Raw genomic sequence first — 57671 nt, 5'->3', positions numbered from 1 at the left:
CCGGCGAGCAGCCGCAAGTCGTTCACCCGATCTTGCCGCCGCGCACGAAGGACACGCCCAAGCCCTACACGATGCTCACCGAGCAGAAGTGAGGCAAACCTCCCGAGACCGGGAAACGCGCGCGGGAGACCTCGCGCGTTTTCTCATGGTCGGACGCGGTATCAGGGCCGGTTCGGCCAGACCGGTTCGACAGGTTAGAAGGCTTCGAGACAGCCATGCCTCCCGCGTATCCGGTTTTCATCGCGGGCTCTCTCGTGGCGGCGTTTCCCGGTCCGCAAACCGAAATGAGAGAGGCGATACCGCCGCAAGTCAGCCGACCCGTTCGCAGATTACATGCGGCGGTCGCCCAACGAACCCCTACCGGGCCCAACATGCCTAGCCCGGACCGCCTCGCGCCCGGTCCGGGCGCGCACTGAGGCTCAGCGCGCGGCGCTTCATATTGAAAAGGGGCAGGCTCGCGCCCACCCCCTTCCGACGGAGACTGCAAACCCCGATCACTCGGGCTGACAGATCTCGCCGCGCATGATCCCGATGAGCGTGCGCACCACCAGACCCGCGATGAGCAACGCCAGCATCACGAGGAACGCCGTCCCGATGCGCATATGCGCGTCCGAATGGGCGTATTCCGCATGCAGGAAAGTCGCGATGGTGAGGGCGGCCAGCGGGAAGCTCAGCGCCCAGAAGCTCATCGCGAAGGGCAGCCGCAGGATACGCGGCACCTGCACCGCCACCAGCGCGGCGAAGACATAGGCCAGCGACAGAAGGATATGGGCAAAGGGATCGACGCCAAGCGCCTCGGTCGCGCCGGGAAGGATCGGCTCGGCGGTCAGGCGCAGCCAGGCGATGAAAGCCACCGCGGGCGGGGCGATCATGATCACCAGCGTCGGCTGAAGCTTGCCGGGCAGCGGGTCGTGGAAGACCAGACGGTTGAAGACCAGCGTCAGCAGGATCATCCAGAAGATCATCCCCGCCGAGAAGAAGAGCCAGCTGATCTCGGTGAAACCAAGCTGCGCGCCCGCGACTGGCACGATCACATTGCCGACCGCCGGGATGAACCAGGCAGGGTTGAGCTGGCCATGCTGGAAGCTGCGCGTGCCGATCCAGTTGGTCACCACCGCCAACGTCATCAGGCCTTGCAGCGTGGTCCCGATCAGCCACAGCGAAAGCGCAAGCGGCGTCGAAACCGTCATCGCGATGATCGACAGCAACAGCAGCGAAATCGCGATGGTCGGGAAGAAGGACAGGCGCACCGGGTGATGCCATTCGCCCGAGACCGCCTTGGGATGCTTGAGCGCCTTGAGAAGATAGAAGAGCGAAATGAGCACGAAGGCGGCTGCGGTGACGACGAACATCACCTGATAGGGCACCGGCCCGAGCCCGAGCGGTTTCGCCGCGGCGCGCAGCGCGAGGGTGAAACCTCCCAGCCCCATCGTGGTGGCATAGAAGGTGATCGGGAAATGCTCGAGCCGGTTGTGCTCGGCACTTGCTTCGACTTGCGTGCTCATTGCGCTCTCCGTTTCATTCGGCGGTTTGCCGGCCCTTGGTCAGGGACTGAACTGTGTAGACCAGAATAGCCGTTCCCACGGCCCCTGCACCTGCGACACCGAGCAGCACGATCCAATCCACCGGGCCGCCGATATCGGCAAAGCTCGAATGGGTGACCCTCTGCACGAAGATCACCGAAGCGATCGCGCCCAGCGGCATGAACATCTGCGCCAGCAGGAACTTGCGAGCGCTCAGATGGCGGTCGCGGATCAGAACGTAGAGGTAAGCCAGCGTCACGACCACGGCGACGGCGACCATCGTCCAGAACAGGCCGCGCCCGAAGATTTCCTCGAAGACGGCGATCAGGGTTTCAAAGGTGAGTTGTTTCATCTGTCGGTCTCCTTACGCCTTGCCGCGCAGCATCGCGTTATAGGTGGGCTTGAGCGCGATTTCCTTCATCAGCCACGAGATCCACAGCTCTTCGAGCGGCGCGATCACGCCCGGGAAGGAAGGCGTCAGGCGGTTTTCGTAATCGAACTCGACCAGCATCGCGCGGCCGACCTTGGTGATCAGCGGGCAGGAGGTGTAGCCGTTGTAGATCTCGGTGCCATCCTTGCCTTCAATCGCGGCGACGAGGTGATCCTCGACCACGGGGATCTGCCATTTGACCGAGGCCGCGGTCTTGCCCTTGGGTACGCCCGCGATATCGCCAAGCCCGAAGACATTGGCGTAGCGGCGGTGACGCAGGGTCTGCTGATCGACCTCGAGCCAGCCCTGGCCGACCCATTTGTCTTCCCAGGCAAGGCCGCTCTCGCGCACCACGTCGGGGGCGACCATCGGCGGAATGACGTTGGTGAAGTCGAATTCGATCTTCCGCTCGGACGCAGGCGTCACGGTGACGATGCCGTTCTTGTCGACCGAATGCTGCTCGGGGGTGCGGAAATAGGCGGTACGCGTGCCCGCGTCGATGCCCGTCAGGACATGGTCATACCGGGTCTCGAAACCACGATCACCGAACAGCAACTTGACCTTCTCGTTCACCACCGGAACCGAGAACAGGCCCTTGTTATTGGCTGCATAGATGATCTGGCTCGCTTCGCGGGTGCCCTTCTTGCGCAGGTAATCGTCGGTCAGGAAGGTGTATTTGAGCGGAGCGCCCGCGCATTTCATCTCGGTCGCCGGACGACCGAAGAGCGCAACGCCCCCCTTCTCGGTGAACTGGTCCATCGCGGCCCAAGTCTTCGCGGCGTAATCGGGACCGGCATAGACTGCACCAAGACCGTTCTGCCCCACCTGGTCGAGCGAGAAGCCCTCGATCGCGCCCCAGTCGAGCTTCAGGCCGGTCGCGACAACGAGATAATCATACTCGATCGCCTCGCCGCCCACGGTGGTCACGCGCTGCGCTTCCGGGTCGATCGCGGCGGCATAGTCTTCCACCCAGTTCACGCCCGTGGGGAGCCAGTCGCCAGTACCCGAAACCGAATAGTCGGCGTTCTTGAGACCGGCGGCGATCAACGTGAAACCCGGCTGATACCAGTGCTGCTTGCGCCCGTCGACGATGGTGATCTGCGCGCCGTCGAGGCGCTGCACCAGACGGTTCACCAGCCCCGTGCCCGCGGCCCCCGAGCCCACGATCACGACACGGGCCTTGGTCTGCACCGCTGCGGTCGCGGGTTTGGCTGCGCCCATTGCGCTCAGCGCGGCAGCTCCGCCGGCCAACCCCAGAAATCCCCGCCGCGACGGGCTGAAAACGTCTTTAATCATACCGATCTTCTCCCTCGGACATATTCCGGTATGTGCATGTATTCAAATTTCGGAGAGCCGTGAGCCTGACAAAAGGACGCATCGGGAATGCATCTTTTTTCGTCGGACCTGACTTAAATCAATTCCACATCCCCGATTGATCTATATCACCACGTCGTGAACTCGGAGGAGAGCCCATGCGTCTGACCACCCGTACCAACCTCGCGATGCGTGTCTTGATGTTCTGCGCCGTCAATCCCGGCAGGATCGTCCGAAAACACGAAATCGCCGAGGCCTGTAACGCCTCCGAGAACCACCTCGCCCAGGTGATCAACACCTTGGCGCAAAAGCGCTTCATCGAGACCCAGCGCGGCCGCGCGGGCGGCATGCAACTGGCCCGGCCGGACTCCGAGATCGGCGTGGGAGACGTGCTTCGCGCCTTTGAGGCGGGCCTGCCCTTCGCGGAATGTTTCGACCCCGAGTCGAATACCTGCCCGCTGCGCAATGCCTGCCTGTTCCGCGACGCGCTCGCCGATGCTCTCGAGGCTTTCTACGGAGCGCTCGACCGCAAGACGCTGGCCGATCTCGTCGAGGACAACACCGCGCTCGAGTCGATGCTGAGCCTGCCCGGCGCGATGAACATCTCGATCTGCGGAGCCAAGGAAGGCGCCGCCAAAGCGCTCTGATTTTAAACCGGTTCGTTTGAAATACCCCTGTTTTTGTAGGGCCTGCGCGTATTTCGTGGCGGCTTTGTCACAGTTTCGTGACAGCCAATCACGCGAGCGCGAACAGAATTCAGTTTTGCTTGATCCCCTCTTTTCGATGCGGGAGCCTGTGTCTACTTGTCGCACCAGAAGCGGGGTATCCCGTCATCGCGACTCACAATGAGGCATAAGGTCATGCAACAGCAATCGGGCAGCCAATCGGGCCAACAACAGCAAGGCGGCGCACCGCGTCCCAGCCAGCAGCAGGGACAAAGCGGCACGTCGAACCAGCAAGGCGGCACCGTCTTCAACGACTGGGCGTCGATCTGACCCCGATCCTTCGCGACGCGACCACGCCGATGTGAAATCGGCCCGCGGCAGACCCTGCCCCGGCGCGATGCGATCCCCGAAGCTTCACCTCGCGCCGCCCCTTGCGTGGCGCGGGTCCGCGGATCACAGTGATCGGCAGATCTTCGATTTGCCATCCCTGATTTTTACGAGGCGCGTCCGTCGCGCGATCCGCCCATGCCCCAACCCATCACCAGCATTCATGGCATCGGCGCTGTGACCGCCGAGGGCTTCGCACGCGCGGGGATCACCTCAGCCGAGCAATTGCGCGAGATCGGTGCCGAAGCGGCTTACGAAGCCTGGATCGCCGCCGGAAATCCGCCCCACTTCATCGGCTATTACGCCTTGCACATGGCGCTTCAGGGCCGGCCCTGGAACGATTGCCGGGGCGCGGAGAAGGCGGCATTCCGCGTCAAGTTCGACGCGCTCAAGGCACGGATCGACGCGGGCATACCGGAAATGGACAAGGGCCGCGCCCGGCTGGACGCGGCCCTTGATGAAATCGGTTTGATCCGGCGCGATTAGCCGACGATCTCGAGACCCGAGAAGAAGAAGGAGATCTCCTGCGCGGCGGTCTCGGGCGCGTCCGAGCCGTGCACCGAGTTCTCGCCGACCGAGAGAGCGAATTCCTTGCGGATCGTGCCATCGGCCGCATCGGCCGGGTTGGTCGCGCCCATCACTTCGCGGTTCTTCGCGATCGCGCCTTCACCCTCGAGCACCTGCACGACGACCGGCTCGGACGCCATGAATTCGCACAGCTCGCCGTAGAAGGGGCGTTCCTTGTGGACTTCGTAGAACTTGCCGGCCTGTTCCATGGACAGCTTGATGCGCTTTTGCGCGACGATGCGCAGACCCGCTTCCTCGAACTTGGCATTGATCTTGCCAGTGAGGTTGCGCTTGGTCGCGTCGGGTTTGATGATGCTCAGCGTGCGTTCGATGGCCATGTGAGACCCTTTCCTTATGCTCGCGGCCGGAAATCCGGTCCGAAATATCCCGCGCCTGCTATCACGGGGGGCGTGAGTTGAAAAGCCCTCTAAAAGGCGATCGCGGGCACATTAGCGCGGGAATGTGACCATCTGGTCAATGCGCGCTCAAATCGGGCGGCAGCACCTGTGAGACGCACCGAATGCCTCCGGCGGGGATATTTTAGCCAAGAGGAAGGGGGACGATTGACTGTCGCGCGGCCCTGCGCCAAGTCAGACCGCATGTTGCGCATCTCCGATATCTCCTTTTCCATCGAGGGCCGACCGCTTTTCGCGGGCGCCTCGGCCACCATTCCCGAGGGTCACAAGGTCGGGCTCGTCGGCCCCAATGGCGCGGGCAAGACCACCCTGTTCCGGCTGATCCGGGGCGAGCTGACGCTGGACGGCGGCGAGATCTCTTTGCCCTCGCGCGCCAAGGTGGGCGGTGTCGCGCAGGAGGTGCCGTCCTCTTCGACCTCGCTTCTCGATACGGTTCTGGCCGCCGATGAGGAACGCGCAGGTCTTCTGGCCGAGGCCGAGAGCGCGACCGATCCGCACCGCATCGCCGAGGTGCATGCGCGGCTCGCCGATATCGACGCTTGGTCGGGCGAGGCGCGGGCCTCCTCGATCCTGCGCGGGCTGGGGTTCGACACGGAGGCGCAGCAGCGCCCCTGTTCGGATTTCTCAGGCGGGTGGCGGATGCGCGTGGCGCTGGCGGGCGTTCTGTTCGCCCAGCCCGATCTGCTGCTGCTCGATGAGCCGACGAACTATCTCGATCTCGAAGGGGCGCTCTGGCTGGAGCAGTATCTGGCGCGCTATCCGCATACGGTGATCGTGATCAGCCACGACCGCGACCTGCTGAACCGGGCCGTGGGCGCGATCCTGCATCTCGAGGACAAGCAACTGACGCTCTATCAGGGCGGCTACGATACATTCGCGCGCACGCGCAGGCTGCGACGCGAGGCGCAGGCGGCGCAGGCCAAGAAGCAGGAGGCGCGCCGCGCCCATCTGCAGAGCTTCGTCGATCGCTTCCGCGCCAAGGCCACCAAGGCCAAGCAGGCGCAGGCGCGGGTCAAGATGCTCGAGAAGATGGAGCCGATCACCGCGCCCGAGGAGGCCGCGAAGCAGGTCTTCACCTTCCCCGCACCCGAACAGCTCTCGCCGCCGATCATCGCGATGGAAGGGGCCGCCGTGGGCTATGGCGGGCCCGCGATCCTGAAGCGGTTGAACCTGCGCATCGACCAGGATGACCGGATCGCGCTGCTGGGGCGTAATGGCGAGGGAAAATCCACGCTTTCCAAGCTATTGGCGGACAAACTTGATGTGATGGAGGGCAAGATCACGCGCTCGTCCAAGCTGCGGATCGGCTATTTCGCGCAGCATCAGGTGGACGAGCTGGATCTGGCCGAGACGCCCCTGACCCACTTGCGGCGCGAGCGGCCCGAAGAGCATCCCTCGAAGCTGCGCGCGCGGCTGGCGGGGTTTGGCCTCGGCGCGGATCAGGCGGAGACGAATGTGGGCAAGCTCTCGGGCGGGCAGAAGGCGCGGCTGTCGCTGCTGCTGGCCACGCTCGACGCGCCGCATCTGCTTATCCTCGACGAGCCCACGAACCACCTCGATATCGAGAGTCGCGAGGCGCTGGTGACGGCGCTGACCGAATATTCCGGCGCGGTGGTGCTGGTCAGCCATGACATGCACCTGCTGGGGCTGGTCGCGGATCGGCTGTGGCTGGTCAAGGGTGGCGCGGTCGCGCCCTATCAGGGCGATCTGGAGAGCTACCGGGCGGAGCTGCTGGCCCCCGCCCCGGAGGAGCGCGCGGCAAAAGCGGCGGCACCGAAGCCCGCCAAACCCTCACGCGATGCGATGAGCGCGCTCAAGCGCGAGGTGCGCGATTGCGAGGCGCGGGTGGAGAAGCTGACCGAAATGCTGGAAAAGCTCGACGCGAAGCTGGCGGACCCGGCGCTTTACGAGGCGGGCAAGGCGTCTGACCTCGCGGTCTGGCAGGCCAAGCATGCCGAGGCCACGCAGGCGATGGAGCGCGCGGAAGCGCTGTGGATGGCCGCTTTGGAAAAGCTGGAAGCGGCCGAACAGGGCTGAGCGCGCTCAGTCCTTTCGCTCACGCTTCGTCGAACATGCCCTCGAAGAGCGGCGAAGACAGATACCGCTCCCCGGAATCGGGCAGCACGACGACGATGGTTTTCCCTGCGTTTTCAGGCTCACGCGCCAGCCGCAGCGCCGCAGCCGTGGCCGCGCCGCAGGAGATGCCCGCAAGGATGCCCTCCTCGCGCGCGAGCCGCCGCGCGGTCTCGATGGCCTCGTCATTGCTGACGGTCTCGATCCGGTCGACCAGATCCATGTCGAGCACGTCAGGCACAAAGCCGGCCCCGATGCCCTGGATCTTGTGCGGGCCAGGTTTCAGCTCCTCGCCCGCGCGGGCCTGGCTGAGCACGGGGCTCGCCTCGGGCTCGACCGCGACGGAGATCAGCGGCAGGCCCTTCTCGTGCTTGAGATAACGCGAGACGCCGGTGATCGTGCCGCCCGTGCCGACGCCCGCCACGAAAATATCGACCACCCCATCGGCATCCTCGAAAATCTCGGGGCCGGTGGTCTTTTCGTGGATCGCCGGGTTCGCGGGGTTCTTGAACTGTTGCAGCAGAACGTAGCGGTCGGGATCGGAGGCGGTGATTTCCTCGGCCTTGGCGATCGCGCCCGCCATGCCCTTCGTGCCCTCGGTCAGCACCAGTTTCGCGCCGTAGGCCAGCAGCAGCTTGCGCCGCTCGACGCTCATCGTGTCGGGCATGGTCAGCGTAATCGGGATGCCGCGCGAGGCCGCGACGAAGGCCAGCGCAATGCCGGTATTGCCCGAGGTGGGCTCGACGATCTCCTTGCCGGGGCCGAGGATACCGCGTTCCTCTGCATCCCAGATCATGTTCGCACCGACCCGGCATTTCACCGACCAGGCCGGATTGCGGCCCTCGATCTTGGCAAGGATCGTCGCCCCCGCCCCTTCCGCGATCCGGTTGAGACGCACCAACGGCGTGTTCCCGATGCTGAGCGAATTGTCGTCAAAGATACGGGCCATGGGGTGTCCTTTCCGGGGGAGCGCGGGGGGCGCGCTCAGAGGTTGTAGATGCCTTCGAACTTCTCGGTCAGATAGGCCAGAAGCGGGCCCTCGTTGGGGTCAAACCCGCAGGCATGGCGGATCGTCTCGCGCGGGGGGCGCAAGCCGCCGAAGACGCGCAGGTTCTGATCGAGCCAGGCTTTCGCGGGGGTCGCATCGCCCTCGGCCAGACGCGCGTCGATCTCGGAGACGGCCGCGCGCATCGCCTGATTGAGACAGCCCGCATAGACATTGCCCAGAGCATAGGTCGGGAAATAGCCGAAAAGGCCCACCGACCAATGCACGTCCTGCAGGAAGCCCTGCGAGGGCTTGTTGACGGTCACGCCGAAATCGTCCTTGAAACGGGTATTCCACGCCTCTTCGAGATCGGCCACCTCCAGCTTGCCCGCGATCAGGTCGCGCTCCAGATCGAAGCGCAGCATGATGTGGAGGTTGTAGTTCAGCTCGTCCGATTCCGTGCGGATGAAGCCCATCTCGACACGGTTGACCAGCGCATGGAACGCCTGCGCATCCATCCCGAGATCGCCGAAGGCGTCGGTCATGCGGTGGTGCAGCCAGCCGGTGAAGGGGGCCGAGCGGCCGAGCTGGTTCTCGCAGATCCGGCTCTGGCTTTCATGCACGCCCATCGAGACGCCATGACCCAGAGGCGTGAAGCGATAGGCCCGGTCGATCGCCTGTTCGTAGGTGGCGTGGCCGACCTCGTGGATGGTCGAGTAGATATTGCCGAAGGGCTCGGATTCCGAGATCCGGGTGGTGATCCGCGCATCGTCGCCGCCGCCCGAAGAGAAAGGGTGCACCGACATATCCAGCCGTCCGCGCGTCCAGTCATAGCCGAAGGCCGAGGCGCAGATCCGCGCCAGACGCAGCTGGGCATTCTCGGGGAAGACCTTGTCGATCGGTTGCGGTTTGACCTCGGAGCCGAGCACTCGGTCGCGCAGCTCGACCAGCGGGCCGCGCATCTTATCGAAGATCGCGGCGATCTCCTTCGCGGTCGCACCCGGTTCGTAATCGTCGAGCAGCGCATCATAGAGATCGCCCTCGGAGAGGCATTCGGCCTCCTCGCGCTTGAGCCGCACCACTTCCTCGAGCGTCGGCAGGAAGGCGGAGGCGTCCTCATTCGCGCGGGCCTCGGCCCAGATCCCCTGACTGAGCGAGGTGATCCGCGCCAGTTCCGTGGCCAGTCGCGCGGGAATGCGGGTCGCGCGGTTATAGCTGCGCCCGATCAGGTCGAGCGTCCGGGCGCTGACCTCGTCGCTGGCTTCGGCACGCGCCAGCCAGTCCTCGATCTTCGGATCGGTGCGGCGGGCGTGCAGAACGCTCTCGATCGCGGCCATCTCCTCGGCGCGCTGATCGGCAGCCCCGCGCGGCATCATCACCTCCTGATCCCAGCTCAGAAGCCCCGCGATATTGCCCAGCGCCTCGGTTTCGCGCTGATGCGCAATCAGTTCCTGATAGGCGCTCATGCGCGGCCCTCCCGGATGGAACGAATGACAGGATAGCGCGCCATGTGACGCGCGCGGATCACGAGGACCCAGGTGATGACGGCGCCGAACTGGTGGATCAGGCCCAGCCACCAGTAATGCACCAGCTCGAGCGCGGTGGTGATGCCCAGAACCATCTGGAAGAAGATCATCGCGGCGGCCAGCGCATAGGCCTCGCGCGTGCTCTGATGCGCCGAACCGCGCGCACGCCATGCGGCATAGATTCCGGCCAGGAAGACGAGATAGCCGAGCATGCGGTGATTGAACTGCACCAGCGCCGGATTTTCGAAGAAGTTGCGCCACAGCGGTGTGTAGTCGAAGCTCTCCGAGGGCAGAAACTGCCCGTTCATCGAGGGCCATGTCGGGAAGGCGAGGCCCGCATCGATCCCCGCCGTCAGCGCGCCAAGGATGATCTGCACGAAGACGAGCCCGATCAGCACCGCCCCGATCCGGCCCAGTTTCGGCTCGGCCAGACGGCGGGCCTGCAACAGTGCCGATTGCGGACGCGAAAGCTGCGCGGCGAACCAGGCGATCAACCCCAGAATGACGAAAGCGAGCCCGAGATGGGTCGCAAGACGGTAGGAAGCGACCGAGGTCATCCGCCCCACGAGACCGGAGGAGACCATCCACCAGCCGATCGCGCCTTGCAGCCCTCCAAGGATCCCGAGCGAGAACAGCCGCCCCGTCCAACCCGGCGGGATTTTCTTGGTCAGCCAGAATCCGATGAAGCCGACAAACCAGACGATCCCCACAAAGCGGCCAAGCTGACGATGGCCCCATTCCCACCAGAAGATGCCCTTGAATTCGGACACGGTCATGTTGGGGTTCATGTATTTGAACTGGGGGCTCGCCTTGTAATTGGTGAATTCGGCCTGCCAGTCGGCATCGTTCATCGGCGGGATCGCCCCCGAGATCGGCTTCCATTCTGTGATCGAGAGACCGCTATCGGTGAGCCGCGTGGCGCCCCCCACCGCGATCATCGCCACGACCAGCGTGAAAAGCACGAAGAGCCACAGCCGGATCGCCTTGCGCGCACCGCGCGGCTTGGCGTCGATCATGCCCCCTGCGGGTTCGGCCCGCGTTGTGGCGCCTTCCGTTCCGACCTCTTCGAAGATGCTGCGTTTCTGGCTCATGCGTGCGGGCCCCCGGCTTTTTTGTCTGCGCCTGTTCTTGGCTGTTTAGCGCAAGGCAAACTAGGCCGCCCCCTCTCCGGGGGCAAGGGGGCGGCTTGGTGCGGGGGAGTGCGGCTTCGACGGGCGCAGGATCAGTCGAAATCTTCGCGGATGATACGGTCCTTTTCGACGCCGAGATCGCTTAGCGTCGTCTCGATTTCGTCGACCATCGCATCGGGGCCGCAGATATAGAATTTGCCGCGTTCCGTCTCGACGAACGGTGCGAGGAAGGCGCGGTCGATTTTCGCGGTGCGGACCCCTTCGCCCGGATCGTCCTGATCCGTCACGGTCCAGACGGTCTCGAGCCCCTCCATCGCCTCGAATTCCTCGCGCAGGATGATGTCGGCCTCGGTCTTGTTCGAGAAGATCAGCCGGCACCCGTCCAGGGTTCCCTCGCGGGCCAGACGCGCGCGCAGGATGGCGATGAAGGGCGTCACCCCTGCCCCGCCGGCGATGAAACAGCCCGGTCCCTTATCCTCGATCGCGCCCCAGGGATCGGAGATCTCGACCGCCTCGCCGGGCGAAAGCGTCGCGATCTGCGCGGTGACGCCCTCATGGTCGGGATAGGATTTGATGACGAATTCGAGCGTCCGGGTCTCGGCGGGAGCGGTAAGGGTGAAGGGGCGCGACTCGTCCGTCCAGCCCTTGCGGGTGAGGGTCAGATCGACCGCCTGCCCGGGTGCGAAATCGAAACCTTCGGGGCGCGGAAAACTGAGGTGATAGGTGTCACGGGTGACAGGTTCGATGGATGAAAGCGTCAGTCGAGTGCTCATGTCGGCTCCTTTCTCTTGCCGGACAAACGCGGCAAGCGAGGAACACGTTCCGGTGAGCGCAAAGAAAGAGGCCGCGCGGTCTGCACCGCGCGGCCTCGTTTGACGAAATATGCGTCGCGGATCAGAGACCGAGCGCCGAGCGCACCTGTTCGACCACGCCCTTCACCAGCTCGGGATTGGCCCGCGCGCTCTCGACCGCCGTCTTGAGCGTGGCTTTCGTGGCCTCGGGCAGTGCCGAAGTGTCGATCACCTTCTCGACCGTATCGGCATCGAAGCCCTCGACCGTCAGCGCCTTGGCCGCATCCATCAGCCCCGGCACGGCGCCCTGCCCGGTCACGTCGGCCTGGGTCTGGGCATCGACGGCGGTGGTGTCTGCGGTCTGGCTTGCGGTTTCGGCGGCATTGGTCGCGGCGGCTGCGGCGTCGGAAGCGGCTTCCGCGGCCTTGCTGGCAGCATCGGCGGCCGATTGCGCGGCCGAGGCCGCCCCTTCGGTCGTCGTGTCGGTCGCATTCACCTGCGCCTGAGCGGCCGCATCCGAGGCGGCATTGGCAGCTTCGGTCGCCGCTTCGGCTGCATGTGTCGCTGCATCGGCGGCTTCGCTGGCGGCGTCGGTCGCCGATTGCGTGGCCGAATCCATCGTGGCCTTCGCCGCATCGGTTGCAGCCTGCGCGGCGTCAGCGGCGGCCGAACCCGCCTTGGCGGCGGCTTCCTTCGCGGCCTCGACCGAGGCTTGCGCGGCATCGCCCGTGCTTTGGGCCGCTTCGTTGGCGGCGTCGACGGCCTGCGCCACGCCCTCTTGCGCCGCGTCCATGTTCTCCTGAGCGGCCTGCTTGGCGGCATCGGCGGCATCCGAGGCCGCCTTCTTGGTGCCATCGACCATTTCGGCGGCTTTTTCCTTCACCGCATCGGCCGCCTGCGAAGCGGCCTCCGTAGCCTGGTTCGCGGCATCCTTGACCGACTCGCCGGCCTTTTGCAGCGCATCGCCCGCCTTTTCGGCGGCGCTTTGGGGCGCGGGCGGGGCGGGTTGAGGCTCTTGCGAGGTGGTCAGGTAAATCACACCGGCAGCGATCGCCACCACCACCACGGCCAGTCCGGCATACTTGTTCATAGCGAATACCCTCTCACGGAAACCAAAACACTGAGATTTCGATATGGACCATGCGACGCGGGATTGAAACCTCTCGCCACGGTTTCGTGCGCACCCGTCGGTGGCACAAACAAGAGTGAATATAGCCGCAAAGGCCCCGGCTTGCTGCGCTTTGAGGTTGAAAGCGCCACGGCTCGGGACTATCTTGCGCGCCTGAATTACTCATGGCTACAGAAGGATTTCCACCATAGCCCGCAGACCTCATAACGCCCCGCCGACCCGTGACACCGGACCTCGCGTGAACGGACGGATCCGCGCCCCTGAAATTCGCCTGATCGGGGCGGATGGCGAGAATGTCGGGGTTGTCTCTCCGCGCGATGCGATGGCCATGGCCGAGGAGGCCGGGCTCGATCTCGTGGAAATCTCGCCCAACGCAAATCCGCCGGTCTGCAAGATCATGGATTTCGGCAAGTTCAAATACGAACAGCAGAAGCGTGAGGCCGAGGCCCGCAAGAAGCAGAAGATCATCGAGATCAAGGAAGTGAAATTCCGTCCCGGCACGGATATTCACGACTACGAGGTCAAGATGAAGAACGTCATGAAATTCCTGACCAATGGCGACAAGGTGAAAGTCACCCTGCGCTTCCGTGGTCGCGAGATGGCGCACCAGAATCTCGGGCTCGAGCTGCTCAACCGCGTGAAGGAAGACGTGGGCGAGGCTGGCAAGGTCGAAAGCATGCCCAAACTCGAAGGTCGCCAGATGGTGATGATGATCGCCCCGACCAAGTAAGGCGATCTCCCCAGACGGTTTCGAAGCCCTCCCCTCGCGGGAGGGTTTTGTTTTTGCGCGGTGATCCCACGGATCCGCTCCCCGATTGAGTCCCGCGCTTGGGCGCCGAGCCCGGGTCACATCCACGCTTCGCCCAAGTGAGCGTATTCGGCGCGAAGGGTTGGCCGGAACGGCCGCGAACGGACCTGCGGAATAATGCGAAGAGCTCGGGCAGACGAAATGTCCACCCGAGGCCGGATTACGACCTTCACCACCAAATCCCGAACCCGGAAAATTAAAGCGCCGCGGGAGGGAGACCCGCGGCGCATTTTGGGGATAAGACGAGGGAGAACGTCTGATCCTCTGGTCGGGTTCCGGCGGCGGTGCCGCGTCAGGGAGATCAAGAACCCGATGCACATGTGATATGGGAGTATCCGCGTGCTGAACTTGACTTAGGTCAAAACGGGCACTGGTTAAACTGCGACATGTTGTACACTGGGTCACGTTTTAGCCAGAAATCGGTGATGACCCCGTGAAAACAAGGGGTTTTTCAGCAAGCCGCCCGCGGCTTTTCAGGCTATCGCCGCCCATCTGCGACAACCCGCCGCAGGGGTGTCACAGCTCGTGCAGGCCAAGCCGGATCGCCCGGTTGTCATTGCGCTTGAGAACCGACTCGCCCATGCGCCGGGCAAGCGTCTTGTGGCCTTTCGCGACCGCCCTCTGAAACAGCTCGCGCTGGTAGCGTGGGAAGTCGCGCCGGGCGCGCAGACGGCGGTGGAAATCCGCTTTGGTGAGGCTGCCATCGAGGGCAGCCAGAAGGATCGGGCTCAGAAGCCCCATCTGGTGCAGCGACGACCCCAGCCGATGCCCCATCAGCGGTGTGCGCAGCTTCATCACGTTCGATCCGGTGAACCGGTCGACATGGCCCGCATCGAGCGGCTCGTAAGGATCGTAGAGAATCGTCACCTTGCGCGCCGCGTGGCTCGCCTGCGCCGCATCGCCGTATTTGCCCGAGAAATCCCGGTCCCAAGCCACCTTGTAGCGCGTCTCCCAGGGCACGATGGTCTTGTCGAGCGTCGACTGAGGCGAGATCGCCACCACGTCCGCCCCCGGACAGGCCGCCGAGAAGGCGCAGGCCGCATAGCCGCCCATCGAGGCGCCGTAGAATACGACCCGCTTGAATTGCGCGAAGAAACCCTCGGCAGCGAGCCGGTCGAACTCGTCACTGACCCATGGGTCGCGATACCATGTCCAGCCGCCCGCCATCGCGCCCAGCATCGACCAGCCCTGTTTTTCGATGAACTCGAAGCCCCAGGGCCTGCGCGTATCGCGCTTGTTCATCGCGATATCGAGATTGTCGAAAGTCACGACCAGCGTGTCCTGCGCGCGCGGGATGTAGAGGAAGCTGTGCGCGCCGTTATCGGTGTAAAACCCGTCCTCGCCCGCAAGCTGCGTCGCGATCTCGGCCCAGCCGGGATCGCTCACCTGCTCGGCGGGCGGGTTCGGGGCAAAGGCGATGCGCATCAGTTTTCCGCCGCCGCCATCGCTGGATTCCTCGATGATCTCGCTCGTGCCGAGATCGCGCAGGAAGGGAAAGCTGCCCGAGCCCTTGCGCACATCCATCAGCATCTTGCTATCCGCATGAAGCGCCACCTCAAGAACGGGCTTCAAATGCTTGACTTTGTTGACGTCTCCAAAGCCAGAAAGGTTCAGGAGCAGATCGACGGGGCGCAGACCGGCGGCCTTTGCGACATAACGAATGCGCCCCGGATCGACCCCGTTCTCGGCCAGATAGGCGCGATAGCCTGAAACCCAATCGCTCTCGCTCTCGGGCCATTTTCCGTTCGGTTGCAGGTCGATCAGGGTGATATCGCAATCCCAGCGATCATGGGCCGCGAGCACAAGCCCCGGCGAGGTGCCGCCCAGATCGGCAATGGAGGAGAGCTCGGAGATCCCCGCCTTCCCGACCAGCCCCAGATCCGCGCCCTTCTGTTCGAAGACCAGTTTCGCGCGCCCCTTGATCGGCGCGAACTCGGGTCGGATATCGTGCTTCTTCAAGAGCTTGTCGAAGAAACTTCCCGCACGCGGAATGCCGTTGAAACGCAGCCCGAGCTCGCGCTTGTTCGACGCCCACAGATGCAGCGCCGTTGTCGCCTCGGTCAGCTTCTCTTCGACCTTCGCCGCCTCGCGGATCATCATCGTACGCTCGCGGAAGGTGACCGGATAGAACGCCTCGAGCGGCTGCACCTTGTCATGCAGCCCGTGCTTTTCGACAAAATGCGAAATCATCATCGGCCCCCAGACGCCCCAGGGCTGCTGGGTGACATGGACCGGATCGCCCGCCCGCGCGGCGGCGGCATAATCCTCGCGCAGCGCCGGTTTCAGGAACGGCGGGATCGCATAACGATCTTCCATGAAGTCAATGATATCCTTGAGGATTTCACTGTCGGCAGGCAGCCCCAGAACGGCATTGTTCACGCGCTTGGAATTGGGCAGCTCGTAGCCCATCACATAGTCGCTGTCATACTCCATGGGCCGCCAGCAATAGACATCCGTGTCGATCCAGATCAGCCCCGGGTTCTGCGCGATCATGTGGATGCGGAAGTAATCCGCAAAGAGCGCGAAACTGTCCTTCTTCTCGTATTTGATGAAATCGTCGGTATCGAGCACCTCGCGCCCGTCGCGCCGGATCACCCCCTCGGGCACGTTGGGGATGTCCTCATAGGAAAAGAGGGTGATCTTCTGGCCCGCATCGACAAAGCTTTTCAGGCAAAGCTGCTCCATCCAGCTCAGAGCACCGCCGATCCAAAGCGTGCCAACCTCGCGTTCCCGTGCCATGCCCTGCCCTTCGCCTCTCGCCGCGCGGCTTTGCCCGCGTGCGGCTTTTCCTTGGTTTTGCCGCATCCTGCCCGAGTGGATTCCCTTTTCCAATGGAAATCAGAGCCCTGAGCGCGCGCGGGCTTTCACGCGCTTGGGCCGACGTGCTACCACGGCGCGACAGGCAGGCGAGGACCGAGATGGGTGAGCAACGGGTGATCCGGCGGGAATTGCGGGCGCAGGCGGGCGAGCCTGCGCTGCTCGACGCCATCGTGATCCCCGAAGACACCACCGAGGGTCCGCGCCGGCGCCTGCGCGCCTTCTTCGTCAACCCCTCCGAGGTACATCAGCTCTGCCCCGACCCGGTGGAGGGGGCCGCCCGGCTGATCGAGGCGCGCGACGTCGCGGGCGCCGCGATGGGGCTTTATGAGCTCGACACCTCCGGCCCCACCCGCATCGCGACCTGCACCCCCGACGGCGCGCCCGCGCTACGCGAGATCACGGCCGATGCGCCCGACTGGGAACTTTTCGAAGGCCGCAACTGCCTCTTCGGTCAACGGCTCGAAGAGACGCCCGAGACCGTACTCGACTGGCTGAGCTGGCATCACGACCACCACGGCGCGACCGGCGCGGTGATCCTCAACCGCGCCCCCGAGGACAGCCCCTCGGGCAGCCGCGCGGCTTTCATCGCCGCGCTCGAGGAGGGCCTCGCGCTGCGCGAACTGGAATTGGCGGTGGTGGTGCTGGAAAGCCCGGTGCCGCTCGGCAAGCCCGGTCTCGGCCCCGAGTCACACGTCTTTCTCGCCCCCGATGCGCCCGGCAAGGACCGGATGGAGCCCCCCGCCCCCGATCCCTGGCGCGCGCCGCTGGGTGCGGGGCTGATCTTCGAGATCGTAAAATGGCGCTTCTTCGCGCGCGCGGCCGCCGTCCTGTTGCTCGACGTGACCGATCTGCTGATGGAGCGCGAACCCGACGCCCCCAGCGCCTTCTCGGCCGTGCAGGAGGCAAAGAACGGGGTGATCCTGCTGGTGGGACGGCGCAGCTATCCCTGGCGGGTGCGCAACGGCCAGCCGGAGCGCTTCCCAGATCATATCTGTCGCCAGTTCGACGCAAGGCGCGGCATCGCCCGTTGGGGTTGCGCCCCGCAAAAGGCGGGGTTGGACAATACCTGGCGGATGATGCGGGTGAGCTATGCCAAGCCCGATCCCGGCCAGGTCTTCGGCTTCTGGCGCGCGATGGCGCTGCGTGTGCCGGGCTATTCGGCGGCCGAGCTTGCGCCCAAGACCTCGCTGATCGAGGACGAGCGCCTGCTGCATCTCGCCCGCGATGTCTGGGGCTTCAAACCGATCCGCCCGCCGGTCTCGAAGGTCAAACAGGCGCCCAAACAGGCGATCCAGGCGGGCCGCACCTGCATCGTCACAACGATGAAGAACGAAGGCCCCTTCATCCTCGAATGGATCGCCTATCACCGCGCGATCGGGGTCGAGGATTTCCTCGTCTACACCAATGACTGCACCGACGGCACCGACACGATGCTGGAGCTGTTGCAGCGCAAGGGGATCTTGCAGCACCGCGACAACCCGTTTCGCACCATGGTCGACATGAAACCCCAGCATGGCGCGCTGGCCGCAGCCGAGAACGAGCCGGTGATCCAGAATGCGGGCTGGTCGATCTGCATGGATGTCGACGAGTTCATCAATATCAAGATCGGCGACGGCACGCTCGGCGCGCTCTATGCGGCAATGGGGGAGGCAAACATGATCTCTCTCACCTGGCGGCTCTTCGGCAATGGAGACGTTCATCGTTACGATGACAGCTTCATCACCGGGCAATTCACCCGCTGCGCCCCCGAGATCGTGCGCAAACCGCATCAGGCCTGGGGGTTCAAGACGCTGTTTCGCAATATCGACCTCTACAAGAAACTGGGCGTGCATCGCCCCAAGGGTCTGGTGCCCGATCTCTGGGATCAGGTGCGCTGGCTCAATGGCTCGGGGCGCCCGATGCCGCGCGAGATGTTCCGCAACGGCTGGCGCTCGACGCTCGAGACCTATGGCTACGACTGGGTGCAGCTCAACCATTACGCGGTGCGCTCGGCCGAGAGTTTCCTTGTGAAACGCGATCGCGGCCGGGTGAACCATGTCGATCGCGATCAGGGGCTCAATTACTGGTTCCGGATGAACCACAATGCCGAGGAAGACCTCTCGATCCAGCGCATGCTGCCCGCCGCCCGGGCCGAGTTCGACCGGCTCATGGCCGATCCCGAGATCGCGGCGGCGCATCATCATTCCGTAGCCTGTCACCGCGCCAAGATCGAAGAGCTGATGGCGCGCCCCGACCAGGGCGCCTTCTACGAGACACTCACATCGCCGCGCTTCGAAAAGCTCTCGCGGATGTTGCATCACTTCGGATCGGCGGTGTTCAACGCCGGCCCCGACGTGATCCCCGAAGATCTCCACGAACGCGATCTGCCGTCCGATTTCTTCTTCACCGTGCGCCATGTGGGCGAGGCCGAGCACTGAAATCCGCGCCCGTGAGCGGCCACAATCCCCGCGCGCGCCCGCATCGCCCCGCATTCGCGCTTGCCTGATCACACCCCCCTTGGCAAAGTCGGCCCATGCGCGCGTTGGCGATCACATCCGTGAAGAACGAAGGGGCTTTCCTGCTCGAATGGCTGGCCCATCACCGCGCCGTCGGGTTTACGGATTTTCTCGTCTTTTCAAATGACTGTTCGGATGGCACCGATGCGATGCTTGACCGGCTGGAGGCCCTGGGCTGGCTGAGCCACGTGCCCAATCCGGGCCCTTGGGAGGAAGGTCCGCAATGGGCCGCGCTCAAACAGGCGGACCGTCATCCACTGAAAACAGCGGCCGACTGGATCGCGGTGCTCGATGTCGACGAGTTCGTCACGATCAAGACGGGGGACGGCACGCTTTCGGCACTCTTCGGCGCGGCCCCCGAGGCGACGGCCTTCGCGCTGACCTGGCGGCTCTTCGGCAATTGCGGCGTGGTGGGGGTCGAGGACCGCCCCGTCACCGCGCAATTCACCCGCTGCGCCCCGCCCGGCATGCTCTGGCCCTGGCGCGCCTCGATGTTCAAGACGCTTTTCGCCAATGACGGAGCCTATGCCAAGCTCGGCGTCCACCGCCCGCGCGCCCCGCAGGACGACAAGCTCGCGGGCACGCTTTGGGTCGACGGTTCGGGACGCAAGCTGCCTGCGCTCTACCAACGCCAGAAGCTTTTCACGCCGCCGGGCAGCGCGCCCTACGATCTGGTGCAGTTGAACCATTATCCCCTCGGCTCGATGCAGAGCTATGTGGTGAAATGCGACCGCGGCCGGTCGAACCGGCAGGCCGAACCCTTCGACATGTCCTATTGGGTGGAGCGCAATTTCTGCACCGAAGAGGAGGATTCGATCCGGCGCTACGACACGCCGGCGGATGGGATCCGGGCCGAACTGATGGCGGATGCAGAGCTTGCCCGGCTGCACGCGGCGGCCGTGGCATGGCGGCGCGCGCGCTTCGATGAGCTGATGCGCGAAGAGCCCTATCGCGCGCTCTTTGGCCGTCTGCTTTTGTGCCCGCCAAGCCGTCCTCTGCCGCGCGACGCGGCCGCGCAGATCGTCGCGATGGGGCTGCGCGCGAGACAAGGCTGAAACCCGCTCATATTGTCACCCATCACGAAACAATAACAAGCTCAACGGCTTGTCGTTTCCACGACATCGCGAGGGCGAAAGAATTCCGCACTCCTCCCTCATTTGTGCCGCTTTCATCAGTTGATACGAAGACCATATTCTTTGAGTATCATTTCAACCCCAGCGCGACGGGGAATCCGGGACGAACCGACAATCGAGACAGGAATGGCGAAGCAGGACAACAGCGAGTGGCAGGCCCGACTGGAAGTGGTCGTGGAGGAAAGCGGCTATTATGAGCCGCTCGGCCCTTCGCATGACGCGGTCTTTCATGATGACGGCCCGGTGCTTCTGGTCAGCTTCGAACGCCATGCGGTGATCACCGCCGAGGATGAGACGGCGCTGCCGCGCGGATTGCGGCTTGCCCGGGAGAACGGCTGGTCTTCGCTGACGCTGATCTGCTCGGACGAGACCTGGTTTCGCGACCCCCAAGTCTTCGCCTATTTCGACCGGCTCCTGGACGAGGCCTTCTTCGAGGATTTCGACCGCGTCGTATTCTACGGCGCAGGCGCTTGCGGCTATGCGGCGGCGACCTTCTCGGTTGCCGCGCCGGGGGCCACGGTCCTCGCGCTTGCCCCGCAAGCCACGCTCGACCCGCGCCTTGCCGGCTGGGACGACCGTTTCGCCGAGATGCGTCGCACCTCCTTCACCGATCGCTACGGATTCGCACCCGAAATGCTCGACGGTGTGGGGCAGGCCTTCGTCGTCTATGACCCGCGCGAGCGGCTCGACGCGATGCATGCGGCGCTCTTTGCGCGCCCTTCAGTGACCCTCCTGCCATGCCCGCATCTCGGCCAGACGCCCGAGGGGATGCTGCGCGACATGAACATTCTCGACGCGATTCTCACCGAGGCCTGCACCGGCCGGCTCGACGCGGCGCGCTTCTGGTCACTCTACCGCGCCCGGCGCAACCTGCCGCGCTACATGCGCAACCTCCTTGCGAGCCTGCAAGATACGAACCGCCCCTATCTCGAGGCGCTGGTCTGCCGCAACGTGGCCGAACGGCTCAACGGGCCGCGCTTCCGCGCGCGTTACCTGAGGCTCGAGGCCGATCTGGCCGAGCGGGGCATCACGCTCCCGGCCCCCCGCCAGGAGATGGGCGCCGCCTGAGCGCACCCCTCCAGCTGAATTCTCAAAGGATCAAGCGTTGGAGGACGGCCCCGAGGGCAAATCGGCCTCGCCATCCTCGTCTTCCTCAGTCGCATGCGAGCCATGGGTGACGACGCGGCGCGCGGGCGTGCAGGATGCAGGCAGATCGGACGGCACGAAGCCTTCATCGACGGGGGTCAGCGCAAGGCCGAGATCGGACAAGGCCGCGCTCAACGCCGGATCGGCCATCACGAGAAGACGGTCGGGCTCGATCTGGCAGGGCGCATGGAAGCGGCCGATGCAAAGCGCCGCGCGCACGAGATCGCCCCGCAATTCGATGAGAGTGGATTTCTGACTGGTGCTCGACATCTCGCCCCCCGTACGACCTGAGATGGGGCGAGTATCGCAAAGCTCGCAGGGCAAGGGCAAGCCCGACCGGGCCCGCCCTCACGTCATGCGACGATAAACGTGTCAGAAATAGAAACGGTCGCGGAAGACATGCGACACGATCCGGTCGCGCGAGATGCCCATGGCAGCGAGTTCGGCATCGGATTTCGCTTCGAGCCGCTGGATCTGATCCTGACGCGACTGACGCTCCATATAGGTCACGAGACCCCCGGCGATCGCATGGAAAGCGCGGGTCAGAACGGATTGGCCGGGTTGACCGACGGTGGTGGTGAAAGCCATTTTGGAAACCTCCTGAGGGTTTTGAGTTCAGGTCGTTTCCTCCCATGCCCTCAAGTTAGGTCAGCCTTGCTGTCCCTACCAGCGCCATCTGCGCATCCCCGCCATGCATTTGCCGCAGCGCGGCATGCGCGCGGCCTCTGGATTCGCGCCTTGCCTCACGCTAAGGAAATCGCATGAACACCATCACCCTGCCCCGCCCCGATGATTGGCACCTGCACCTGCGCGACGGCGCGATGCTGGAAGGTGTCGCCCCCGAAACCGCCCGCGATTTCGCCCGCGCGATCATCATGCCGAACCTCGTGCCGCCCGTCCTGCGCGGCGCGGATGCCGCCGCCTATCGCGAGCGGATCATGGCCGCGCTGCCCGAAGGGGCGGAGTTCGAACCGCTGATGACGCTCTATCTCACCGAGAAAACCGAGGCAGAGGACGTGGCCCAGGCCGCCGCTTCCGGTCTGGTGAAGGCGGTGAAGCTTTATCCCGCCGGCGCCACCACGAATTCGGATTCGGGCGTGCGCGACTTCGACAAGGTGCGCGGCGTGCTCGAAAAAATGGCCGAGATCGGATTGCCGCTTTGCGTTCATGGTGAGGTGACGAGCCCCGAGATCGACATTTTCGACCGCGAAGCGGTGTTCATCGAGACTGTGCTCGACCCGATCCGCCGCAAGACCCCGGGGCTGCGCGTGGTGATGGAGCATATCACTACCAGCGACGGCGTTGAGTACGTCTCCTCGCAGGGCGATGACATGGGCGGCACGATCACCACGCACCACCTGATCATCAACCGCAACCATATCCTCGTGGGCGGGATCAAGCCGCATTACTATTGCCTTCCGGTCGCCAAGCGCGAGATCCATCGTCAGGCGCTGGTCAAGGCCGCGACCTCGGGTGACGCGCATTTCTTCCTCGGCACCGACTCGGCCCCCCATGCCGACCCGGCCAAGGAAAGCGCCTGCGGCTGCGCGGGCTGCTTCACCGCGACCAACACGATGCCGCTCCTGGCCCATGTCTTCGAAGCCGAGGGCGCGCTCGACCAGCTCGAGGCCTTCGCCTCGCGCAACGGTCCGCGCTTCTACCGCCTGCCGGTCAACGAAACCACGCTGACGCTCGAGAAGACCGACCAACCCAACACCTGGCCCGCCAAGATCGAAACCGGCGCGGGCCCCGTCACCCTCTTCGACCCGGGCTTCCCGGTCCATTGGCATGTAAAACGCTGATCTTCCTCTTGGTTCAAATATCCCCGCCGGAGGCTCCCGGCCCAACCGATGGACGCTCCGCGGGGGATATTTGGACCAAATCGAAGCCAGACACGAAAAGGACGAACCGATGATCCCCAGTTCCTTCCCCAGCAAAGAAGAAATCGCCCGCCTGACCGCGCGGATGCTTCTGGAAATCGAGGCTGTGCATTTCAATGCGGACGAGCCCTTCACGCTCGCCTCCGGCCTGCCCTCGCCGACCTATATCGACTGCCGCAAGCTGATTTCCTACCCGCGCATCCGCTCGACGCTGATGGATTTCCTTGCGGTGACGGTGATGCGCGAGGCGGGCTTCGAGGCGTTTGACAATATCGCGGGCGGCGAGACGGCGGGCATCCCCTTCGCCGCGATGGTGGCCGAGCGTCTGGCGCTGCCGATGACCTATGTGCGCAAGAAGCCCAAAGGTTACGGGCGCAACGCGCGGATCGAGGGCGCGATGAGCGAGGGTCAGCGCGTGCTGCTGGTCGAGGACCTGACCACCGATGGCGGCTCGAAACTGAGCTTCGTCGACGCGATCCGAGACACCGGCGCCACCTGCGGGCATACGGCGGTAATCTTCTATTACGGCATCTTCCCCGAGACCGTGCCAGCCTTGCGCGACCATGGCGTGGAACTGCATCACCTGTGCACCTGGTGGGACGTTCTGGCCGAGGCGCGCGAACAGGGCAGCTTCTCGAAAGAGACGCTCGACGAGGTCGAAGCCTTCCTGAGCGATCCGCGCCCTTGGCAGGAGGCCCGCAAGGGCTGAAACAGCGCGCAGATTTCTGTGGATAGTGCTGTGGATGTTCTGTGGAGCATTTCCGGCACGAATCTCGGGCATCGAGAATTTTACCGAGATGTGGTAGGCTCGACCCGGACGACACACCAGAAATGCCGTAACTTGCAGTGAAACACCGGGGTTTTCCCCGGACTTATCCAGATTCCCATTCCGCGTCCGAGGGCTTAGAAGAAGCTCGAACGGGGCGGCGACTTCGAGGCAGGGACATGAACGATCAGGCACAACGGCCCGAAGAGGGGCAGCCCGGGAATTTGCCCGCAGAAGGCACCGCGCTGCCTCACAATATCGAGGCCGAGCAACAGCTTCTTGGCGCGATCCTGACCAACAACGACATCTATGACCGGATCGCCGCCGTCATCAAACCGGAGCATTTCTACGAGCCGGTCCACCAGCGCATCTACGAGGTCGCTTCCGCGAAGATCCAGAAGAACGCACTGGCCTCGCCGGTCACGCTGAAAGCCTATCTCGAGGATGATGCGGGCCTTCAGGAACTGGGCGGGCCGGCCTATCTCGCGCGTCTGGCGGGGGCCGCGATTTCCGCTTATGCGGCGCGCGACTATGCGCTGATGATCTACGAGATGGCGGTGCGGCGCGGGCTGATCGAACTGGGTCAGGACATTTCCTCGCGCGCGGGCAAGCCCCAGATCGACGACGACCCGAAAGAGCAGATCGCGGCGGCCGAACAACGCCTTTACAACCTCGCCGAAGAGGGTCAGGCGCAGAAGGGCTGGACCTCATTCCTCTCGGCGGTGACCGAGGCCGTGCAATCGGCCAATGCCGCCTATCAGCGCGACGGGGGGCTCGCGGGGGTCTCGACGGGGCTGCGCGATCTCGACAAGAAACTCGGCGGCTTCCACCCGTCCGACTTGCTGATCCTCGCAGGCCGTCCCTCGATGGGGAAGACCTCGCTTGCGACCAACATCGCCTTCAACATCGCCAAGGCCTACAAGCGCGGCCGGCGTCATGACGGCAGCGAGGGCGCGATCGAAGGCGGCGTGGTCGGGTTCTTCTCGCTGGAAATGAGCGCCGAACAGCTGGCGGCCCGGATCCTGTCGGAAGCCTCCGAAGTGCCCTCCGAGCGCATCCGCCGCGGCGACATGACCGAAAGCGAATTCCGCCGCTTCGTCGAGGCGGCAAAGGCGTTGGAAACCTGCCCGCTCTATATCGACGACACCCCTGCTCTGCCGATCGGCCAAGTCGCGGCGCGCTGCCGCCGCCTGAAGCGGACCCATGGGCTCGACGTGGTGATCGTGGACTACCTTCAGCTGCTGCGCGGCTCCGGGCGCGGCGATAACCGCGTGCAGGAAATCGGCGAGATCTCGATGGGTCTGAAAGCCATCGCGAAGGAACTCAACATCCCCGTGGTCGCGCTGTCGCAGCTGTCGCGGACGGTGGAAAGCCGCGAGGACAAGCGCCCGCAGCTCTCCGACCTTCGCGAATCCGGCTCGATCGAACAGGATGCCGACGTCGTTATGTTCGTCTATCGCGACGAATATTATCACGAGCGTCTCAAGCCGCCGGAAGACGACCCGAAATTCGCGGAATGGATGCAGAAGGCCGAGCGCGTGCATGGCAAGGCCGAAGTAATCCTCGGCAAGCAGCGTCACGGGCCGATCGGCACGGTGGAACTGGCCTTCGAAAGCCAGTTCACCCGCTTCTCTGATCTCGCGAAGCCCTGGCAGGGCGACGGCGCCGAGGGGTTCTGAGGCAGGTCGAGGGCGCTGCCCCCCGCGAAAAGCAAAGCGCCGAGATCGGTGAAGATCTCGGCGCCGACACGCCTGTGGTAGCCGTAGGCGCTCGTGTGAAGCCGTTTCCGGGTGAGCCCCTGAACCATATCCCGGCGCGTGTGCTCGCCGATCATTTGCGCAGGGAGCTGCGCACAGCACCTGAAACCCTTCACGGCGGGCATTCTGGCCCGATTTTCGTGGTCCGTGAAACGATGGGTCACCACCCAGCTGCGCTCCTTGTCGAACCGCTCCGCCCTCGCGAACTGATCGTCGATCGACGTTTGCTTCTGGAGACCCGAGCTGTAGCGAGCCTAGATCGCGACGCGTTTCGTCATTGTGCTTTCTCCTTCTGAGGCGGGGTGGGGCAGTTGGCGGGGATCGTATTCGCGAGATCCCGGACAACTGCGCGCGCCGGCGGCCGGGCGATCCCGTTGCAGGCTGGCGGCACGATCGTCGCTTCATCGGGTCTATCATTGGCGGCGGGAATGGGGGCGGATGTCATGGCAAGCTCCCTGGAATCGAAGTTCTACCAAGGAACCTGGATTCATCGGTCAGGCCGAGGACACGCGATCACCCAAAAACTGCCATCCGCGGTTCAAAGCGGTCGGAAAGACGTTCACGAAAGGGCCTATCTTAGCGCTAGCCTCAGCAATGCACGCACGTTCGGATGGGGCAGATTCCGCGCATTCGGCGCGAGCGCAAGCGGATGACTGCCTTACGGCGGAAGCTGACTGTTGACCACCGATACGGGCTGGCAATTGACGGGACCATACCAACGGCAGGTTCGGGGGCCATTCAAGCGGCTATTCAATGGTCACTGCAGCATATGTGTCGAGCAAGCGGACCAAGAACGCGGCGACCTTAAAGGGAGGCTCCATCAAGGGCTCCAGACAAGCATGCCGGCATTCGCAGGCTCGACGCAGACCGGCTCTCGACAAAGATGCCGGTTGGGGCAATCAGACCAGCGGGACCGCTTTTATGACAATGTCGTCCAGCCCGGTGCCGCCGGCGGCTGCATAGTCTCGCAACTGGGCCCGCATGCGCGGCTCCCAGAAATCGGAGATGTGCGCGGCGACTTTGGCGGGGGCATCGTCGCCCGGCTGGGTCTTGAAGAAGGTGGCGATCTGGTTCGCCATTCGGATCATCTTGTCAGGCGACATCTGCGGCCTCGTCATGGATACGATTTGGATGGGAATAAAGCTCGAACCCCCCGCCGCGAGCGAAGGCGGCAAGGGTGATCCCTGCCTGCTCGGCCAGGCGCACGGCGGCGCCGGTGGGGGCAGAGACAGCGATCAGGATCGGAATGCCCGCGAAGGCACATTTCTGGACCAGCTCGACAGACAACCGGGAGGTCATCACGGCTGCGCCGCGGCCCGGATCAATGCCGGTTTGCACGAGCGTCCCGATCAGCTTGTCCAGAGCATTGTGGCGGCCGACGTCCTCACGGGTCGGCATCACCGCAGAACCGGGCAAGAGGAACCCGGCGGCGTGGGTGGCGCGCGTCAGATCGTGCAGACGCTGGTGGTCGCGCAGCGCCTCCGTGGCATGGGCCACGTCCTGCACGCACAGGCACAGATCCGACGTGACGCGAGGCACCGACCGAAGCGCCTGATCGAGGCTGTCGATGCCGCACAGGCCGCAGCCGACCGGTCCGGCCATGGTCCGGCGCCGCTTTTCCAGCGCTTTGGCGCAGTCGTCGTTCAGCCAGAACCTCGCCTCGATGCCATTGGCATGTTCGACGATCTCGAATTCCTCGACCTGCGCCAGATCGGTGACGATGCCCTCGGTGAGAGCAAAGCCATGCGCGAAGTCCGCGAGATCGGCGGGCGTCGCCATCATCACTGCCTGCGTCGTGCCGTTGAAAACCAGCGCGACCGGCACCTCCTCGGGCAGCGCACGGTGGATGACGTGCGCCCCCTCGGAATGATGCGCCCGGCCCGGCGTGCTGACATGCGCCCGCATGGTCATTCCGCCGCGGGCAGGATGCGGCGCGAGCGTTCGGCCTGAGCCGCGTAATCCTCTTGCCAGTCCGTCGGCCCGTTCGAGGGCGAAACCTGCACCGCCGTCACCTTGTATTCCGGGCAGTTGGTGGCCCAGTCGGAATAGTCGGTGGTGATGACGTTGGCCTGTGTATCGGGATGGTGGAAGGTGGTGTAGACCACGCCGGGACTGACGCGATCCGTCACCTTTGCCTTCAACGTGGTTTCGCCCGACCGCGAGGCCAGCCTAACCCAGTCGCCATCGTTCAGACCTCGGTTCTCGGCGTCGTGCGGGTGGATCTCCAGCACGTCGCCGTCATGCCACACCACGTTGTCGGTGCGCCGGGTCTGAGCGCCCACATTGTATTGCGACAGGATGCGCCCGGTGGTCAGCAACAGCGGGAAGCGCGGGCCGGTCTTCTCATCAGTCGCCACATATTCGGTGACGATGAAGCGCCCCTTGCCGCGCACGAAGCCGTCGACATGCATCAGCGGCGTGCCTTCGGGGTGGTCTTCGTTGCAGGGCCATTGGATGGAGCCCTTTTCTTCCAGAAGGGCGTAGTCCACGCCCGCGAAAGACGGCGTCGTCGCAGCGATCTCGTCCATGATCTGGCTCGGATGGGTATAGGTCCACCCTGCCCCCATGGCGTTCGCCAGGAGTTGCGTCACTTCCCAGTCGGCATAGCCGTTCTTGGGGGCCATGACCCGACGCACGCGGTTGATGCGGCGTTCTGCATTGGTGAACGTCCCGTCCTTTTCGAGGAAAGTCGATCCGGGAAGGAAGACATGCGCGTAATTCGCCGTCTCGTTCAGGAAGAGATCATGCACGATGACGCATTCCATCGCAGCAAGCCCGGCCGCCACATGTTTGGTGTCAGGGTCGGATTGCAGGATGTCCTCGCCCTGACAATAGAGCCCCTTGAAGCTGCCTTCGACGGCCGCGTCCAGCATGTTGGGGATGCGCAGGCCGGGTTCCGGGTCGATCTGAACGCCCCAGGTGGTTTCAAAGATCTCGCGCACCTCGGGCAGCTTCACATGGCGATAGCCCGGCAGTTCGTGCGGGAACGACCCCATGTCGCACGATCCCTGCACGTTGTTCTGGCCGCGCAGCGGGTTCACGCCCACGCCGGGACGGCCGATATTGCCGGTCAGCATGGCGAGGTTGGCGATCCCCATGACAGTGGTCGAGCCCTGCGAATGCTCGGTCACGCCCAGCCCGTAATAGATCGCGCCGTTACCGCCGCGGGCAAAAGTGCGGGCTGCCGCGCGCAGTTCCTCGGAGGGAACGCCGGTCAGAAACTGGGTCGCCTCGGGGCTGTGCCGGGCGTCCGAAACGAACTCGACATAGACCTGGAATGCGTCCCAGTCGCAGCGTTCGCGGATAAACGCCTCGTCCATCAAGCCTTCGGTGACGATCACATGCGCCAGCGCGGTGACGACGGCGACGTTCGTGCCCGGTGTCAGGGCCAGGTGATGCGCGGCTTCGATATGCGCGGATTTCACCAGGTCGATGCGGCGCGGGTCGATCACGATCAGCTTGGCCCCGGCGCGCAGGCGCTTTTTCAGGCGGCTGGCAAAGACCGGGTGGCCGTCGGTCGGGTTCGCACCGATGACGATGACCACGTCAGTCTGCTCAACGCTGTCGAAATCCTGTGTCCCTGCGCTGGTGCCAAAGGTCTGGCCCAGACCGTAGCCGGTGGGCGAATGGCAGACGCGCGCGCAGGTGTCGGTGTTGTTGTTGCCAAAGACCGCACGGGTCAGCTTCTGGACGAGGAAGGTTTCCTCGTTCGTGCAACGGCTGGAGGTGATGACGCCGATGGACTTCTTGCCATACTTGTCCTGAAGGCCTCGCAGGCGGTTCGCGGCAAATGTCAGCGCCTCGTCCCAACTGACTTCGCGCCACGGCTCTTCGATCGTGTCGCGGATCATCGGGTTCAGGATGCGGTCGCGGTGATTGGCATAACCATAGGCGAACCGGCCCTTGACGCAGGAATGCCCACGGTTCGCCTTGCCGTGCTTGTAGGGGACCATGCGGACCAGTTCGTCGCCCTGCAGCTCGGCCTTGAACGAACAGCCCACGCCGCAATAGGCGCAGGTGGTCACGACGGACCGATCCGGCGTGCCCATCTCGATCACAGATTTCTCCTGCAAGGTTGCGGTCGGGCAAGCTTGCACGCAAGCACCGCAGGACACACAGTCCGAAGACAGGAAGTCGTCACCGGCCCCGCCCGCGGATACGCGGCTGTCAAATCCGCGCCCGGCGATGGTCAGCGCAAAGGTGCCCTGCACCTCTTCGCAGGCACGGACGCAGCGATTGCAAACGATGCATTTCGACGGATCGTAGCTAAAATAGGGGTTCGAGTCGTCCTTGGGCAGCCATTCGGGATTGGTCTCGCCACTGGTGTTTCGTGCCTCGAAATGGTTGGCCAGCCCGCGATTTTCCGGCGCCTTGTAGCGCACGTCGCGCAGGCCGACCGCGCCAGCCATGTCCTGCAATTCGCAATCGCCGTTGGCCGCGCAGGTCAGGCAGTCCAGTGGGTGGTCGGAGATATAAAGCTCCATCACGCCCTTGCGGATCTTGCGCACCTTAGCGGAGTTTGTGTCCACGACCATGCCCTGCGCAACCGGCGTCGTGCACGAGGCCGGCGTGCCGCGCCGCCCCTCGATTTCCACGGCGCACAGGCGGCAGGACCCGAAAGCCTCGAGATTGTCAGACGCGCACAGCTTGGGTATCTGAATGCCGATTTCGGCAGCCGCACGCAGAACGGACGTGCCCTCGGGCACGGTGACCTCGAACCCATCGATCGTCAGGGTGACCGGATTGCCTGTCCTGGCAGGTGTGCCCATGTCGCGATCGTCTGGAATGATGAAATCCTTCATTCTGCGGCCTCCTTCAGGCGAGCGAAATCATCGGGGAAATGGGTGACCGCGGACATGACCGGGAACGGGGTAAAGCCCCCCAATGCGCAAAGCGAGCCGTCCTTCATCGTTTCGCACAGGTCGGTCAGAAGCGGCAGCGCGTCGGCGTCGCCCTGCGCGATGCGGTCGATGGTTTCGACCCCGCGCACCGCGCCGATCCGGCAGGGGGTGCATTTGCCACAGCTTTCGACCGCGCAGAATTCCATGGCAAAGCGCGCCATGCCCAGCATGTCGGTCGTGTCATCAAAAACGGTCAAGCCCGCATGGCCGATCAGCCCGCCCGCGGTGTCGAATTCCTCGTAGCCTAGCGGTGTGTCGAACTTGCTGACCGGCATATAGGCACCGAGCGGTCCGCCGACCTGCACCGCCTTGACCGGACGGCCCGAGGCGGTGCCGCCTCCAAGATCGTTGACCACCTCTCCGAGGCTGATGCCAAAAGCGGTCTCGAACAGGCCGCCCTGCGCCACGTTGCCCGCGATCTGTAACGTCACTGTCCCGCGCGAGCGCCCCAGACCGAAATCTGCGTAAAACTGCGCGTCCTTCTCGAAGATCACCGGCACGGTCGCCAGCGAGATCACGTTGTTCACCACGGTCGGGCGGCCAAGGAAGCCCTCGAGCGCCGGCAGCGGGGGTTTCGCGCGCACGACGCCGCGCTTGCCTTCGAGGGAGTTGAGCAGCGAGGTTTCCTCGCCGCAGACGTAAGCCCCCGCGCCCTTGCGGACCTCCATGTCGAAAGCGCGGCCGGAGCCAAGCACATCACCGCCCAACAGACCCTCGGCGCGGGCGATCTCGACCGCGCGGGACAGCACCGCGATCGCGTCGGGATATTCCGAGCGCAGGTAGACATAGCCCTTCGTGGCACCGACACCGATCCCGGCAATGGCCATGCCTTCGATCAGGGTGAAGGGGTCGCCTTCCATCAGCATCCGGTCGGCGAAGGTGGCGCTGTCGCCCTCGTCGGCATTGCAGACGATGTATTTCTGCGGCGCGTCAGCGTCATGCACGGTCTGCCACTTGATGCCGGTGGGGAAGCCCGCTCCGCCGCGGCCACGCAGACCGGAAGCCTTGACCTCGTCGACGATCTCCTGCCCGGTCATGACAAGTGCGCGGCGCAGCCCGGTCAGGCCGCCATGCGCCTGGTAATCGGACAGCGAGAGCGGGTCGATCACGCCGACGCGGGCAAAGGTCAGGCGGGTCTGGCGCTTCATCCAGTCCAGATCCTCGACCGGGCCGAGCGCCTTGGCGCTGCTGCCATCGAGGATGCCCGGCACATCTGACGGCTCTGCCGGGCCGAAGCCGAGGCGGACGCCGTCCAGCTCGACCTCGACCAGCGGTTCCAGCCAGATCATCCCGCGCGAGCCGGTGCGGACGATCTCTGTCTCGGGGGCGGCGGCGCGCAGGGCGTCAACCACATCCTCGGCCCCCAGCGCCTTGGCCGCGCTGTCCATGGGAACGTAAACCTTCATGCGCCCACCTCCGCCAGCAGCTTTTCCAGCTTCGCCGCATCGACGCGGCCCACGACACGGTCATCGACCATCGCGGCGGGCCCGCAGGCACACATGCCAAGACAATAGACCGGCTCGATCGTCACGGCGCCATCAGAGGTGGTGCCGTGCCACTCCAGCCCCAGCTTGGCCAGCAGCGCGTCGGCCGCCGCCGCGCCACCGACCGACTGGCAGGCTTCGGCGCGACAGATTTTCAACACATGACGCCCGGCGGGCTTTTCGCGGAAGTCATGGTAAAAGGTGATCACGCCGTGCAATTCGGCGCGGGTAATGTTCAGGGCATCGCAGATCGGCGCATGAGCCTGCGCGGGGACATGTCCGAACGCCTCCTGCAAGGCGTGCAGCATCGGCAGAAGCGGCCCTTCGAGGGCGCTGTGGGCGTCAACGATCCGAGCGATCTCTTCGCCGTCAATAACTGTGGCAGGGTGGGCCATGGCTGTCGTCCTCCAATTTGGCATACCTTGGCACACGGTGGGGGGCAGCGATCAATAACGGCGTTCCGTGAGGCGATAGAGGTTTTGGATCAACCGGCGGGCAGGCGCCGCGCCTCTTCCAGAAGCGCAGACATGACGGGCGTGCGCGGGTCGCGTTGCGGCAGGATCAGCGCAACCTTCTGTCGCCGCGACGCGCCTTCGAGCGGCACGAGTGCCACGTCTTTTCCGCCCGCGACAAAGCTTGCCACATCCTTGGGCAGGACGGTCATGCAATGGCCCGACGCCACGCTCGCCACCAACGCGATGATGGAATTCGACTCGATGCAGGTCGCCGGGGTCACGCCGCTTTCGGCAAAGAGCTGGTTGATGATCCGCCGGTTCTGCATGTCAGGTGTCAGCAGCGCCAGCGTCTGCCCGTCCAGGTCGGACCAGGCCATCTTGGTCTTGCTCGCAAACGGAGAATTGCGGGCACAGACGAGAATATAGCTTTCGTCATAGAGTTCGGCGGTATCGAGCCGGCCGAGAGACTCGTTCTCCAGATAGGAGATCCCGGCATCGGCCTCGAAATCGTCGAGCATCTGCAGAATCTCGCGCGAGTTGCGCGACAGGATGGTGAAGCGCACGCCCGGGTGACGCTTCGCAAACGCGGTGCACAGTCGCCCGGCCCAGGTCTGCGCGGTGGGGATCACCGCCAGCCGCACTTCGCCGGTCAGCCCCTGCCGGCGGATCCTCACCTCGTCGTGCAATCGGCGCGCATCATCGACGATACGCTTGGCCCAGGACAAAGCGGTCTCGCCCTCGGGCGTCAGACCGCCAAACCGCGAGCCACGATGTACCAACTGCACGCCCAGCTGCGCCTCCAGCTGCTTGATCCCGGCGGACAGCGTCGGCTGCGCGATGTTCAACCGTTCGGCCGCACGTCCGAAATGTCCTTCCTTGGCCAGCGCGATGAACATTTCCAGCTTGTCCAGCATCGGCGGTCTTTCCTGCGGCGCTTGCTTGGGAAGGCCGGGGCGCAACATACGCCCCGGCCCGATCTGTCATTCAACCGGAACGGCTTGCAGTTCGGGTTCGTCATGGTGGTGGTGTTCCTTGACCGGCTTCATCAGCAGGTTGGCAAAGAACGCCACGACCAGCAGCGCCGCCATGCAATACATGGTGGTGTTGTAGAGCGACGGAGTCGGGTCGATCGTGCCGTCAGGCGCAATTTCCATCAGCTTGGCGATGGTCACGGTCTTGGCCGCGACCAGCTGATCCAACTGCGTCAACGGGGCGCCGAATTTCTCGGCAAAGGCCGCCGGGTCGACCTTGGCGGCCAGATTCTGGATCGCGTTCGTCACCGACATCTGCCGCAGCGAGGTAATGGCCAGAGGCCCCAGCACGCCTGCGGTGGACCACGCCGTCAGCAAACGCCCGTGGATGCCGCCCACATGCATCGTTCCGAACATGTCGGCGAGGTAGGCCGGGATCGTCGCGAACCCGCCGCCGTACATCGAGAAGATGATCATCGTCGCGGCGTAGAAGCCGATCAGGTAGATCATTGCCGGGGTGGTGGCCACGGCAGAGGCGAAATAGGGGATCGACAGGTACAGGATCGTGCCCAAAACGAAGAAGCACATGTATGTCGCCTTGCGGCCGATGTAGTCGGAAGTCGACGCCCAGAAGAAGCGCCCCACCATGTTGAAGACCGAGATCATCAGCACGTAGGTCGAGGCGAACGCCGCCGTGACTACCAGAGGCATCACCGAGCCGAAGATTTCCGACATCATCGTCTTGGCCACGCCGATCACGCCGATACCGGCGGTCACGTTGAAGCACAGCATCACCCACATCTGCCAGAATTGCGGCGTCTTCAGCGCCTGGTCGATATGGACGTTGTTTTGCGACACCATGCCCGAGGCGACGGGCTTGGGCTCCCATCCGGCGGGCTTCCAGCCCTCGGCCGGAACGCGATACTGGAACGACGCCAGGATCATGACGATGAAATAGACGATGCCCAGCGTCATGAAGGTCTGTGCCGCGCCCGTATTGCCGGTGCCCACGACATAGACGCCCGCATCGCCGCCGAAGCTCGCGGCCTGCGCGGCGCTGGCCACGACGACCTCGACCTTGCCCGCGGCGGTCTCGGCGAAGACGCGGCCGTTCTCGACCACGGTCGCGACGGCGTCTTGCGCGCCGAGGAAGTCGGGGGCCTTCTGGAACACGCCCAGCAGCCAGCCCTTCACCGGGGCCGCGATCATTGCGCCGCCGCCGAAGCCCATGATCGCCATGCCCGTCGCCATGCCGCGCCGGTCCGGGAACCAGCGGATCAGCGTCGAGACCGGCGAGACGTAGCCCAGCCCCAGCCCGCAGCCGCCCAGCACGCCGTAGCCCAAGTAGATCAGCCACAGCTGATGCGCGGCGATGCCGAACGAGCCGATGATGAAGCCGCCGCCCCACAGGAACGCGGCCACCACGCCGACCATGCGCGGCCCGACCTCTTCCAGCCACTTGCCCGCGAAGGCCGCGGCGAGGCCCAGGAAAACGATCGCCACCGAGAAGATCCAGACGACCGAGCTCAGCGACCAGTCATCGGCGGCAGGCGCGACCACGCCAAGCGCACGCGTCAGCGGCGGGTTGAACACCGACCAGGCGTAGACCGAGCCGATGCACAGGTGAATGGCGATGGATGCCGGCGGAACCCGCCAGCGGTTGAAACCGGGTTCGGCGACGATGCGGCTCTTGTGCAAAAAGCCCAGCGCCCCGCCAGAAGCGTTGCTCATGTAATTTCCTCCCATGGTCTTGACAGAACGCCCCGGTCTCCTCCCCGGGCCGCTCCGGCGGCATGCGATGGCATGCCCCGGCAGAAGCAGGCAATTCAGCCCTTGCGTTGTCAAGAAGATTATTTATATATATCAAGAGCTTGTGAGATCATAATGTCCCGCAAGCCCGCTCCACCCCCGAATAAACTGGACATTTTGTCCCGACCCGCTCGGCGCGGGAGGATGAAATCTGGTCATTGTGTCCGGTTCAGTCGGTACGCGCGACGGGCAGGATGATTTCGAACCGGCTGCCACGTCCGGGCGTCGAGCTCGCGGAAATCCGCCCGCCGGCGCGACTCACGAGCTGCTGGCTGATCGACAGGCCCAGCCCCGTGCCCTGCGCCTGCTTGGTGGTGAAGAACGGGTCGAAGATGCGCGGCAGCACCGACGGGTCGATGCCGGTGCCGGTATCCTCGACGCTCAGGATAACCTCGCCGGACGCCTCGGTCGTGGCCACGCGAAGTGTCCCGCCGCCGGGCATGGCGTGGACTGCGTTCAGGATCAGGTTGACGACGACTTGCTGCAATTCTGTCCGCGACATGTGCACTTGCGACGTGCTCTTGGTCTCAACAATGCTGGTGATGCCCGCCGCTTGAATCTGGTGCCGGGTCAAGACAAGGCAATCTCGGGCCACTTGCGACAGGTCCACCAACCTGTCGGCGCCGGAATATTCCTCTGGCCGCGCGAAATGCAGCAGCTTCGAGACGATGACGCCGATGCGATAGACCTGATCGTCGATCAGGCGGAACTCCTCTTCGGCCCGGCGCCCGTCTTCTCCAAGGTTGCTGCGCGCAAGGTCCAGATTGCCCTGGATCACCGCGACCGGGTTGTTGATTTCATGCGCGACAGAAGCGGTGATCTCGCCGACAGCGGCCAGTTTCTCGGATATGATCAGGCGTTCGGTGGTCTGTTCCAGTCGCTGGTTGGCCTCGCGCAATTCGCGGGTGCGCTCGTCCACGCGATGCTCCAGCGTCTCGCCCCATTGTCGCAGCTCGCGGTCGCGTTGTTCGAGCCGGTCGAGCAGGCTGTCGAAATGTCGCGCGACCTGCGCTATCTCGCCATCCATATCGACCGGTGCGTTGCGCGCGCCCAGATCGCCGCTTTCGACCCGGTCGATGGTGCGGGTCATCCCTTCGAGAGGGCGAAAGATATGCCCCGCCCACCGCAGGAAAACAGGAACCGACGCCAGCGTGATGAACAGGAATGCCAAGCTCAGCGTGATGACCGAATTGCGCTTGGCCGCGCTGAAGGGCGTTTCGAGAAAGCCGACATAAAGCATCCCGACCGGCGTTCCGAAACTGTCGCGAATAGGTTCGTAGGCCGAGATATACCAGTCATTGACGACAAAGGCGCGATCCAGCCAGATACGGCCTTCGCCCAGAACCTGCGCGCGGACCTCGGCAGAGACCCGGGTTCCCAGCGCGCGGACATTCTCGAACAGGCGGACATTGGTGGAAATGCGCACGTCATCCAGAAACAGCGTCGCGGTGCCCTGGCTGCCCTCGGGCAGGCTTTCGGCGCGGTAGACAAGCGCGTTGATCGTATCGATGAAGCCGAGGTTTCGGTTCAGCAGGACGCCTCCCGCCAACGCTGCCCGCGTTCCGTCCGGAAGGGTCAGCGGCGCGGCTGAATGAATGACCATGCCGCGCGCCTCGACGGTGCGCTCCGTGGGCACCGCGCCGCGGGTGGGGACCAGGGGAATTTCGGCTCGCGTAGCCAGGCCGGGGGATAGCCCTGCCAGCGTGTCCGCATCGAACACGTCGATCGTGCTTTGCCACTTCCCGTCAAGCGCATCTCGGATGACAGGCCAGGTCGTGTCGCGCGTGACATGCAGGAAATCGAGCCCGAGCCGAGCGCGCTCCTGCTCTAGGAAGGCGTCGATTGTACCGCCGTCGAGCGCGGTTTGCATCGCCACAGAGCGCGCGACGGCATCGACACGCTCACCAGAGGTTTCGATCAGCCGCCCGAGATATTGATCCGCGATGGTCAGGTCGCCGGTGACCTTGTTGAGCAGGATCGCGTCCACCTTGCCCGACCAGCGCCAGACGGTGCCGCCCAGCAGAACCGGCAAGAGCACCAGCATCGGCAGCAGCGCAATCACCAGGAGGCGCACCCGGACGGACCGCAAGGCCTTGGGCAGGCGCGACATCACCTACAGCCCCCAAGTCGCACATTTTCGGTCAATCGTCTTGCGCGAGACACCCAATCGCCGCGCGGCCTCGGCCCGGTTGCCGCCAAGCGCCTCGAGAGCACGAAGAATTTCGCGCTTTTCCATCTCCTCCAGTGGCGCAATTTCACCTGGCGCAACGGCGTGCCCGAGCGTTTCCAGCGGGAACCGCCCAAAGATCAGCGCCCGCTCGACGAAATTGTGCAGCTCGCGAATATTTCCGGGCCAGTCATGGCGCAGCATGGCAGACCGCACGGCAGAGGTCATCTCGACCATCGGAAGGTTGAGCGCGGCCGCGATCTCGGCCTGAAACAGCTCGGCGAGGTCCAGAACATCGGTGCCGCGATCCTTGAGGGGAGGCATGGCCACGTCGATGACGTTGATGCGAAACAGCAGGTCCTCTCGGAAATGACCCGCCTGCACGGCCTTTTGCAGCGATTTGCTGGACGCGATGACAAAGCGCAGGTCCAGTTGCACGTCGCGCCCGGTGCCGATGGGCCGGATCACGCCGTCTTCGAGCACGCGCAGAAGCGCCGTCTGCGCGTTTGCGCTCAACTCGCTGACATCGTCAAGGAAAACGGTCCCGCCGGAAGCCTGCGCGAGCAAGCCCTCGCGCCCGCCCTGTGCGCCAGGAAAGGCCCCGGCTCCATGACCGAACAATTCGTACTCGATCATGTCGGCCGGAATCGCGCCGCACTGGATCGCGACGAACGGGGATGCGCCGCGCCCGGACTGACCATGCAGATGGCGCGCGGCGACCTCCTTGCCCGACCCGGACGGCCCCGTGATCAGCACCGGCGTGGACAGTGGTGCCACGCGCTCCAGCAGCGCACGGACCTCGGCAATGACAGGCGAGGCCCCGATCAGCTCCTTGCGGCGATTGCCGCTGGCGACGGTATCCAGCTCCCGCCGCAAAAGCGCGTTTTCGCGTTTCAACTGCGCCAGTTGCAGACATTTGCGCAACGCGTTCAGGATCTGGTTCGACCGGAAGGGTTTGACCAGGAAGTCCGAGGCTCCCGCACGCATCGCGTCGATCGCCGTCTGCAGGTCCGCGTAGGCCGTGATCAGGATCGTGTCGGTAAAGCCGCCCTTGGAGCGCTGTTCCTGAAGCCAGTCGAGGCCTTTCTGCCCTGGCATGATATTGTCGAGCACCATTACGTCGTATTGGCGCGCCGCCAGCATCGCTTCGGCGGCGCGGGTATCTTCTGCACTGTCGACATGTCTTGAGAGAGGATGCAGCGTGTTCACAAGGAAATGCCGCATCCCCGGCTCGTCATCAACGATAAGGATACGAGCCGCCCTGAGCGGATCGGTCCCGTCTCCGGGCGCTTGCAGCATGAACACCTCCCAGTTGCTGCGGTCAGAAGACTATGCAAAGTCCTGCAAACTCTCCCGCACAGTGTATCCCTTGCGCCAAGCGGCCAGAAATTCAAGGCTGGCATTACTTTTTTCAAGGGCGCCTTGAATGGAGAGCTTTACTTTCCGCAGCGAAAGTCGGCTTCGGCACACCGCGCTTCGGAAATCCAGGACAACGAGAAAGACCGCTTCGATCCGCTTGCGTCTGGTCCTCTGATCAAGGGAGCCTATCAAGCGCCAGGTGCCGCGCTCGCTGAAGTCCGTTTCGAACCGACGAAGCTTGTGAGGAAGGGGATTTGTGCGCGCCGGTTCCGGTTCAGTTTGGAGCGTTTCGCGGGAAGGTTTCTGTGGCGCGCCCAAGCGGGTTGCCCCCCTCTCTCGTCGACGCCCCTCGGCGTGGTATCTTGCTCACGCGGCTCACTGGATGTTGGTCTCGCGCTATGCGCCGATACCGGCACCGGGAGCACGACCGCGCGAATAAAGCGCTCTTCACGAGCCTCGAGACTGTCTTGGCCCAGCTGACGGGCGCTCCCAAGCCAGTCGAATTTCTCTGCCTGCTCAGCGAAACCGCCACACTCGCGAACGCCAAGCGGATCGCTAACTCTCGACTGCCCGGACGTGATGCGCGACGAGATCGCGCAGCGGATCGACGGGAGCCGCACCGACCGTGACGACGAAGGCGTTGCAAGCGCTTTGCTCAGGAAACCGGCCAACATCAACGAAGGCTGACGGCCCTAAATCACAGGAAAGACACAGAAAAAGGGCGCGGTGCATTCCGCGCCCTTTTCCGTTCTCATTGGCATGGTCGGCGAGGCCGAGAGGAGCCTGCGGGATCAAGCCATTTGCCCCCGATTGCGGCAGCGGAGCCTTTCAGCTGAACACGATCGGTCGCGCAGCGCCCCCTGCCCCGACCTCCGCCTTAGCGCTCGGTCAGCTTCAGTTCGATCCGGCGGTTCTTGGCGCGTGCCTCGGGCGTGTCGGCGGTATCGACGGGATCGTATTGGCCGAAGCCTGCCGCCGCGAGCCGTTCGGGCGGGAAGCCCAAAGCCTCGACCATGTATTTCACCACGGAGAGCGCGCGGGCCTGGCTGAGTTCCCAGTTATCCTTGAACTCTCCCTGACCCGAGAGCGGCGTCGCGTCGGTATGACCGTCGACGCGGATGATCCAGGGGATGTCCTTCGGGATCTCGCCGCTGAGCTGATCGAGCAACCCCGTCACCTGCTTGATCTGCGCGCGGCCCGCATCCGAGAGCGTGGCGGAGGCGGGCGCGAAGAGCACCTCGGAGGAGAAGACGAAGCGGTCGCCCTCGACCTTCACGCCTTCCTTGCCGCGCAGAAGCTGCGACAGGCGGCCGAAGAACTCCGAACGGTAATTCTGCAGATCCTTCGCCTCGGCCTCGGCCTTCTTGCGCGCAGCCTCCTCGAGATCGGCGCGTTTCTTTTCCTCGGCGGCGGCCCGCGCGAGGGCGGCGTTGAGCTGCTGGCCGAGATTGTCGATCTGGACCTTGGCCTCGGAATCCTTCTGCTGCGCCTCGTCGAGCACGTTTTGCAGCTGCGCGAGCTGGCTGCGCAGCGCCGCGACCTGCTGGTTCAAAAGCGCCACCTTCTTCGCCGCATCGTCCGAGATCTGCGTCTGTTTCTCGAGCGCCTGCTGAGCGGTGAGCTTCAGCGCAGCCTGTTTTTCGGCCTCGGAGAGCTGCTGGTCGAGCTGGGCTTGCAGATCCTTCTTCGCGACCTGGGCAGCGGCCAGAAGGGTCAGCGTGTCCTCGGCCTGCTTGCGCGCCTCTTCGAGCTGAAGCGTCATCGCTGCGACCTCTTCGCCCGATTTCGTCAGCTTGTCGCGCAGATCGGCGATGGTTTCCTTGCTCAGCCGGATCTCGTCGGCCTTGGCGCTGGCATCGGCCTGCGCGGCATTGCGTTCCCCGATCAGCTGGGCGACGCGGGCCTCGAACTCGGTGATCTTCTGGTTGGCGGTATCGAGCGCTGCCTGCCGCGTCTCGAGTTGCGAGGTGAGCGTGGCAATCAGGGTCTGCTGCTGATCGGCCTTGTCCCGCGCATTCTCAAGCTGCCCCGTCAGCGTCTGGCTCCGGGTCTGTTCGAGCGACAGCGCCCGGGCGAGGTTCGCGACCTGCTCGTTGAGCGCGGTCAACTCGCCTTCCTTCGTGGTCAGCGTGTCGCGCAGCACCGATTGCACGATCATGAAGATCGACAGCACGAACATCAGCACCAGCAGGAGCGCCGTCATCGCATCGACGAAGCCGGGCCAGATATTCGTGGAAAAACGGCCGGAGTTGCGGCGGGCAAGCGCCATGGATCACTCCTCGATACGTGGCTTGTAGCCGAGAATGGCGCGGGTGAGAGCCGCGAAATCGTGGCGCAGATCGGCCATGCTTTCCTGCCGGCCCGCCGAGATTTCCTCGAGCATCCGCATCATCTGCTGATCGATCGAGCGCAACCGCATCCGCGTCTCCATCAGCGCCTCGGCCTCGGGCGCGCCTTCTTCGGTGCGCGCGGCCAGCCGGTCGAGCGAGGCGATCAGCCGCTCCTGCCCGTCGGCCATTATCTGCAACGCATTCTGCTGACGCGCGCGGGCATCCATCTCGGCGCCGAGCCGCTCGGACAGGTCGTGGATCGCGTTCGACAGATGGGCAATGCGCGCCTCGGTTTGCACGCGCCCCGCATCCGAGCGCACGAAGAGCGTCTGGATCTGCTCCATCTGCTCGGCCATGTGATCGAGCACGCCCGCGACCATCGAACCCTCGCCATCGCCCCCTTCGAGCGCGGTAAAGGACAGCCGGGTGATCGAGGAAATCCATTCCTCCAGCTCGCGGTAGAACCGGTTCTGGCCGTGGCTGACGAACAGCTCCAGCAGCCCCACCACCAGCGAGCCCGCAAGCCCCAGAAGCGAAGAGGAGAACGCCGTGCCCATGCCGCCGAGCTGCGCCTCGAGCCCGGTCATCAGATTGTCGAAGACGCCCATCGCGCTGTCGCCCTCTTTCGGGGCGAGGGCGCGGATCGTCTCGACCACCGCGGGCACCGTGGTCGCAAGCCCGTAGAAGGTGCCCAGCAGGCCGAGGAAGATCAGAAGGCCCGCGATATAGCGGGTGATGTCGCGCGCCTCGTCGATCCGGGTCGCAACGGATTCGAGGATCGAGCGGCCAGAGGAGGAGGACACCGCGCGCCGCGCTTCGCGCGAGCCCAGAAGAGCCGCGAGCGGCGCCAGCACGGAAGGTGCGCGCACCTGCGGGCGGCCGGGGCGGTCGGCGGCGAAGCTCTCGATCCAGTTCACCGCCTGCACCAGTTGCACCACCTGCCAGAAACAGGCGAGGATGCCCAAGATGAAGACGGCGGCGATCACCCCGTTGAGCCATGGATTTGCTAGGAAAATCGGGAAGATGCGCGAATAGGCGAAATAGCCTCCGGCCCCCACGAGCCCGAGCACCAGCAACATCAGCAGCACCTGCCGTACGGGTTGCGAAAATTGCGGCTCTAGCCGGATCGGCTCTTGCATCATTGCCCCTCTTGCCTGCTTGGCCAGAGCCTAGCGGGGGCTTCGCATTTCGCCAAGGCCTATCGCGACAGTTCACGAACCCGTGCCGCCAGCGCATCAAGATGCGGATCGGGAATCCCCAATTCGTGCAGATGTGCCGCCGTATTGAACAGATAGTCGCGATTCGGCCCGCGCCCGCCATGTGCCTGCGAGATGATCGCGGCCTGCTCGTCATGGGTCAGCCCGCCGCAATACTGGTCATGGTGGCGGTCGATCACGTAGGTCACCGCCTCGACCCGCCGTCCGTCCGCCAGATCGAGCGCCACGCGGGTCTCCAGATAGGCCGAGGTTACCAGCTCGCGCTTGCGCAGATAGGCCATCACCTCGGCCTCCTGCCCCGCGCGGACCGAAAAGGCGAGCCCCGCACAATCGCCCTGCCCCGCATCGAGCGCCAGCACCAGACCCGGCGCCTCGGGCGTTCCGCGATGCACGAGCGAACGCAGGCAGAAGCTGCGCTCCCAGCCCGTCGCGCGGGCGAGAACCCGTTCGGCCGGGTCAAACCCCGGATCCCAGATCAGCGAGCCATAGCCGAAGATCCAGATCGTTTCGTCGTGTGACTGGTCCTGCATGCGATCAGCCCTTACATGGAGGGCGAAGGATTTGCAAAGAGGCCGCGGGCAATGCGCAAACTGATCTGGCTGGTGGTGATCGCGACGCTCGCCTATGCGGGCTACTGGTTCTTTGGCGCGCGCAAGATCGAGGAAGGCGCGCAGGCGATGATCGTGCAGGCGCGTTCCGAGGGCTGGGGCGATGCGCAGTCGGTGTCCCTGGCGGGTTTTCCCTCGCGCTTCGATCTGACCTTCGACAAGCCCGAGCTGCGTGACCGGAACGGCGCGTGGAGCTGGAAAGCCCCCTTCGCGCAGCTGTTCGCGCTGGGATATGCGCCCAATGAGCTGATCGCCTATCTGCCCTCGGGCCAGACGATCACCCTCGGGGATCGGAGCTACACGCTCGACCTTGCCGATATGCGCGCCTCAACGACGGTGGGCTACTCGACCGCGCTGCCGCTCGAAGAGGCGATCGCGGTGCTGAGCAATCCGGTTCTGAAACCCGATACGGGCACCGCCCCGACGCTTGCCGCCGACCAGATCCGGCTGGCGATATCGCGTGAGGACAAGGCGCAGGGCGCGCTCAAGGGGGCCGCCGAGGCAAGCGGCCTGGTGATGCCCGCTGCCGCCTACCGGCTTGGCGCGGAGGCGGCAAACCTGACGCTGCCGCCCGATCTTGCGAAGGAACTGGCCCCGAAGGCAGGCCTGCCGGCAACCGTCGCCCGGCTGCATCTCGACGCGATCGCGGGACTGCGCGCGCCGATCACCCAGGCCGCCGCCCAGGAAGGTCTACCGGGTCTGATGACGTTCTCGGTGAGCGATCTGTCCCTGAGCTGGGGCGGCAACGATCTCTCGGCCAAGGGCGATCTGACCATCGACCCGAGCGGCTATCCCGAAGGCACGATCATGATCCGCTCGGCCTCATGGAAGAACTGGATCGACATCGCACGCGGGCTTGGCATGATCGGCAAGGACGAGGTGAAGGTGCTGCGCACGGTCGGCACGATGATGGCGGCCAACGACCCGGGCAATGCGCTCGAAGTGCCGATGGTCTTTCATAACGGCCTGATGAGCCTCGGGCCCATCCCGCTCGGCGCGGCCCCGCAATTCCTCGCTCAGCGGCAGTAGGGGCCGGAGCGATAGCTGGCCACATCGACATGGATGTGGTCCTGATGGAAACGATCCGATTTCGGCCCGAGCACAGTTCCGAACGGCCCGCAGGCCGATTTGTGCATCCGCTTGATCACCGGCCCCTTGCGCCAGTCGTTGAGCACGCTGAGCGTCGAGCCGTCGCGCAGGATCACGCCCGAGACGTCGATCGCGTTGCCCTTCGCATGCTCCGACAGTTTCGCGCCGCGCTGCGAATTGCGGCTCCGGCAGGCATAGGAGGCGGCGATGCGGATCGACTCGATTCCGCCCCCACGCTTTCCGACCGCAGGCTTGATGCCGCGCTCGACCCAACGTTTGAAAGCCTTGGCGGTGGTGCAATTGACCCGCGCGGGGCTCGTGAGGCGAATGCCGGACACGGCCGTGATCTGAACCGGATTGGTGATCCCGCAGGCACCGGCCCCATCAATCGGCGCGATCTCCTGCCCTTCGAGCCCCGCAATTCCGCAAAGCTCGCCCGAGGAGGAATAGCGCGCTGTAAGCCGCTCTTCGCCGCCCCGCCCGCAGGAGCCGAGCGCCATCAGCGCCGCGAGGCCGATGAAGGGCGCGCCCCTCATTCGTCCTTTTTCGGCACGGCGCGACCGAAATCCGGCGCGTCCGTATCCTGCCCCGCCTCGATGATGCCGCGGCGGATCGCGCGGGTGCGGGTGAAATAATCGTGCAGCATATCGCCATCGCCCATGCGGATCGCGCGTTGCAACATGAAGAGTTCCTCGGTGAAGCGGCCCAGAATGTCGAGCGTGGCTTCCTTGTTTGTGAGGAACACATCGCGCCACATCGTCGGATCAGAGGCCGCGATCCGGGTGAAGTCGCGAAAGCCCGTGGCGGAATATTTGATGACTTCCTCGTGGGTTACACGACGAAGGTGATCTGCCACGCCGACCATCGTGTAGGCGATCAGGTGGGGCGTGTGCGACACGACCGAGAGCACGAGATCATGATGATCGGGCGCCATCTCATCGACATTCGCCCCCATTGCCGTGACGAGGGAGTTCACCCGATCGAGCGCCTTCCGGTCGGTGCCTTCCAGCGGCGTGAAAAGCCACCAGCGGTTCATGAAGAGCGTGGCGAAACCCGCGCGCGGACCCGATTGCTCGGTCCCGGCCAGCGGGTGACCGGGAATGAAATGTACGCCTTCGGGGATGTGCGGACCGACGGCGTCGATCACCGCGCGCTTGACCGAGCCGACATCGGTCACGGTCGCACCGGGCGCCAGATGCGGGGCGATCTCTGCGGCGATCTTGCCCATCACACCGACCGGCACGCAAAGCACCACCAGATCGGCGCCCTCCACCGCTTCGGCGGCGCTCTCGTAGACCGCATCGACAAGACCGATTTCGAGCGCGGTCTCGCGCGTCTCGGCCGAGCGCGCATGGCCCACGATCTCGCCCGCGAGGCCCTTCTCGCGCATCGCGCGCGCCATCGATGAGGCGATCAGCCCCAGCCCGATCAGCGCGACCTTCTGGTAGATCACGCTCATGCGCCCGTCGCGCCCCCGGCCTTGAACACCCCGATCAGATGCGCGACCCGACGGCACGACGGTTCGTCGCCCACGGTGACTCGCAGGCAGTTGGGCAGCTTGTAGCCAGCCACGCGCCGCACGATGATCCCTTCGGATTTCAGATATTCGTCACAGGCCGACGCTTCCTCTTCGGAGGCGAACCGCGCGAGGATGAAATTCGCCGTGGATGTATCTGACGGAACGCCTTTTTCGGCCAGCGCCTCGGCCAGCCAGGCACGCAGGCGCGTATTGTCATCGCGGCATTTGTTGACCCAGTCCTGATCGCGCACCGCCGCCTCGGCGGTCTCGAGCTGCGCGGTCGACAGGTTGAACGGCCCGCGAATGCGGTTGAGCACGTCGATCACCTCGCGATCGCCATAGCCCCAGCCCACGCGCAAGCCACCCAGACCGTAGATCTTCGAGAAGGTCCGCGTCATGAAGACGTTGGGCAGCCGTGTCGCAAGCTCCGCGCCCCCATCATAGCCCTCGACATATTCGGCATAGGCGCTGTCGATCACCAGAAGCGCGCCTTTCGGCAGGCCGGTCGCAAGCCGTTCCAGCTCGGCCAAGCCGATCATCGTGCCGGTCGGGTTGTTCGGGTTGGCGAGGAAGACGAGCTTGGTCTTCTTCGTGCAGGCTGCGAGGATCGCGTCGACATCGGTGGTGCGCTCACGCTCGGGCACCTCGATGGGGGTGCCGCCGGCCGCTTTGGTCGAAATGCGGTACATCAGGAAGCCGTGCTCGGTGAACACGACTTCGTCGCGCGGGCCGACATAGGCCTGGCAAAGGAAGTGGATGATCTCGTCGGAGCCCACGCCGCAGATGATGCGATCGGGATCGAGCCCGTGCACATCGCCGATCGCCTGGCGCAGTTTCGCGTGATCGGTCGAGGGATAGCGGTGCATCGAATGCGCACATTTCGCGAATGCATCCTTGGCCTTGTCGGAAGGGCCGAAGGGGTTCTCGTTCGAGCTGAGCTTCACCGCATCGGTGCGCCCCGCCACATGGGCCGCACCGCCCTGATAGAGCTCGATGTCCATAATACCGGGCTGGGGGCGAATATGCGTCGTCATGGGGCACTCCTGAATCTTGCCCGAGTTCTATCCTCACCGTCCGCTCAGGGCTAGTCAGAAGATCACCCGTTCGCGAGGCGCGGCAAGGGTGCAACGGGTGGACGAGGAAAGCGGGTCACAGAACGACCGCCCGGCCCTGCGCAGGGCTGGACCCGATCGCCGGGTGGGCGCCCGACTTTGGAGATCATCGCTTGATCCCTGACAGATCCGGACAGGCTTGATCCGCGCACTGGGAACGAAAGCGCCCGTCCGAGAGGGCGGTCGGGCACTGGCCGGGCCGCGTTGCGGCGGACCCGCGCACAGGTGATCGGCCAGTCTCGCCAAAGGAAAAAGGCCGCACCCTGCGGCGCGGCCTTTCCTGAACTTCGGCGAAGACTGAGAGATCAGTTCTTCGCGTAGAATTCGACGACGAGGTTCGGTTCCATCATCACCGCGTAGGGCACGTCCGACAGGGCCGGGGTGCGCACGAATTTCGCGGTCATCTTGTTGTGGTCGACTTCGAGGTAGTCGGGGACGTCACGCTCGGCCGACTGCACGGCTTCGAGAACGAGAGCCATCTGCTTCGACTTCTCGCGGACTTCGACCACGTCGCCTTCTTTCAGGCGGTACGAGGGGATGTTCACTTTCTTGCCGTTCACCAGCACGTGGCCGTGGTTCACGAACTGACGCGCCGCGAAGATCGTCGGCACGAATTTGGCGCGGTAGACCAGCGCGTCGAGACGGCGCTCGAGCAGACCGATCAGGTTTTCACCGGTGTCGCCTTTCACACGCTCGGCTTCGGCGTAGATGCGGCGGAACTGCTTCTCGGTGAGGTCGCCATAGTAGCCCTTGAGCTTCTGCTTGGCGCGCAGCTGGGTGCCGAAATCCGACATCTTGCCCTTGCGGCGCTGGCCGTGCTGGCCGGGGCCGTATTCGCGGCGGTTGACCGGCGACTTGGCGCGGCCCCAGATGTTTTCGCCCATGCGGCGGTCGATCTTGTACTTGGCAGAGGTGCGTTTCGTCATCTCTGATCTCCTTCTTTAAAGTTCGAAGGGCGTTGTCCTCCTCCGTCCACCCTATCCGGGCTTCGGGCGACAGGTTTCCCCTTGCGAGGTCCACCAACACCAATGAATAACCCCGGCAACTCTCGTTACCGGGATGGCGGGCTTATACAGGCTGCGATGGGGGTGTCAACCGTCCTGCGCGCCGTTTTCACCAAGGCCCGACGGGTTCGTCGGCGCATCCGTCCTGGCGACTCGCCTCAACGCCTCGAACGCTGTAGCACGATTGGCCGGATCATGCAGCAGCGCGTTGCGCAGGTGGTCGGCCTCTTTCACATGCCCCAGCTCGCACGCGGCGCGGTAGCGGGTCGCGAGCGCCTCCGGCTCTGCGCCCAGACGATGCGCCGCATTGGACGCCTCTTCCCAATGACCCAGCCGCAACGCAAGCCGCATCAGCTGGCGCGCCGCATCCGCGTTCTGCGGATCAAGCGCGAGCGCCTTCGCAAACGCCGCCCGCGCCTCCTCGGGCTGCCGGGTGGCGAGCCGCACGCGGCCCAGATCGAACCAGGCGACGGCATAACCGGGGTCGCGGGCGATCGCGCGGGTCAGCCAATCGGCCACCTCCCCGGGCTGGCCGGCCGCCTCCAGGACCTTCGCGAGATCGTAGAAGATCGGTGCGGGTGCATCCTCGCGCGCGGCTTCGTGGCGCAGGACCGCCTCGGCCCCCGCCCAATCCTGCGCGGCAATCAGATGCCCGAGTTTCGCCAATCCGCTCATGACCGAAGCTTTCCCGAGAATCGTTGCGGATGCGAGAGGATTGTCACAAGCCTGTCGTGCGGCGCTGTCACTAGACGCGCGAGTTGAGACCGGAGACCCCGATGCAGAAGATGTTCGACACCGCCCTGCCCTTCTGGCGCGGCAACCTGCACACCCATTCGACGCTTTCGGATGGCTGCCTCGAACCGGCCGAAGTCTGCCGCCGCTACAAGGCGGAAGGCTATGACTTCCTCGCGCTCACCGATCACTTCATCGGCCTCTTCAACTACCCGATCGCGGATACAGTGGATTTTCGCGATGACAGCTTCACGACGATCCTCGGGGCCGAGCTGCATTCCGGCCCGATGGAAAACGGCGAGCTGTGGCATATCCTCGCCGTGGGCCTGCCTGCCGATTTCGCCCCGGGCGACGCGCCGCATTTCCGCCCCGTCGAGGGGATGGAAAGCGGCCCCGAGATCGCCGCGCGCGCGGTCGAGGCAGGCGCTTTCGTCGCCATCGCCCATCCGCAATGGTCGGGGATGACGATGAATGACGCGCGCTCGATCGAGGCGGCGCACGCGGTCGAGACCTACAATCACGGCTGCGCGATGGGCTGCGACCGGGCAGATGGGTTCCATACGCTCGACCTGCTGCTGTCCGAGGGCAAGCGGCTCAACCTGATCGCCACGGATGACGCGCATTTCACCGAGCCGGACCATTTCGGCGGCTGGGTGATGGTAGGGGCCGAAGCGAACACCCCCGAGGCGCTGCTCGCAGCGCTCAAATCCGGCCATTACTATTCGAGCCAGGGGCCGGAGCTGCGCCAGATCAGCTGGGACGGCAAGACGATCACGGTGGAAAGCTCGGCGGTGGCTTCGGTCATCGTGCAAGGTCACGGCATCGCGGCGGTCGCCAAGCACGGAACCTCGCTCACCAAAACCGAAGTGCCGCTGTCGCGCTTCAACGGCTCGCCCTGGATCCGGGTCTCGGTGATCGACGCGGCGGGCAAGCGCGCCTGGTCGAACCCGATCTGGCGCGAGACCGCCTGAGCCCTCACGCCACCTTCACCCCTTCGTCAGTCCCGCGCGATCAGAGTTGATCCCGCGCCCCCTGTTCGCCGCCGTCAACCGCTCCATGATAACGCTAACAGGACGCGTACCGGGCGGCGCATCCTGCCCCGGACTGCGCCGCGAGAGGCCGCGCCGGGAGGCGGACCGGGAGATCCCGCCGCAAATGGAGGAGACGCCCGACCCCAGGAGGAAACCATGACACAGACCAATCGTCGCGCGCGCCTCGCAAAGACCGCGGGCCTTGCGGGCACGAGCCTTCTCGCGCTCGGGCTGATCGCGGGGGCCGCGCAGGCCGGCTCCGTGAAAGCATCCGATTTCGGCGCGGATTTCGCCGCGATGGCGCAGCTCAAGGACGTGGCGGCCAAGGGCAAAGGCAAGGTCGGCGTGCTGCTGCCCGACACCGCGAGCTCGGCGCGCTACACCTCGTTCGACGCGCCCTATCTGAAAAAAGCCTTCGCGGCGGCGGGGCTTGCGGCGGATGACCTGATCATCACCAACGCGCAAGGCTCGGAGGCCGACCAGCTCACCCAGGCCCAGACCGACATTTCGCAGGGCGCGACCGTGCTCCTGCTCGACCCGATCTCCTCGGGCGGCGGTGCTGCGGTCGAGAAATACGCCGCCGAGCATGGCGTGAAGGTCATCGACTATGACCGCCTGACCGTGGGCGGCTCGCGCGACTATTATGTCAGCTTCGACAATGTCGCGGTCGGCAAGCTGATCGGCAAGGGCATGGAAGAGTGCATCGCCGACTGGAAGATCGACAGCCCCGACATCCTGGTCATGGCGGGTTCGCCCGACGACAACAACGCCACGCTCTTCAAGCAGGGCTACATGGATGTGCTCTCGCCAATGTTCAAAGACGGCACCTACAAGAACGCGGGCGAGCCCGCAGGCACCTGGGATCCGTCGGTGGCGCGCACCACCTTCGAGCAGCAATTCACCGCGCATGAGAATATCAACGCGGTCGTGACGCCCAACGACGACAACGCAAACGCCGTCATCTCCTATCTCAAGACCCTGCATGTACCCGCCAAGGCCTTCCCGACCACCGGTCAGGACGCGACGCTGACGGGGCTGCAAAACATCCTCACCGGCTATCAATGCGGCACGGTCTACAAGCCGATCTACCTCGAGGCTCAGGCTGCGGCTGCGCTCGCGCTGTATCTGCGCGCGGGCGACACGCCCCCGGACGCTCTCGTGAACGGCCAGACGATGGACAGCGCGCAGAAGGCCGAGGTGCCCTCGATACTGATGGTGCCGATCTGGGTCACGCCGAAGAACATGGCCGCGACCGTGGTGAAGGACGGGTTCGTCGACAGCGCGAAGCTCTGCACCGGCGATGCGGCGGGCGCGTGCAAAGCCGCCGGTATCGGGCAGTCGTAAGACATGCGCGACACGGGTAACGGGACCGGGTCCCGCGATGCGATCCTGCGCATCCGGGGCCTGGAAAAGCGTTTCGGCGCAGTGCAGGCGCTGAGCGGGGTGGACTTCGAAGTCCGCCCCGGCGAGGTGACCGCACTGGTCGGTGACAATGGCGCGGGCAAATCCGTGCTGACGAAAACCATCGCCGGCATCCACGAAGCCGATGGCGGCGAGATCGAATGGGATGGCGAGGTGGTGCGCATCCGCTCGCCGCGCGACAGTGCCGAGCTGGGCATCGAGGTCGTCTATCAGGACCTGGCGCTGTGCGACAATCTCGACGTGGTGCAGAACATGTTCCTCGGGCGCGAGATCCTGACCAACGGGATGCTCGACGAGGACGCGATGGAGCGTGCCGCCGCCGCGACCCTGCAAGGGCTGCGCGTGACCACTTTGCGCTCGATCCGCGCGCCGGTCTCGGCGCTTTCGGGCGGTCAGCGCCAGTCGATCGCAGTCGCCAAGGCCGTGATGTGGAATTCCAAGCTGGTGATCCTCGACGAGCCCACGGCTGCGCTTGGCGTGGCGCAGACCGGTCAGGTTCTGCAACTCGTGCGACGTCTGGCCGATCAGGGCCTCGCTGTGGTGATGATCTCGCACAACCTCAACGATGTCTTCGCGGTCTCGGACCGAATTGCGGTGCTGCGTCTGGGCGAGATGGTCAGCCAGGGTCCGATCGAGGAATACGACACCCAGCGCGTGGTCGAGCTGATGACCACCGGCAAATCCGATCACGTGGTCGAGCCCGGTGCGATGCGCGCCGCCGCCTCCATCGCGGCCGAGAACGCCAAGGAGGTCGCCGCCCAACGCGAGGCCTCCGGCGAGAGCGGCCCGGCGGCGGTGGTCGCGAACGGCAATGACGAAAGTTTCGCCGCCTACATGTCGCGCACATGGTCGAAGATCAAGGCGGGCGAAAGCGGCGTGCTGCCGGTCGTGCTCGGCTTCGTGCTGATCTCGCTGATCTTCCAGCTGCAGAACCCGAAATTCCTCTCGCCGGGCAATATCGTGAACCTGCTGGTGCAGGGTTCGGTCTTCATGATGATCGGGATGGGGCAGGTCTTCGTGCTTCTGCTGGGCGAGATCGACCTGTCGCTTGGCTTCGTGGCCGGGATCGGCGCGACGGTGGCGACGCTGCTGGTGGCGCCTGGCACCGACTGGCCCTGGTGGACGGCGGTCGCGGCGGGGCTTGGCGTGACGGCGGTGCTGGGCATCTTCCAGGGCACGCTGATCACCCGGCTGAAACTGCCCTCTTTCGTGGTGACGCTGGCGGGGCTTCTGGGCTTCAACGGGCTGATGATCCAGCTTCTTGGCGCAGGCGGCACGATCCCGATCGCCAATGAGACGATCAACAACTTCGCCAATGGCACGCTGAGCGTTCCGATGGGTTGGGCGATGACCGGGGTCGTGGTCGCGATCTATGCGGTCATGACCTTCCGCAAGGATGCCAAGCGCCGGGCGCATGGGCTGGTCGCCCCGCCGGTCGGGCTGACGCTGATGAAGATCGGCGCGGCCGTGCTGGCGGGCGTGGTTCTGGTGGTGATCTCGAACATGAACCGGGGCGTGGCGCGATTCCCGCTCTCGGGCATGCCCTGGGTGATCCCGATCGTCTTCGCGGTGCTGCTGGCCTGGTCCTTCCTGCTCGGCAAGCTGAAGTTCGGCCGCTACGTGCTCGCCATCGGCGGCAATGCCGAGGCCGCACGCCGCGCGGGCATCAACCTGCGCCTGATCCGGACGGCAGCCTTCACGCTGGCGGCCACGACGGCGGGGCTTGGGGGGATCCTCTACGCCTCGCGGCTGCGCTCGATCTCGACGAGCTTCGACGGCGGCACGATCGTGCTCTACGTCGTCGCCACGGCGGTGATCGGAGGCACGTCGCTCTTCGGTGGGCGCGGTCACCCGCTGCATGCGATCCTCGGCGGCGTGGTCATCGCGGCCATCGTCAACGGCATGGCGCTTCTGGGCCTGCCCGCGGCGGTGCAGCTGATGGCGACGGCGGCGGTGCTTCTGGCCTCGATCACGGTAGATGTGGTCGTGCGCCGGCGGGGCGAGACCAGCCGCTGAAGCCCTTCCTCACCGAGCAATCCCCGAACGCGCGCGAGCCCCCTCGCGCGCGTTTTTCCTTGCCCGCCGCGCCCTCCCCGAACCGCCACGAACACCGCACGCCCCCGTTGTGAGCGAAATCGCAAAGCGCCGGAAAATCCCCCGAAAAACCGCTTGTCTCCCCCCTGCACCATCCCTATACGGGTCGACGGAGACGTGGCCGAGTGGTCGAAGGCGCTCCCCTGCTAAGGGAGTAGGCGGGAAACCGTCTCGAGGGTTCGAATCCCTTCGTCTCCGCCATCACCAGATTTTTGGATCGACACCGAGAAAGCGCACGGGATGGCTTGGCCGTCCGGGCGCGCCTCGGTAATGGGCCTGAGCGGCACCGCACCCCGCCTCTCCGATCTCCATTCCGTTTTGCCAGGATCGACGTGCCGCTCACGCGCAAGCAGATCGCCCGCCAGGCAGACCGGCGCGTCAAAGCAAATGAATTCGAATTTCAGGGTATTATGGCGGAGAGGAAGTGCGCAGGGAAGTTTTCTATGTCAGCAATTATCTATACACTTCATATACTTGCAATACGCAATTTTGCTATGTGCGCCAGATTAGGCTAATTTGTGTAACCTCAAGTGAAGCACGCTATTGCTCTTCGCAACCAATCACCACGCCAATTTAGCCTCTTATGGTTTCGCAGCCTCCACTAGTTATCCTGACGAGCCTCGATGCCCCAAATCCTCAAAAGACTTGATCAAACCGAAAACTGATCAGGGGAAGCACGACCCAGCAGAGCATCGGAATGAAAGCTCAATCATTTCTGCCGGATCGTGCTGTTGTCGTTAGCTTCTTGCGCTACCCGAGAAGGTTGGCTCCCGCCTACTGGCAGAACCCGAAGCTTCGCTCGGGACCTTCACGTTGCTTTCCTCTCCAGCGATCCGCCTAAGCAGTCGGTTGTTGTCGACCATGATTGCGACATTGCCCCAGAGGAGGATCGCAAACAGAGGGCCACCGATCATCAGGCTGAACCCGAAGGATCGAAGCGCTTGCGTGTCGCCGCTGACGGCGAACATTACTCCAGTTGCCAATGATCCGATGGCAAGCAGGATTGAGGCGACCATGACGAGGGCGCTGTAGATTGAAATGATGGCTCGAAGCATCTTTAGGCCTCCTTTCTAGGCGGGTTGTTCGAAACGATTTTTCATGGATGTCCTTCAGCGGCATAAAGCTGAAGCATCACGGCTGCTTAAGTGCCCGATAGACTGACCTCTCGGACACACCAAGGGACTGCGCTATTGCGCGTTTACTCATGCCGTCAGCTGCAAGGCGCTGGGCCTCCTGGCGCTTCAACATCGCCGTTGGCTTCCTTCCCCGATACTTTCCTTCCCGCTTTGCCTTAGCGATGCCTTCACGCTGGCGCTCCAGCATCATCTCCCGCTCAAACTGAGCGACTGAGCCGAGAACATTGAGCATCAGCTTTCCTGTCGCTGTTGAGGTATCAAGGCCAAGGTCAAGCACCCTGAGACCAACCTTCTGGGCCTCAAGAGTCTCAACGATCTCTCCAAGATGCCTAACCGACCGAGCTAAGCGGTCGAGCTTAGTGACCACGAGGGTGTCGCCTTCCCGAGAGAACCTCAGAGCCTCGCTGAGCGCCTCCCTGATGGCCACAGAGCTTACCTGCTCCTCGAATACCCTTTCGCATCCGATGGCCTTCAGCGACTCTCTCTGGGCCTCTAGGCCCGCTTTCTGCTCTAGGGTCGAAGTCCGTGCGTATCCGATCAGCATGTCGCTGCCTCCTATGTCTGCCAATGAAGTCTTAGGAGTTGCGGCTGGCTGTCTGCCAAAAGCCAAAACCCACTCCACTGTCAGCACAAAGCTCCACATTCTGTCCGTGACACACGGGCAAGCCCTATTGGCAGGGCATCGTGGGCAGAGCGACCAAAGCGCTGGGCTGTCGGAAGGGGTGGGGGGTGTCGAGAGGCGGTTTCAAAAAACGGGGGGCTTTGTTCTTATTGTTATTGTTTGATGGGGGGAGGCTTCCGGCCTTCGTCTTATGAGGCACCGCTTGCAATTTCGCATACGGAAGACAGCGTGCGAGGACCCAAGCAAAGGACACAGGTCCGGAGAGTGACGTTAGGGCAGTCGCCCTTCGCTGCGCATTACGCAGTAGACGCCCAATGAGAATCCCAAAACGCCTGCGCTCAAGCTTTCTTCTGGTCGACAAACCTCTTCAGAACGAAACTTGACAGCGAAGTGTCACAAAATCACAAGTTACACATGGTGACTGGAATTAGTCTAAGTCGTTTGAAGACCTTTTTAAGGGGCCGTGCCACACTCTTTCGGAGACGCCGAAAGGTATTCTTTGGCCGCCTGCCAAGGCGCATAAGCCGCTTCGTCGCAAGGACGCAAATGAAACTGCTAAACCGCAGGATCATGGCGGGCCGATGGCTTTATAAGCACAGCCCCAAATTGCTGTTAGCCCTGACCGCTGCCCTGCTCGCGGCAAGCATCTTTTTGACACCCACAATACAGAGCTACTTGGAGCCGCGCTTTGTCACAGCACCGGAAAGCTTATCTGCGCTCCGTTCATTGCTTGTTGGCGTCGGCGCTTCTTTGATCGGCGCAACCGCCATCATCTTCTCGGTGGTCATGCTTGCTGTGCAACTCAATTTCGCTCGCATTCCCTTTGGACTTTTCCGCAGATTGAGTTCCGACGCGCCATTGCTTGCAAGCTTCGCAGCAACTTTCATGCTGGGAGTTGCCATCGGACTCTGTGCCTTGCTGCCTGACGTAACATGGGTTGCTCCGGCTGTGATTTTGAGCGGATGGAGTATGTTGGCTGCCCTTGCGTTGTTCTACATTGCCTACAAACGCGCGTTGGACCTGATAAGTCCAGCCAAGCAAATGCAGATTGTTTTGCGCAAGGCTGACCGCTCGATGCGCCGATGGGAAAGTCGTGCAAATCGGTTCGCCCCACTTCTAGAGAGGAGGCCGACACCCGGAGTTAATCGCGATATGGCGCGAGCATCCTTCTTCCGGCTTCACCCTCACTGGGAGGCTGATGTTCGGGAGGCTTCATCACATGTGATTGCGTTCGCCCGGCGATATGCGGAGCAAGGTGAGTATGACGTTTCGGCCGTCGCCTTAAGTGGCTTGATCAGCCTCAATGCTCGATACATTTCCGCTCGTGGAAATACATTTTTCGGCACAAATCCGTTCTTTACAACCCCGCTTTCATCCGAAGCCTTCATTTCGGATACGCTTGAGAAATTGCGCCGATTGGCGCTATCGGCACAGGGTCGATCAGATGAAGAACAATTTATCCAAGTGATGGCCACGCTAGCGAACCTATGCGCGACATACGCTCATATTGATTACGGAAGGGAATTCGGCGTGGAATTGCGCCACTCGCAATTGGCTGCATCATACCTCACCGGAATCGTTGAGGGAGCGCACCGCACCTTCGGGCCGGATGTCATGATGGAGGGTGTGCGTCTTCTCGGTCAGTGTGCGCTTGTTCTGGTGCAGGCCCGTCGCGCGCTTGGCACAGTCACGATTGCCAAGAGTGTTTCGAAACTCTCTCTCTTGGGATTGACAAAGTCTGGCTATGAGCCGCTCATTTCCACAGCGGTGCAGCAACTTGCCACGCTGGCCTTTGAAATGCTGAGAAGCAAGGAACACGACATCAAGCACCCGAGCGCAGAGGTTCGATCATCCATACGGATGATCGCGCATGCAGTGCTACTTACGGATGACACCCCCCTCGCAAACCAACATAGCGCTCACCTCAAGCCATATTATGCGCTCACAGACTACGAAACGTTTGCCGACAATCTTACGAAGCTGATCAATGCCGTCATTGAGAGACCCGCCGGTGATGATGATGCAAAGAGGATCATAGGTCATCTTTCAGATTGGTCTGACGGTATCTACGATGGGGAGAAAGAGCTTCTTCTGGATGCCGTGAACAAGCGTTCGTTCCTAGCGTTCGCTCTCATTCATTGGGTGAGCCACGTCACGGAGGTTCTGGTTGTTGCCGCCAAGGCTCCAGCGGCTTCAGATCATAACCGCGACCAACTTATTCGAAACGCAAGTTGGCTCATTTTCGTTTTGGACTGGCTCCCTGACGATAAGGAAAGCGTGGCATTTGTTGAGAACTTGGAGCTCATCGAACAACTTTTTGAACTCGCACTAAAAATGCACATCAGGGATCAGGCGGAGATTGCCGAAGCTGCACGCTCTATCTTGCTTCGCTGGTCATTGAAGGCAGGGAAGCACCAAACTGGCCGGGGTTCACTTAAACGTGCACTTACCGCGCTATGTGTCTTGGCCGCATGGAAAGACGGCTCAGGCTGGATGGCTTGGCTCAAAAGTGAGTTTTCTAGTAGTCTCGCCAAGGTGCAGATTGAAGATAAAGTTCGCAAGCGGACAGCGCATGAACTGCGCAAGAAAGCGCAATATCCCTCTCGTGACGGAGACATCCTTGGCGTTGTCGGTTATCATATGAGTCGCGTGGACCACGGGCGGCTAGCCGAAGGCTTGAACGCGGTTGCTGATTTACTTGACCCAGAAGCCGCGTAAGCGATTATTGCGAAATCCCACTCAGAGTTGCTCTCGACCTACCTATGCTCCACATCGGTTGCAAGTTGCGTTGTGAACCGCCCCATGTTTGCCGGAGGCTCCAACTCCTGAGTAGGATGGAGCATCATGAGCAAGACGACGAACAAGTTT

At 63.8% G+C, this 57671-nt stretch carries 48 protein-coding genes and 1 tRNA gene (1 of these 49 running past the window's edge); 18 read left to right on the top strand and 31 right to left on the bottom strand.

What is annotated here, in order from left to right; genetic code table 11:
• Positions 1-92, top strand: the 3' portion of a protein-coding gene (locus BMI90_RS17155; RefSeq protein WP_078530698.1) for a cytochrome-c peroxidase. It extends 967 nt beyond the left edge of the window; only the last 92 of its 1059 coding nucleotides appear in the window; the start codon falls outside the window, past its left edge; its stop codon occupies positions 90-92.
• Positions 93-494: 402 nt separating this feature from the next.
• Here BMI90_RS17155 and BMI90_RS17150 read toward each other — a convergent pair whose 3' ends face one another.
• Genes BMI90_RS17150 through BMI90_RS17140 form a run of 3 tightly spaced genes read right to left on the bottom strand, consistent with a single transcriptional unit; the run spans position 495 to position 3249 of the window.
• Positions 495-1505, bottom strand: a complete 1011-nt coding sequence (locus tag BMI90_RS17150; RefSeq protein WP_078530697.1) for an SLAC1 anion channel family protein — start codon at positions 1503-1505, stop codon at positions 495-497.
• 13 nt (positions 1506-1518) lie between these two features.
• Entirely contained in the window at positions 1519-1875 is a 357-nt protein-coding gene (locus BMI90_RS17145; RefSeq protein ID WP_078530696.1) for a DUF5368 domain-containing protein, read from the bottom strand.
• Between the two features lie 12 nt (positions 1876-1887).
• The gene (locus BMI90_RS17140; RefSeq protein ID WP_078530695.1) at positions 1888-3249 is read right to left on the bottom strand and encodes an FAD/NAD(P)-binding oxidoreductase; all 1362 of its coding nucleotides are present in this window, start codon (positions 3247-3249) and stop codon (positions 1888-1890) included.
• A gap of 176 nt (positions 3250-3425) precedes the next feature.
• Here BMI90_RS17140 and BMI90_RS17135 point away from each other — a divergent pair, with 176 nt between their 5' ends.
• The 3 genes from BMI90_RS17135 to BMI90_RS17130 all read left to right on the top strand — a co-directional run bounded on the left by BMI90_RS17135 (position 3426) and on the right by BMI90_RS17130 (position 4805).
• Positions 3426-3914, top strand: coding sequence for an Rrf2 family transcriptional regulator (locus BMI90_RS17135; protein ID WP_078530694.1), 489 nt, complete (start codon positions 3426-3428; stop codon positions 3912-3914).
• Positions 3915-4127: 213 nt separating this feature from the next.
• Positions 4128-4262, top strand: a complete 135-nt coding sequence (locus BMI90_RS19095) for a hypothetical protein (protein WP_273068572.1) — start codon at positions 4128-4130, stop codon at positions 4260-4262.
• 195 nt (positions 4263-4457) lie between these two features.
• On the top strand, positions 4458-4805 hold the full coding sequence (locus tag BMI90_RS17130) for a TfoX/Sxy family DNA transformation protein (protein WP_078530693.1): 348 nt from the start codon (positions 4458-4460) through the stop codon (positions 4803-4805).
• Here the strand turns inward: BMI90_RS17130 and ndk are convergent.
• Positions 4802-5224, bottom strand: a complete 423-nt coding sequence (gene ndk, locus BMI90_RS17125; RefSeq protein ID WP_078530692.1) for a nucleoside-diphosphate kinase — start codon at positions 5222-5224, stop codon at positions 4802-4804. The genes BMI90_RS17130 and ndk overlap by 4 nt on opposite strands.
• A 261-nt stretch (positions 5225-5485) precedes the next feature.
• Between ndk and BMI90_RS17120 the strand changes: the two genes are divergently transcribed.
• Positions 5486-7339, top strand: a complete 1854-nt coding sequence (locus tag BMI90_RS17120; protein ID WP_078530718.1) for an ABC-F family ATP-binding cassette domain-containing protein — start codon at positions 5486-5488, stop codon at positions 7337-7339.
• Positions 7340-7358: 19 nt separating this feature from the next.
• Here the strand turns inward: BMI90_RS17120 and cysK are convergent, their stop codons facing one another.
• From cysK to BMI90_RS17095, 5 genes are all read right to left on the bottom strand, one after another.
• Complete coding sequence (gene cysK / locus BMI90_RS17115; protein ID WP_078530691.1) at positions 7359-8324, bottom strand: cysteine synthase A; 966 nt, start codon at positions 8322-8324, stop codon at positions 7359-7361.
• 35 nt (positions 8325-8359) lie between these two features.
• Positions 8360-9826: a carboxypeptidase M32 gene (locus BMI90_RS17110; RefSeq protein WP_078530690.1), complete on the bottom strand. Its 1467-nt coding sequence runs from the start codon at positions 9824-9826 to the stop codon at positions 8360-8362.
• On the bottom strand, positions 9823-10977 hold the full coding sequence (ctaA, locus tag BMI90_RS17105; protein WP_078530689.1) for a heme A synthase: 1155 nt from the start codon (positions 10975-10977) through the stop codon (positions 9823-9825). Before ctaA ends, BMI90_RS17110 begins: the two co-directional genes overlap by 4 nt.
• 131 nt (positions 10978-11108) lie before the next feature.
• A complete protein-coding gene (locus tag BMI90_RS17100) occupies positions 11109-11789 on the bottom strand; it encodes an FAD-binding oxidoreductase (protein WP_078530688.1) in 681 nt (226 codons plus the stop codon).
• 121 nt (positions 11790-11910) lie between these two features.
• On the bottom strand, positions 11911-12897 hold the full coding sequence (locus BMI90_RS17095; protein ID WP_078530687.1) for a hypothetical protein: 987 nt from the start codon (positions 12895-12897) through the stop codon (positions 11911-11913).
• Between the two features lie 226 nt (positions 12898-13123).
• On the opposite strand from BMI90_RS17095, the gene infC reads away from it, so the two are divergent.
• Complete coding sequence (infC, locus tag BMI90_RS17090; RefSeq protein WP_078530686.1) at positions 13124-13666, top strand: translation initiation factor IF-3; 543 nt, start codon at positions 13124-13126, stop codon at positions 13664-13666.
• 594 nt (positions 13667-14260) lie between these two features.
• On the opposite strand, the gene BMI90_RS17085 is transcribed toward infC, so the two are convergent.
• The gene (locus tag BMI90_RS17085; RefSeq protein WP_078530717.1) at positions 14261-16483 is read right to left on the bottom strand and encodes a hypothetical protein; all 2223 of its coding nucleotides are present in this window, start codon (positions 16481-16483) and stop codon (positions 14261-14263) included.
• A 179-nt stretch (positions 16484-16662) separates the two neighbouring features.
• Here BMI90_RS17085 and BMI90_RS17080 point away from each other — a divergent pair, with 179 nt between their 5' ends.
• From BMI90_RS17080 to BMI90_RS17070, 3 genes are all read left to right on the top strand, one after another.
• Positions 16663-18981, top strand: a complete 2319-nt coding sequence (locus BMI90_RS17080) for a glycosyltransferase family 2 protein (protein WP_078530685.1) — start codon at positions 16663-16665, stop codon at positions 18979-18981.
• Between the two features lie 95 nt (positions 18982-19076).
• Positions 19077-20114, top strand: a complete 1038-nt coding sequence (locus BMI90_RS17075) for a glycosyltransferase family 2 protein (protein ID WP_078530684.1) — start codon at positions 19077-19079, stop codon at positions 20112-20114.
• A 204-nt stretch (positions 20115-20318) separates the two neighbouring features.
• Positions 20319-21260, top strand: a complete 942-nt coding sequence (locus BMI90_RS17070) for a phosphoadenosine phosphosulfate reductase (protein ID WP_078530683.1) — start codon at positions 20319-20321, stop codon at positions 21258-21260.
• Between the two features lie 30 nt (positions 21261-21290).
• On the opposite strand, the gene BMI90_RS17065 is transcribed toward BMI90_RS17070, so the two are convergent.
• Positions 21291-21608, bottom strand: coding sequence for a hypothetical protein (locus tag BMI90_RS17065; RefSeq protein WP_078530682.1), 318 nt, complete (start codon positions 21606-21608; stop codon positions 21291-21293).
• Between the two features lie 102 nt (positions 21609-21710).
• Positions 21711-21926 carry a hypothetical protein gene (locus BMI90_RS17060; protein ID WP_078530681.1) on the bottom strand — a complete coding sequence of 72 codons (216 nt, stop codon included), beginning with the start codon at positions 21924-21926 and terminating at the stop codon, positions 21711-21713.
• A 173-nt stretch (positions 21927-22099) separates the two neighbouring features.
• Between BMI90_RS17060 and pyrC the strand changes: the two genes are divergently transcribed.
• From pyrC to BMI90_RS17045, 3 genes are all read left to right on the top strand, one after another.
• Complete coding sequence (gene pyrC, locus BMI90_RS17055; protein ID WP_078530680.1) at positions 22100-23140, top strand: dihydroorotase; 1041 nt, start codon at positions 22100-22102, stop codon at positions 23138-23140.
• Between the two features lie 109 nt (positions 23141-23249).
• A complete protein-coding gene (locus tag BMI90_RS17050) occupies positions 23250-23927 on the top strand; it encodes an orotate phosphoribosyltransferase (RefSeq protein WP_078530679.1) in 678 nt (225 codons plus the stop codon).
• A 236-nt stretch (positions 23928-24163) separates the two neighbouring features.
• Positions 24164-25663, top strand: coding sequence for a replicative DNA helicase (locus BMI90_RS17045; protein ID WP_078530678.1), 1500 nt, complete (start codon positions 24164-24166; stop codon positions 25661-25663).
• 977 nt (positions 25664-26640) lie between these two features.
• On the opposite strand, the gene BMI90_RS17040 is transcribed toward BMI90_RS17045, so the two are convergent.
• The 12 genes from BMI90_RS17040 to BMI90_RS16985 form a co-directional block, all read right to left on the bottom strand.
• Positions 26641-26844, bottom strand: a complete 204-nt coding sequence (locus BMI90_RS17040; protein ID WP_078530677.1) for a formate dehydrogenase subunit delta — start codon at positions 26842-26844, stop codon at positions 26641-26643.
• Entirely contained in the window at positions 26834-27652 is an 819-nt protein-coding gene (fdhD, locus tag BMI90_RS17035) for a formate dehydrogenase accessory sulfurtransferase FdhD (protein WP_078530676.1), read from the bottom strand. Before fdhD ends, BMI90_RS17040 begins: the two co-directional genes overlap by 11 nt.
• Positions 27649-30543 (bottom strand): formate dehydrogenase subunit alpha, encoded by a 2895-nt coding sequence (gene fdhF, locus BMI90_RS17030; RefSeq protein ID WP_078530675.1) that lies wholly within the window; start codon positions 30541-30543, stop codon positions 27649-27651. Before fdhF ends, fdhD begins: the two co-directional genes overlap by 4 nt.
• Positions 30540-32048 carry an NADH-quinone oxidoreductase subunit NuoF gene (locus tag BMI90_RS17025; protein WP_078530674.1) on the bottom strand — a complete coding sequence of 503 codons (1509 nt, stop codon included), beginning with the start codon at positions 32046-32048 and terminating at the stop codon, positions 30540-30542. Before BMI90_RS17025 ends, fdhF begins: the two co-directional genes overlap by 4 nt.
• The gene (locus tag BMI90_RS17020) at positions 32045-32521 is read right to left on the bottom strand and encodes a formate dehydrogenase subunit gamma (protein ID WP_078530673.1); all 477 of its coding nucleotides are present in this window, start codon (positions 32519-32521) and stop codon (positions 32045-32047) included. Before BMI90_RS17020 ends, BMI90_RS17025 begins: the two co-directional genes overlap by 4 nt.
• A gap of 89 nt (positions 32522-32610) precedes the next feature.
• A complete protein-coding gene (locus tag BMI90_RS17015; protein ID WP_078530672.1) occupies positions 32611-33495 on the bottom strand; it encodes a LysR family transcriptional regulator in 885 nt (294 codons plus the stop codon).
• 66 nt (positions 33496-33561) lie between these two features.
• Positions 33562-35283, bottom strand: coding sequence for an OFA family MFS transporter (locus BMI90_RS17010; RefSeq protein ID WP_078530671.1), 1722 nt, complete (start codon positions 35281-35283; stop codon positions 33562-33564).
• A 247-nt stretch (positions 35284-35530) separates the two neighbouring features.
• A complete protein-coding gene (locus BMI90_RS17005) occupies positions 35531-37471 on the bottom strand; it encodes a cache domain-containing protein (RefSeq protein ID WP_078530670.1) in 1941 nt (646 codons plus the stop codon).
• 3 nt (positions 37472-37474) lie between these two features.
• Positions 37475-38827: a sigma-54 dependent transcriptional regulator gene (locus BMI90_RS17000; RefSeq protein ID WP_078530669.1), complete on the bottom strand. Its 1353-nt coding sequence runs from the start codon at positions 38825-38827 to the stop codon at positions 37475-37477.
• A gap of 937 nt (positions 38828-39764) precedes the next feature.
• Positions 39765-41156 (bottom strand): peptidoglycan -binding protein, encoded by a 1392-nt coding sequence (locus tag BMI90_RS16995; protein ID WP_078530668.1) that lies wholly within the window; start codon positions 41154-41156, stop codon positions 39765-39767.
• Positions 41157-41159: 3 nt separating this feature from the next.
• The gene (locus BMI90_RS16990; protein ID WP_078530716.1) at positions 41160-42356 is read right to left on the bottom strand and encodes a biopolymer transporter ExbB; all 1197 of its coding nucleotides are present in this window, start codon (positions 42354-42356) and stop codon (positions 41160-41162) included.
• Positions 42357-42415: 59 nt separating this feature from the next.
• Positions 42416-42964 (bottom strand): gamma-glutamylcyclotransferase, encoded by a 549-nt coding sequence (locus BMI90_RS16985; RefSeq protein ID WP_078530667.1) that lies wholly within the window; start codon positions 42962-42964, stop codon positions 42416-42418.
• A gap of 51 nt (positions 42965-43015) precedes the next feature.
• On the opposite strand from BMI90_RS16985, the gene BMI90_RS16980 reads away from it, so the two are divergent.
• Positions 43016-44071 carry a DUF2125 domain-containing protein gene (locus BMI90_RS16980; protein WP_168172813.1) on the top strand — a complete coding sequence of 352 codons (1056 nt, stop codon included), beginning with the start codon at positions 43016-43018 and terminating at the stop codon, positions 44069-44071.
• On the opposite strand, the gene BMI90_RS16975 is transcribed toward BMI90_RS16980, so the two are convergent.
• From BMI90_RS16975 to BMI90_RS16955, 5 genes are all read right to left on the bottom strand, one after another.
• A complete protein-coding gene (locus BMI90_RS16975; RefSeq protein ID WP_078530665.1) occupies positions 44059-44667 on the bottom strand; it encodes an extensin family protein in 609 nt (202 codons plus the stop codon). The genes BMI90_RS16980 and BMI90_RS16975 overlap by 13 nt on opposite strands.
• Complete coding sequence (locus BMI90_RS16970) at positions 44664-45590, bottom strand: prephenate/arogenate dehydrogenase family protein (protein WP_078530664.1); 927 nt, start codon at positions 45588-45590, stop codon at positions 44664-44666. The genes BMI90_RS16975 and BMI90_RS16970 overlap by 4 nt, the downstream gene beginning before the upstream one ends.
• Complete coding sequence (hisC, locus tag BMI90_RS16965; protein WP_078530663.1) at positions 45587-46684, bottom strand: histidinol-phosphate transaminase; 1098 nt, start codon at positions 46682-46684, stop codon at positions 45587-45589. Before hisC ends, BMI90_RS16970 begins: the two co-directional genes overlap by 4 nt.
• Positions 46685-47067: 383 nt before the next feature.
• Entirely contained in the window at positions 47068-47688 is a 621-nt protein-coding gene (gene rpsD, locus BMI90_RS16960; RefSeq protein WP_078530662.1) for a 30S ribosomal protein S4, read from the bottom strand.
• A 165-nt stretch (positions 47689-47853) separates the two neighbouring features.
• Positions 47854-48441 (bottom strand): tetratricopeptide repeat protein, encoded by a 588-nt coding sequence (locus BMI90_RS16955; protein ID WP_078530661.1) that lies wholly within the window; start codon positions 48439-48441, stop codon positions 47854-47856.
• Between the two features lie 110 nt (positions 48442-48551).
• Between BMI90_RS16955 and BMI90_RS16950 the strand changes: the two genes are divergently transcribed.
• The 4 genes from BMI90_RS16950 (at position 48552) to BMI90_RS16935 (ending at position 53246) form a co-directional block, all read left to right on the top strand.
• Positions 48552-49469, top strand: coding sequence for a CehA/McbA family metallohydrolase (locus BMI90_RS16950; protein WP_078530715.1), 918 nt, complete (start codon positions 48552-48554; stop codon positions 49467-49469).
• A gap of 216 nt (positions 49470-49685) precedes the next feature.
• Positions 49686-50873 (top strand): substrate-binding domain-containing protein, encoded by a 1188-nt coding sequence (locus BMI90_RS16945; protein ID WP_078530660.1) that lies wholly within the window; start codon positions 49686-49688, stop codon positions 50871-50873.
• Positions 50874-50876: 3 nt separating this feature from the next.
• Entirely contained in the window at positions 50877-52967 is a 2091-nt protein-coding gene (locus BMI90_RS16940; protein ID WP_078530659.1) for an ATP-binding cassette domain-containing protein, read from the top strand.
• 189 nt (positions 52968-53156) lie between these two features.
• Positions 53157-53246, top strand: a tRNA-Ser gene (locus tag BMI90_RS16935).
• Positions 53247-53782: 536 nt separating this feature from the next.
• Here the strand turns inward: BMI90_RS16935 and BMI90_RS16930 are convergent.
• Both BMI90_RS16930 and BMI90_RS16925 read right to left on the bottom strand, forming a co-directional pair.
• The gene (locus tag BMI90_RS16930) at positions 53783-54100 is read right to left on the bottom strand and encodes a hypothetical protein (RefSeq protein ID WP_078530658.1); all 318 of its coding nucleotides are present in this window, start codon (positions 54098-54100) and stop codon (positions 53783-53785) included.
• A 76-nt stretch (positions 54101-54176) separates the two neighbouring features.
• Positions 54177-54725 (bottom strand): recombinase family protein, encoded by a 549-nt coding sequence (locus tag BMI90_RS16925; RefSeq protein ID WP_078530657.1) that lies wholly within the window; start codon positions 54723-54725, stop codon positions 54177-54179.
• A gap of 624 nt (positions 54726-55349) precedes the next feature.
• On the opposite strand from BMI90_RS16925, the gene BMI90_RS16920 reads away from it, so the two are divergent.
• A complete protein-coding gene (locus BMI90_RS16920) occupies positions 55350-57521 on the top strand; it encodes a hypothetical protein (protein ID WP_078530656.1) in 2172 nt (723 codons plus the stop codon).
• The last annotated feature ends 150 nt before the right edge of the window (positions 57522-57671 follow it).

The organism is Thioclava sp. L04-15, from assembly GCF_002020275.1.
Lineage (GTDB): Bacteria > Pseudomonadota > Alphaproteobacteria > Rhodobacterales > Rhodobacteraceae > Thioclava > Thioclava marina.
This window is presented reverse-complemented; position numbering and strand designations above follow the sequence as displayed.

Excerpts from the sequence above, each read along its gene's own strand:
- BMI90_RS17150 (WP_078530697.1), bottom strand. The coding sequence starts at position 1,505 with ATGAGCACGCAAGTCGAAGCAAGTGCCGAGCACAACCGGCTCGAGCAT.
- BMI90_RS17145 (WP_078530696.1), bottom strand. The coding sequence starts at position 1,875 with ATGAAACAACTCACCTTTGAAACCCTGATCGCCGTCTTCGAGGAAATC.
- BMI90_RS17140 (WP_078530695.1), bottom strand. The coding sequence starts at position 3,249 with ATGATTAAAGACGTTTTCAGCCCGTCGCGGCGGGGATTTCTGGGGTTG.
- BMI90_RS17135 (WP_078530694.1), top strand. The coding sequence starts at position 3,426 with ATGCGTCTGACCACCCGTACCAACCTCGCGATGCGTGTCTTGATGTTC.
- BMI90_RS19095 (WP_273068572.1), top strand. The coding sequence starts at position 4,128 with ATGCAACAGCAATCGGGCAGCCAATCGGGCCAACAACAGCAAGGCGGC.
- BMI90_RS17130 (WP_078530693.1), top strand. The coding sequence starts at position 4,458 with ATGCCCCAACCCATCACCAGCATTCATGGCATCGGCGCTGTGACCGCC.
- ndk (WP_078530692.1), bottom strand. The coding sequence starts at position 5,224 with ATGGCCATCGAACGCACGCTGAGCATCATCAAACCCGACGCGACCAAG.
- BMI90_RS17120 (WP_078530718.1), top strand. The coding sequence starts at position 5,486 with ATGTTGCGCATCTCCGATATCTCCTTTTCCATCGAGGGCCGACCGCTT.
- cysK (WP_078530691.1), bottom strand. The coding sequence starts at position 8,324 with ATGGCCCGTATCTTTGACGACAATTCGCTCAGCATCGGGAACACGCCG.
- BMI90_RS17110 (WP_078530690.1), bottom strand. The coding sequence starts at position 9,826 with ATGAGCGCCTATCAGGAACTGATTGCGCATCAGCGCGAAACCGAGGCG.
- ctaA (WP_078530689.1), bottom strand. The coding sequence starts at position 10,977 with ATGAGCCAGAAACGCAGCATCTTCGAAGAGGTCGGAACGGAAGGCGCC.
- BMI90_RS17100 (WP_078530688.1), bottom strand. The coding sequence starts at position 11,789 with ATGAGCACTCGACTGACGCTTTCATCCATCGAACCTGTCACCCGTGAC.
- BMI90_RS17095 (WP_078530687.1), bottom strand. The coding sequence starts at position 12,897 with ATGAACAAGTATGCCGGACTGGCCGTGGTGGTGGTGGCGATCGCTGCC.
- BMI90_RS17085 (WP_078530717.1), bottom strand. The coding sequence starts at position 16,483 with ATGGCACGGGAACGCGAGGTTGGCACGCTTTGGATCGGCGGTGCTCTG.
- BMI90_RS17080 (WP_078530685.1), top strand. The coding sequence starts at position 16,663 with ATGGGTGAGCAACGGGTGATCCGGCGGGAATTGCGGGCGCAGGCGGGC.
- BMI90_RS17075 (WP_078530684.1), top strand. The coding sequence starts at position 19,077 with ATGCGCGCGTTGGCGATCACATCCGTGAAGAACGAAGGGGCTTTCCTG.
- BMI90_RS17070 (WP_078530683.1), top strand. The coding sequence starts at position 20,319 with ATGGCGAAGCAGGACAACAGCGAGTGGCAGGCCCGACTGGAAGTGGTC.
- BMI90_RS17065 (WP_078530682.1), bottom strand. The coding sequence starts at position 21,608 with ATGTCGAGCACCAGTCAGAAATCCACTCTCATCGAATTGCGGGGCGAT.
- BMI90_RS17060 (WP_078530681.1), bottom strand. The coding sequence starts at position 21,926 with ATGGCTTTCACCACCACCGTCGGTCAACCCGGCCAATCCGTTCTGACC.
- pyrC (WP_078530680.1), top strand. The coding sequence starts at position 22,100 with ATGAACACCATCACCCTGCCCCGCCCCGATGATTGGCACCTGCACCTG.
- BMI90_RS17050 (WP_078530679.1), top strand. The coding sequence starts at position 23,250 with ATGATCCCCAGTTCCTTCCCCAGCAAAGAAGAAATCGCCCGCCTGACC.
- BMI90_RS17045 (WP_078530678.1), top strand. The coding sequence starts at position 24,164 with ATGAACGATCAGGCACAACGGCCCGAAGAGGGGCAGCCCGGGAATTTG.
- BMI90_RS17040 (WP_078530677.1), bottom strand. The coding sequence starts at position 26,844 with ATGTCGCCTGACAAGATGATCCGAATGGCGAACCAGATCGCCACCTTC.
- fdhD (WP_078530676.1), bottom strand. The coding sequence starts at position 27,652 with ATGACCATGCGGGCGCATGTCAGCACGCCGGGCCGGGCGCATCATTCC.
- fdhF (WP_078530675.1), bottom strand. The coding sequence starts at position 30,543 with ATGAAGGATTTCATCATTCCAGACGATCGCGACATGGGCACACCTGCC.
- BMI90_RS17025 (WP_078530674.1), bottom strand. The coding sequence starts at position 32,048 with ATGAAGGTTTACGTTCCCATGGACAGCGCGGCCAAGGCGCTGGGGGCC.
- BMI90_RS17020 (WP_078530673.1), bottom strand. The coding sequence starts at position 32,521 with ATGGCCCACCCTGCCACAGTTATTGACGGCGAAGAGATCGCTCGGATC.
- BMI90_RS17015 (WP_078530672.1), bottom strand. The coding sequence starts at position 33,495 with ATGCTGGACAAGCTGGAAATGTTCATCGCGCTGGCCAAGGAAGGACAT.
- BMI90_RS17010 (WP_078530671.1), bottom strand. The coding sequence starts at position 35,283 with ATGAGCAACGCTTCTGGCGGGGCGCTGGGCTTTTTGCACAAGAGCCGC.
- BMI90_RS17005 (WP_078530670.1), bottom strand. The coding sequence starts at position 37,471 with ATGTCGCGCCTGCCCAAGGCCTTGCGGTCCGTCCGGGTGCGCCTCCTG.
- BMI90_RS17000 (WP_078530669.1), bottom strand. The coding sequence starts at position 38,827 with ATGCTGCAAGCGCCCGGAGACGGGACCGATCCGCTCAGGGCGGCTCGT.
- BMI90_RS16995 (WP_078530668.1), bottom strand. The coding sequence starts at position 41,156 with ATGGCGCTTGCCCGCCGCAACTCCGGCCGTTTTTCCACGAATATCTGG.
- BMI90_RS16990 (WP_078530716.1), bottom strand. The coding sequence starts at position 42,356 with ATGCAAGAGCCGATCCGGCTAGAGCCGCAATTTTCGCAACCCGTACGG.
- BMI90_RS16985 (WP_078530667.1), bottom strand. The coding sequence starts at position 42,964 with ATGCAGGACCAGTCACACGACGAAACGATCTGGATCTTCGGCTATGGC.
- BMI90_RS16980 (WP_168172813.1), top strand. The coding sequence starts at position 43,016 with ATGCGCAAACTGATCTGGCTGGTGGTGATCGCGACGCTCGCCTATGCG.
- BMI90_RS16975 (WP_078530665.1), bottom strand. The coding sequence starts at position 44,667 with ATGAGGGGCGCGCCCTTCATCGGCCTCGCGGCGCTGATGGCGCTCGGC.
- BMI90_RS16970 (WP_078530664.1), bottom strand. The coding sequence starts at position 45,590 with ATGAGCGTGATCTACCAGAAGGTCGCGCTGATCGGGCTGGGGCTGATC.
- hisC (WP_078530663.1), bottom strand. The coding sequence starts at position 46,684 with ATGACGACGCATATTCGCCCCCAGCCCGGTATTATGGACATCGAGCTC.
- rpsD (WP_078530662.1), bottom strand. The coding sequence starts at position 47,688 with ATGACGAAACGCACCTCTGCCAAGTACAAGATCGACCGCCGCATGGGC.
- BMI90_RS16955 (WP_078530661.1), bottom strand. The coding sequence starts at position 48,441 with ATGAGCGGATTGGCGAAACTCGGGCATCTGATTGCCGCGCAGGATTGG.
- BMI90_RS16950 (WP_078530715.1), top strand. The coding sequence starts at position 48,552 with ATGTTCGACACCGCCCTGCCCTTCTGGCGCGGCAACCTGCACACCCAT.
- BMI90_RS16945 (WP_078530660.1), top strand. The coding sequence starts at position 49,686 with ATGACACAGACCAATCGTCGCGCGCGCCTCGCAAAGACCGCGGGCCTT.
- BMI90_RS16940 (WP_078530659.1), top strand. The coding sequence starts at position 50,877 with ATGCGCGACACGGGTAACGGGACCGGGTCCCGCGATGCGATCCTGCGC.
- BMI90_RS16930 (WP_078530658.1), bottom strand. The coding sequence starts at position 54,100 with ATGCTTCGAGCCATCATTTCAATCTACAGCGCCCTCGTCATGGTCGCC.
- BMI90_RS16925 (WP_078530657.1), bottom strand. The coding sequence starts at position 54,725 with ATGCTGATCGGATACGCACGGACTTCGACCCTAGAGCAGAAAGCGGGC.
- BMI90_RS16920 (WP_078530656.1), top strand. The coding sequence starts at position 55,350 with ATGAAACTGCTAAACCGCAGGATCATGGCGGGCCGATGGCTTTATAAG.